41 protein-coding genes and 2 pseudogenes (2 of these 43 cut by a window edge) are annotated in these 57,671 nt (G+C 31.8%); 7 read left to right on the top strand and 36 right to left on the bottom strand.

Features of this window, described 5'->3' with window-relative positions; genetic code table 11:
- The 5 genes in view from ACW9UN_RS09720 to ACW9UN_RS09740 are tightly spaced (at most 42 nt apart) and all read right to left on the bottom strand, a layout consistent with a single transcriptional unit that may run on beyond the window.
- On the bottom strand, positions 1–273 hold the start of the coding sequence (locus tag ACW9UN_RS09720) for a hypothetical protein (RefSeq protein WP_459486070.1). Its footprint begins 1,164 nt before the window's first position; 273 of the gene's 1,437 nt are visible here — the first part of the coding sequence; its start codon is at positions 271–273; the stop codon falls past the left edge of the window.
- Positions 274–314: 41 nt separating this feature from the next.
- Positions 315–1,940, bottom strand: a complete 1,626-nt coding sequence (locus tag ACW9UN_RS09725) for a glycoside hydrolase (RefSeq protein WP_459486071.1) — start codon at positions 1,938–1,940, stop codon at positions 315–317.
- Between the two features lie 21 nt (positions 1,941–1,961).
- On the bottom strand, positions 1,962–3,542 hold the full coding sequence (locus ACW9UN_RS09730; RefSeq protein WP_459486072.1) for a RagB/SusD family nutrient uptake outer membrane protein: 1,581 nt from the start codon (positions 3,540–3,542) through the stop codon (positions 1,962–1,964).
- A gap of 4 nt (positions 3,543–3,546) precedes the next feature.
- Positions 3,547–6,573 carry a SusC/RagA family TonB-linked outer membrane protein gene (locus ACW9UN_RS09735; protein WP_459486073.1) on the bottom strand — a complete coding sequence of 1,009 codons (3,027 nt, stop codon included), beginning with the start codon at positions 6,571–6,573 and terminating at the stop codon, positions 3,547–3,549.
- Positions 6,574–6,615: 42 nt separating this feature from the next.
- The gene (locus ACW9UN_RS09740; protein ID WP_459486074.1) at positions 6,616–8,019 is read right to left on the bottom strand and encodes a hypothetical protein; all 1,404 of its coding nucleotides are present in this window, start codon (positions 8,017–8,019) and stop codon (positions 6,616–6,618) included.
- Positions 8,020–8,545: 526 nt separating this feature from the next.
- On the opposite strand from ACW9UN_RS09740, the gene ACW9UN_RS09745 reads away from it, so the two are divergent.
- Entirely contained in the window at positions 8,546–9,433 is an 888-nt protein-coding gene (locus tag ACW9UN_RS09745; RefSeq protein WP_459486075.1) for an AraC family transcriptional regulator, read from the top strand.
- A 48-nt stretch (positions 9,434–9,481) separates the two neighbouring features.
- Here ACW9UN_RS09745 and ACW9UN_RS09750 read toward each other — a convergent pair whose 3' ends face one another.
- From ACW9UN_RS09750 to ACW9UN_RS09775, 6 genes and pseudogenes are all read right to left on the bottom strand, one after another.
- Positions 9,482–10,729, bottom strand: coding sequence for an NAD(P)/FAD-dependent oxidoreductase (locus tag ACW9UN_RS09750; RefSeq protein ID WP_459486076.1), 1,248 nt, complete (start codon positions 10,727–10,729; stop codon positions 9,482–9,484).
- A 19-nt stretch (positions 10,730–10,748) separates the two neighbouring features.
- Positions 10,749–10,913: pseudogene (locus tag ACW9UN_RS09755) on the bottom strand (DUF3781 domain-containing protein); the annotation flags it as partial.
- Positions 10,914–10,923: 10 nt separating this feature from the next.
- On the bottom strand, positions 10,924–11,934 hold the full coding sequence (locus tag ACW9UN_RS09760) for a 4-hydroxyproline epimerase (RefSeq protein WP_459486077.1): 1,011 nt from the start codon (positions 11,932–11,934) through the stop codon (positions 10,924–10,926).
- Positions 11,927–13,663: a DUF885 domain-containing protein gene (locus ACW9UN_RS09765; RefSeq protein ID WP_459486078.1), complete on the bottom strand. Its 1,737-nt coding sequence runs from the start codon at positions 13,661–13,663 to the stop codon at positions 11,927–11,929. The genes ACW9UN_RS09760 and ACW9UN_RS09765 overlap by 8 nt, the downstream gene beginning before the upstream one ends.
- Position 13,664: 1 nt before the next feature.
- Positions 13,665–15,248: an aldehyde dehydrogenase (NADP(+)) gene (locus ACW9UN_RS09770; protein ID WP_459486079.1), complete on the bottom strand. Its 1,584-nt coding sequence runs from the start codon at positions 15,246–15,248 to the stop codon at positions 13,665–13,667.
- Positions 15,249–15,364: 116 nt separating this feature from the next.
- Entirely contained in the window at positions 15,365–16,321 is a 957-nt protein-coding gene (locus ACW9UN_RS09775) for a dihydrodipicolinate synthase family protein (RefSeq protein ID WP_459486080.1), read from the bottom strand.
- 247 nt (positions 16,322–16,568) lie between these two features.
- Here ACW9UN_RS09775 and ACW9UN_RS09780 point away from each other — a divergent pair, with 247 nt between their 5' ends.
- Together ACW9UN_RS09780 and ACW9UN_RS09785 are read left to right on the top strand one after the other, a co-directional pair.
- Positions 16,569–17,417: an AraC family transcriptional regulator gene (locus ACW9UN_RS09780; protein WP_459486081.1), complete on the top strand. Its 849-nt coding sequence runs from the start codon at positions 16,569–16,571 to the stop codon at positions 17,415–17,417.
- 305 nt (positions 17,418–17,722) lie between these two features.
- Positions 17,723–17,880: pseudogene (locus tag ACW9UN_RS09785) on the top strand (IS982 family transposase); the annotation flags it as partial.
- A gap of 366 nt (positions 17,881–18,246) precedes the next feature.
- Here the strand turns inward: ACW9UN_RS09785 and ACW9UN_RS09790 are convergent.
- From ACW9UN_RS09790 to ACW9UN_RS09880, 19 genes are all read right to left on the bottom strand, one after another.
- Complete coding sequence (locus ACW9UN_RS09790; RefSeq protein ID WP_459486082.1) at positions 18,247–19,518, bottom strand: alginate export family protein; 1,272 nt, start codon at positions 19,516–19,518, stop codon at positions 18,247–18,249.
- Positions 19,519–19,651: 133 nt separating this feature from the next.
- A complete protein-coding gene (locus tag ACW9UN_RS09795; RefSeq protein ID WP_397444546.1) occupies positions 19,652–20,470 on the bottom strand; it encodes an ABC transporter ATP-binding protein in 819 nt (272 codons plus the stop codon).
- An 11-nt stretch (positions 20,471–20,481) separates the two neighbouring features.
- Positions 20,482–21,327, bottom strand: coding sequence for an ABC transporter ATP-binding protein (locus tag ACW9UN_RS09800; RefSeq protein ID WP_397444547.1), 846 nt, complete (start codon positions 21,325–21,327; stop codon positions 20,482–20,484).
- Positions 21,328–21,410: 83 nt separating this feature from the next.
- Complete coding sequence (locus ACW9UN_RS09805; RefSeq protein WP_459486083.1) at positions 21,411–22,517, bottom strand: ABC transporter permease; 1,107 nt, start codon at positions 22,515–22,517, stop codon at positions 21,411–21,413.
- Positions 22,518–22,656: 139 nt separating this feature from the next.
- The gene (locus ACW9UN_RS09810; protein WP_459486084.1) at positions 22,657–24,042 is read right to left on the bottom strand and encodes a CmpA/NrtA family ABC transporter substrate-binding protein; all 1,386 of its coding nucleotides are present in this window, start codon (positions 24,040–24,042) and stop codon (positions 22,657–22,659) included.
- A 425-nt stretch (positions 24,043–24,467) separates the two neighbouring features.
- Positions 24,468–25,133, bottom strand: a complete 666-nt coding sequence (locus ACW9UN_RS09815) for a Crp/Fnr family transcriptional regulator (RefSeq protein ID WP_459486085.1) — start codon at positions 25,131–25,133, stop codon at positions 24,468–24,470.
- Between the two features lie 98 nt (positions 25,134–25,231).
- Entirely contained in the window at positions 25,232–26,665 is a 1,434-nt protein-coding gene (locus tag ACW9UN_RS09820) for a rubredoxin (protein WP_459486086.1), read from the bottom strand.
- Positions 26,662–30,183 carry a molybdopterin-dependent oxidoreductase gene (locus ACW9UN_RS09825; RefSeq protein ID WP_459486087.1) on the bottom strand — a complete coding sequence of 1,174 codons (3,522 nt, stop codon included), beginning with the start codon at positions 30,181–30,183 and terminating at the stop codon, positions 26,662–26,664. Before ACW9UN_RS09825 ends, ACW9UN_RS09820 begins: the two co-directional genes overlap by 4 nt.
- Before the next feature lie 211 nt (positions 30,184–30,394).
- Positions 30,395–31,054 carry a response regulator gene (locus ACW9UN_RS09830; RefSeq protein WP_459486088.1) on the bottom strand — a complete coding sequence of 220 codons (660 nt, stop codon included), beginning with the start codon at positions 31,052–31,054 and terminating at the stop codon, positions 30,395–30,397.
- 58 nt (positions 31,055–31,112) lie between these two features.
- Positions 31,113–32,924, bottom strand: a complete 1,812-nt coding sequence (locus tag ACW9UN_RS09835; RefSeq protein ID WP_459486089.1) for a sensor histidine kinase — start codon at positions 32,922–32,924, stop codon at positions 31,113–31,115.
- A 19-nt stretch (positions 32,925–32,943) separates the two neighbouring features.
- Entirely contained in the window at positions 32,944–33,528 is a 585-nt protein-coding gene (locus ACW9UN_RS09840; RefSeq protein ID WP_459486090.1) for a DUF4202 domain-containing protein, read from the bottom strand.
- Between the two features lie 8 nt (positions 33,529–33,536).
- On the bottom strand, positions 33,537–33,914 hold the full coding sequence (nirD, locus tag ACW9UN_RS09845; protein WP_459486091.1) for a nitrite reductase small subunit NirD: 378 nt from the start codon (positions 33,912–33,914) through the stop codon (positions 33,537–33,539).
- Between the two features lie 345 nt (positions 33,915–34,259).
- Positions 34,260–36,776: a nitrite reductase large subunit NirB gene (gene nirB / locus ACW9UN_RS09850; RefSeq protein ID WP_459486092.1), complete on the bottom strand. Its 2,517-nt coding sequence runs from the start codon at positions 36,774–36,776 to the stop codon at positions 34,260–34,262.
- Positions 36,777–37,284: 508 nt separating this feature from the next.
- The gene (locus tag ACW9UN_RS09855) at positions 37,285–38,877 is read right to left on the bottom strand and encodes an NADP-dependent glyceraldehyde-3-phosphate dehydrogenase (RefSeq protein WP_459486093.1); all 1,593 of its coding nucleotides are present in this window, start codon (positions 38,875–38,877) and stop codon (positions 37,285–37,287) included.
- A gap of 248 nt (positions 38,878–39,125) precedes the next feature.
- Positions 39,126–40,097 carry a ThuA domain-containing protein gene (locus tag ACW9UN_RS09860; RefSeq protein WP_459486094.1) on the bottom strand — a complete coding sequence of 324 codons (972 nt, stop codon included), beginning with the start codon at positions 40,095–40,097 and terminating at the stop codon, positions 39,126–39,128.
- Between the two features lie 23 nt (positions 40,098–40,120).
- Positions 40,121–40,867: a 3-keto-disaccharide hydrolase gene (locus ACW9UN_RS09865; protein ID WP_459486095.1), complete on the bottom strand. Its 747-nt coding sequence runs from the start codon at positions 40,865–40,867 to the stop codon at positions 40,121–40,123.
- 2 nt (positions 40,868–40,869) lie between these two features.
- The gene (locus tag ACW9UN_RS09870; protein WP_459486096.1) at positions 40,870–41,922 is read right to left on the bottom strand and encodes a sugar phosphate isomerase/epimerase family protein; all 1,053 of its coding nucleotides are present in this window, start codon (positions 41,920–41,922) and stop codon (positions 40,870–40,872) included.
- A gap of 44 nt (positions 41,923–41,966) precedes the next feature.
- Complete coding sequence (locus ACW9UN_RS09875; RefSeq protein WP_459486097.1) at positions 41,967–43,115, bottom strand: Gfo/Idh/MocA family protein; 1,149 nt, start codon at positions 43,113–43,115, stop codon at positions 41,967–41,969.
- A 215-nt stretch (positions 43,116–43,330) separates the two neighbouring features.
- Entirely contained in the window at positions 43,331–44,350 is a 1,020-nt protein-coding gene (locus tag ACW9UN_RS09880) for a helix-turn-helix transcriptional regulator (RefSeq protein ID WP_459486098.1), read from the bottom strand.
- 271 nt (positions 44,351–44,621) lie between these two features.
- Between ACW9UN_RS09880 and ACW9UN_RS09885 the strand changes: the two genes are divergently transcribed.
- The 4 genes from ACW9UN_RS09885 (at position 44,622) to ACW9UN_RS09900 (ending at position 51,409) form a co-directional block, all read left to right on the top strand.
- Positions 44,622–45,353 carry a carboxypeptidase-like regulatory domain-containing protein gene (locus ACW9UN_RS09885; RefSeq protein WP_459486099.1) on the top strand — a complete coding sequence of 244 codons (732 nt, stop codon included), beginning with the start codon at positions 44,622–44,624 and terminating at the stop codon, positions 45,351–45,353.
- A 57-nt stretch (positions 45,354–45,410) separates the two neighbouring features.
- Positions 45,411–47,435: a TonB-dependent receptor domain-containing protein gene (locus ACW9UN_RS09890; RefSeq protein WP_459486100.1), complete on the top strand. Its 2,025-nt coding sequence runs from the start codon at positions 45,411–45,413 to the stop codon at positions 47,433–47,435.
- 104 nt (positions 47,436–47,539) lie between these two features.
- Complete coding sequence (locus ACW9UN_RS09895) at positions 47,540–49,438, top strand: 3-keto-alpha-glucoside-1,2-lyase-like domain-containing protein (RefSeq protein WP_459486101.1); 1,899 nt, start codon at positions 47,540–47,542, stop codon at positions 49,436–49,438.
- A gap of 15 nt (positions 49,439–49,453) precedes the next feature.
- Complete coding sequence (locus tag ACW9UN_RS09900; protein WP_459486102.1) at positions 49,454–51,409, top strand: plastocyanin/azurin family copper-binding protein; 1,956 nt, start codon at positions 49,454–49,456, stop codon at positions 51,407–51,409.
- Between the two features lie 71 nt (positions 51,410–51,480).
- Here ACW9UN_RS09900 and azu read toward each other — a convergent pair whose 3' ends face one another.
- From azu to ilvD, 6 genes are all read right to left on the bottom strand, one after another.
- The gene (gene azu, locus ACW9UN_RS09905) at positions 51,481–51,987 is read right to left on the bottom strand and encodes an azurin (protein WP_226789234.1); all 507 of its coding nucleotides are present in this window, start codon (positions 51,985–51,987) and stop codon (positions 51,481–51,483) included.
- 117 nt (positions 51,988–52,104) lie between these two features.
- Positions 52,105–53,367, bottom strand: a complete 1,263-nt coding sequence (gene ilvA / locus ACW9UN_RS09910; RefSeq protein ID WP_459486103.1) for a threonine ammonia-lyase IlvA — start codon at positions 53,365–53,367, stop codon at positions 52,105–52,107.
- A 78-nt stretch (positions 53,368–53,445) separates the two neighbouring features.
- On the bottom strand, positions 53,446–54,921 hold the full coding sequence (gene ilvC / locus ACW9UN_RS09915; protein ID WP_459486104.1) for a ketol-acid reductoisomerase: 1,476 nt from the start codon (positions 54,919–54,921) through the stop codon (positions 53,446–53,448).
- Positions 54,922–55,038: 117 nt separating this feature from the next.
- Entirely contained in the window at positions 55,039–55,572 is a 534-nt protein-coding gene (ilvN, locus tag ACW9UN_RS09920) for an acetolactate synthase small subunit (RefSeq protein ID WP_459486105.1), read from the bottom strand.
- An 88-nt stretch (positions 55,573–55,660) separates the two neighbouring features.
- Complete coding sequence (gene ilvB / locus ACW9UN_RS09925; RefSeq protein WP_459486106.1) at positions 55,661–57,394, bottom strand: biosynthetic-type acetolactate synthase large subunit; 1,734 nt, start codon at positions 57,392–57,394, stop codon at positions 55,661–55,663.
- A gap of 51 nt (positions 57,395–57,445) precedes the next feature.
- Positions 57,446–57,671, bottom strand: the 3' portion of a protein-coding gene (gene ilvD / locus ACW9UN_RS09930) for a dihydroxy-acid dehydratase (RefSeq protein ID WP_459486107.1). Its footprint extends 1,451 nt past the window's final position; 226 of the gene's 1,677 nt are visible here — the last part of the coding sequence; the start codon falls outside the window, past its right edge; the stop codon is at positions 57,446–57,448.

Here is a 57,671-nt window from a genome sequence, read left to right on the forward strand (position 1 = left end):
AAGCGTATTTGTAAAAGTAGAAAAACCCGTATTCGGCACTCTCCTCCAATCATTATTTACTCCAAATATATCTGGATTTATATTTACACCATCAGTTGCATCAACATTAAGTGTTATATCAAATGCTATATCACCTGTGACATCACCTCCATCACCAATATCATCAAAAATAGGATCGTTGGGATCTGTACCTCCCTCACTTGAACAAGCGAAAACAAAAAGACCAAATATTATAACTAAAAAAAAAGATCTCAATTCGATATACTTTTTCATGTTGTACTGATTTTATTTTAATTAATTTTTTTCAGCTAGACTTACTTTAAGACCGCTTTTAATGTTACTATAGATTTCTTAGGGATACTAACAGACTCTACAGAGGCTGTAGATTTTCTTAGATTACTTGAATTTGAGGTTGTATATACCTCAAAAGCATCTCCTTTGACTTCAAAATCCGTACTATAATTTTCTAATTTTAAATCTCTGTTTGTATCGGTGTTATTAACACATACCAATACAATTTCTTTTGTATTTTGATTTTTGTAACCTGAAATCATAAAGTTTTCAACCGATGTTTCATCATTGTAATCTGCATCAACAACCTCAAACCTTTCCATTCCTGGTTTAACAAACCTACTATAATTACCTAACGCCCAAAGAAGTTTATTAGGAGTAAAAGTACCATCGGTATGTGCAGGACTGTTTGAATTTGGTTGATATAGAATTAAATTAAAGCGGAAAGGATGATCTCCAAAAGTCGATTGATTTAAAGCCGTCCAAAAACTCCAACCTGTAGCATTTCCAAAAGCTAAATCAGTATGAATGATTCTAGCCATCCATAATGCATAATCAATTTCTGAAAAAGTTGAAACATCTAAACCTTGTTGATAACCAGTACCTAATAGACTATATTCTGTCTGCCAATAATCTAAGTTGTAATTTGCTAAAGTTGTTTTTAACGTTTTTCTTTGTCTTAAAGACTCTTGAGTAGTACCGTTACTAAAATAACTGTGACCCGCTATGTATTTAGATAAGTTTTTTAAATTTCCAATATAATTTGAACTAGACTCACTAAAAAAATCATTAACCTGATTACTAGTGTTATTACCACCTTCAAACAAATATTTTAGTTGCGCTGCTTCTGGAAGCATAATTTTTGCTTTTACACCTTTTTGAGTAAATGCGTTATCGATAATTTTAGTTACTTGAGCTATTTCTGCATTTGTTGCCCTTGTTCCTGATTGCTGAGCAGAACCTGCAGCTGCATTCCATTGATATTGAGTTTCATTAAACGGACACACAGTTGTTATATTAAAACCTTGATCTTCATAATACTTCACTACAGTTGCTAAAAAATCTGCATATTTAGTATAATTTTCTGGCTTACAATTAAAATTACTCACATCTGGAGTACTAAAAACATAACCATTTTTAGACATAAAATAAGGAGGTGCTGTTGCCCATGTAGTAAATTTAGAAACTCCAAATTCTCTTGCTTTGTTCATAAACCACTGCTCTCCCTGCTGCTTTGACCAGTTATAATTTCCAGAAGCATCTAAATAACACTCTGTTTCTCTAAACCAATTGGAGGCAGAAAAACCACTATTAGCTTGATCAGCTGCTCCATCACCTATAATTGTTCTCCATAAAGACAAACCAATTCCTTTAGGATTACCTTGCACATCAGTATCTGAACTAAAAAGCAATTCAGCCACTTTATTTTTGGATGCATCAGGCCATTTTCCGACCCATTGATCTTGAAAACCACCTGAAGCACCAAAATGATCTATAACTTGAAATGTGTTATTAATGTTAAGTATTATACCTTCTTCAGGAACATCAAATTTTGGGTCATTTGGATCTGTAGCCATATCTTGACTACAGCCCACAAAAACCAAACTAAAAACTACACCAAAAAAATAATTAAAATACTTATTTAACATATTGTATTTATTAAAACCGAATTAATATCCAGGATTCTGCACGATATTACCTCTAGACAATTGAATCTCTTCTGGTGGTATTGGCCATAATAAGTGAATATTAGGGTCAAATAATGCTCCACTATTTTGAGGTTCCAATAAATTAGTTGTCTCAAAAGGATCTGTACTTACCTCTGTATTGTACTTTACAAAAGAACCATTTGGCCCCAGTATTAAAGCAATTCTAGGAACTCCATTTATTTTTTGTCTTCTAAGATCATAAAGCCTATGCTGTTCTAAAGCCAACTCTAATCTTCTTTCTTTCCATATTGCATCTCTTAAGGCGTCTCCAGATAAATTATTTTTAGAAGGCAATTGAACTCGATCTCTAACCAATTGCAAAGAGCTTTTTGCAGCTGTTTCATCTCCATTAAAATAAGCAGCTTCTGCGTGTATCAAAATAACATCTGCTAATCTTAAATGAATGTAATGTAATGGCAATTGACCTCTTTGATATGGATCTGGTCTTTCATCTACAGGTATATAATACTTTCTATTGGTACGACCAGATTTATTTTCTGATGGTTTAGCGTCAAACTCTGTAACAGCTGGATCACCAAAAACAGGTTCTCCGTGTTTTATAATTGTAGACCTTAATCTAATATTATCACCTTCACTTAAAAAAGCATTTTCCAAATCACTTGAAGGTGATGTCCATCCCCATCCACGATCTCCACGACTTCCGTTAGTGATGGAAAACTGACCACCAACACCATTAAATGTTGGGTTATTAATGTATTGGATTTCAAAAATAGTTTCAACGCTATTTAAGTTCCCTACCTTATAAATATCTGCAAAATCTGCCTCTAAACTATACTCCCCTGAATCCATAACAGTTTTTGCCATTGCCTGAGCTTCTGCCCATTTTTCTTCAAAGAGATACACTTTAGCCAATAAAGATTGTACTGCACCCTTAGTTGCTCTTCCTGCCTGTTCTGAATTCTGCTGACTTCTTAATGGTAACGAGTTCATAGCCTCGTTTAAATCTAATTCAATAAACTCATAAACCTCAGCTACAGAAGACCTAACTTTATCATTAATTGTTGGTTCTAAAATTTCATTGTACGTAGTTACAATAGGTACGCCTCCAAAGTTTCTAACTAAATCAAAATAGAAGAACGCTCTTAAAAACTTTGCTTCTGCAATTAATCTAGCTTTTGTTTCATCATCAATTTCTACCTCAGGAACTCTATCTAGAGCTATATTAGCCCTTGTTATACCTATGTAATGATTTTCCCAAAATAAGTTAAAATACGTAGAACCTGGAAACACATTATATTGTGCTATACCTGTAATATCTGGTCTTGGCTGTCTTGTATTTCCTGCCCAGTTATCATCAGATGCCATTTCGTTGATTTGACGCTGAAAATTTACTTGATTCCAATTTGTACCATTAACCATTTGGTAAATACTATTTACAAATGACTCTGCATTTTCTGATGATGAGAAAAAATCATCTAATTGCTGTCTACCCTGTAAAGGTTGATCTAATATTTTGTCTGTATCGCAACCTACGCTTAGAAAAGCCACACAAAACCCTAAAAATAAAATAAGTTTTTTCATAATTTTATAATGTTAAATTTAATCCTAATAAAAATGTTTTTGCAACAGGGTTACTTGAAGCATCAACTCCTAGACCGTTAATAATACCTCCACTACTTACCTCAGGATCAAAGCCAGAGTATTTTGTTAACGTTAGTAAATTTTGGCCTGCTAGGTAAAGGCGCATTTTACTAATCCCTTTTAATTTAAAATTATAACCCAACTGAATGTTACGCAACCTTAAATAAGAACCATCTTCTATAAACAAATCTGACGGATTTTGATAATTCCCATTTCTGTCTAGTTCTGTTAATCTTGGGTATTGTGCACCTGTATTTGTTGGAGACCAAACCTGGTTTTCTAAACCTGCTAATACATTTAAATTTTGTGTACCTGCAAGTATATATTCTGTGTTTATATTAAATACATCGTTTCCAAAAGTACCATACCACTGCATTGAAAAATCAAAATCTTTATAACTCATATTAAGATTTAAACCACCATAAAAATCTGGAAATGGATTTCCTATTGTAGTTAAATCATCATCATTTAAAACACCATCTCCATTTTGATCTACAAATCGTAAATCACCAATCTGAGCATTTGGTTGAATTATAGTACCATCTTCTGATGTATGTGAATTTAACTCCGTTTGATTTTGAAATATTCCTGCAGTTTGATATCCTTGAAATAAACCTACAGTTTCTCCTAACTCTGTAATTTTTACAAATCTATTACCTAAGCGCGCTCTTCTTTGCCCTAAGATTACTTCATTACCTGGAGCTAATTCTATTGCTTTACTTTGATTAGTAGATAATGTTAAATTTGCACCTAGTTTAAAATCATTCCAACTCTTATTATACCCTAAAGTTACATCGAAACCTTTAGACTGAAAACTACCTACATTTTGTGCTACAGTACCTGGTATACCAGTATAGTTTGGTGTTTCTACACTAAATAATAAGTCTTCTGAAGTTTTCTCATAATACTCTGCCTCAAAAGTAATTTCATTATTAAACAACCCTATTGACACCCCAAAATTCTTATCTCTAACAGTTTCCCATCTTAAATTTGGATTACCGAATTGAGACAGAAAGTTAGCAACAACACGATCACCTCCAAATACAAAATCACCAGAACCTATAGAAAAGAATTGACCATTACGACTTATATTTTGATTACCAACTTCACCAGCACCAACTTTAACTCTTAGATTATTAATAACCTCACTTTTAAAGAAATCTTCTGAATCTACATCCCAAGCAAAAGACACGCTTGAAAACACACCTGTTCTACCGTCTTTCGGGAATCTTGAAGATTGATCTACCCTAACAGACCCATTAAAAAAGTATTTATTATCATAACTATATATGGCTCTAAAAACACCTGATAAAATATTATCTGTTGCTTTGTTAGCGTTTGCTCTAATAGTTTCACCTTCTGCAGCGTCTAGTTGCCACAAATTCATGTTTGAGTTGCTAGGAATTCCATCACTATAACCTTGTAAATAATCCCAGTTTTCAGAGTCAAACACAATACCTCCAGTAACATTTAAATAATGTTTATCGTTGATAGTTTTATCGAATGTTACTGTATTATTTAATACATAATCAAAATTATTTGTTACTCTTTTGGTTAGGTTATTTATTTCTAATTGGCGGTTTGGGCCAATAAAATACTCAGGGTTAAAATTTTGAGAAGTTTGCCTAGAAATATTTAATCCTAATTGAGATCTAAATGTTAAACTTGGTAAAATTTTATAATCTAATTGCGTGTTTGAGAAAAATCCAAAAAAATCATTTTCATTGAACTGCCTAGCTAACTGAGCAACAGGATTTGGTACCAAATTTTGAGATAAACCAAAAATACTATATTCATTTCTACCTACTCGTTCACTTTGAGGAATAAATACCGGTGTTAGAGGATCAATTCTCATTGAATTAAATAACAAATTCGGTGTATTTTCCCATTTTTCAATTCTTGGACTAAGATCTTGCTTAAGAGTTACTTTATCAGAAATCTTATAGTCTACATTAAACCTTCCAGTAATCCTTTGATAAAATCCTTTAGAGTAATTTGCTTGCTGGTCAAAAACACTAACACTTCCAGAATATTTTAACTCATCTGAACCTCCAGAAACCCTTACGTTAGCATTTAAAACTGGAGCAAAGTTCTGAACAACTTCATTCCACCAATCAGTGCCTTCTCCTTGATAATCATCTGGATTAAAAAGAGGTGAATTACCATCGTTAGTTCTTCTGGTATTCATTATTCGAATATACTCTTGAGCATCTGCACTTTCTATTTTTTGCCAGTACTGAACACCATAATTTAAATCTAAACTAACCACTGATTTACCAGATTTACCCCTTTTTGTTGTAATTAGAACAACACCATTTGACGCTCTAGAACCATAGATTGCTGAAGCTGCAGCATCTTTTAAAATTTGAAAACTATCTATATCTTGTGAATTTACAGAGTTTAAAGATGTACCATCTGGCTGTAAAATTCCATCGATAACAATAAGTGGATTTGTACTACCATTAGCTGTAGTAATACCACGTATTACAATTCTTGGTGACGCCCCAGGCGAACCTCCTGAAGACAACACTTGAACCCCTGCCGCTTTTCCTTGCAAAGCCTCTGCAGGATTACTAGCTACCTGTTTTGAGATTTCCTCACCTTCTATGGTTGCTATAGAAGTAGCTATTTTATCTTTTTTTACAGATCCATATCCAATTACAACTATTTCATCTAATTGTTGGTTTTCTGTTACTAAAACTACAGAAATAGTCTTTCTTTCGTTTACAGCAATTTCTTGTGTTTTAAATCCTAAATAGCTAAATATTAAAACAGCATTTTCAGCTACTTTTATCTTGTAATTCCCATCGAAATCAGATACAATTCCGTTAGATGTGTTTTTTTCTTGTACACTTACCCCTGGTATTGGGTCTCCTAATTCATCTGTTATTGTACCCACAACAGTGTTTTGAGAAATTGCCGAGAAGACAATACCTAGAAAAAATATTAAAATTAATAGAACTTGTTTCATTTAATGTATGTTTAATTATTGTTAATCTATTCTAAATACTTATTATCTTGTTTTAACTACAAGTCTATTTAAATGTGTATCAAAAATAAATGTGTAATCTTTATTTAGCGCGCTATCATCGAAGATATAGTTAGACCCGCCATTAGGAATAGCGATTGATGGGTCATTACCATCTACCCTCCAAAAAGGACTCCATCCTGAAGGATTAGCATTTAAAATAAATCCGTTATTATTTTGAGCTGGCTCATCCTGAACACTTACATCAATAGTCCATAGGTATTGATTGCTAGAGTCTTTTGCAAATGGTTTACCCGATTTAAAATGCCAACATTGTGTTGTACCATCGGCATTATTAGTACACGTAGAGGTTGTTGCGTCAATATAAACCCCTGTACCTAGAACGTATATTTGATCAAAGGGATCATCTGAAGGTGTATAAGGCTCTACCGAATAAGTTTGATCTCTTAAATCCATTGTAATTTCGTAATAACCAATTCCTGGAACGATAATTGGACTAACTGTTGCATCACTTCCAAGCACTAGTTTTCCGCTTGCACCTGAATCTGCACCAAAAGTGTAAGGAGCAAAAGACGCTTGTTGTGGTATGAATCTAACCTCTGAGTTTTCTTGTGCAGAGTAATACTTTGCCGTAAAAACATAACCATCTTCTGAACTGGCTGTACTTGCTTCGGTATTGTATGGAATACCAAATAAATCAGCATTCAAACCTGCATCACTTGTAACATCAGTAACATACATAACATCAAAAAGTAATTCATCAAGAACGTTTACTGACACAGTAGCCGAATCTAAATTACCCGCAACATCTGTTGTTGTAATTGTAAATTCGTAGTTCCCCAAATCGGAAATATCAAGAGATTTCTTGTAATTATATGACTGACCCGATATAGCTACCGTTTCATTTAACACACTACTTTCTATTTTAAATTCTGCAAGGTTTTCATCAGTTACAGTAATATCTAGTTCAATCTCGTTTCCTGCCCCAATTAAAACTGTTGCATTATTAGCAGGACTGTCAATTTGTATTACTGGATTTGACACATCTAAATCTAAGGTTACAACAACATTATCTGTTGAAATATTACCTCCTATATTAGATACTGTAATTGGAATATTATGAACACTGTTCATTTCTTCTCCATCTGGAACTTTAAAACGATAGGACAACTCGTAAATATCAGTTAAGGAGTCTCTAACAATAGTTTTATCTAAAAACCAAGGTTCGTACTTAATATTAATCGAACTTATTCCTGCAGGGTCTGAAACCACCCCCTGAAAGACAAGTGTTTGCCCGGGTAAAGACGAAATTTCTTTTACGAATGAAATAAATTCTGGTGTCGAATCTACCTCTACAGAATCATCACAACCTACTATAATTGCAAGCAGACAGATTACTGTTACCAATTTTACTTTAATTGTTTTCATTTTAGTTTAATTTAGTTTTGCTTTATTCTATTTTACTTAATCAAACATAGACGTTTCTATTTTTTAATGTAAAAACCGTTATCTTGATTTTATCTAAACAAATTAACAATATCTCTTTTTTTTGATTTTATTTTAAATATATATCAACAATATGTTAATTTTTAACAAATATACCTTATAGAATTTCTGACAGAATAGACAAAAAAATCATATATATGGACAATAATATTTTATTTACTTTTTTTTACATTATTTACAACTAAACTTTATGTAAAACATAAAAAATAAATTTTTGGTAAGAAATAAATAACAACTTTTAAAAAAAACAATACAGAATTACTTTTTTTTGTAACTAGAAACAAAAAGAAGTAATTTTTTTACGACACATGGATTTTAAAATATTTTTATTTACCACAAAACATTTAGCTAAAAATTATATTTTTTATATTTACACCTATAAAAAACTATTCATTCAACAAAAAAAATTAACCATTAAATTCTGACATTAAAATAAAATAACAGGAATATGGATAAAAATACTTTAAAAGAAGGTTTTCTTGGGCAAAAAATGATTGCATTTCCCAAAGCAATTATAGAACAAATAAAAACCAACCCTATTTCTAAGCAATTTTACATTAGTGACTTAGGTTATTATCCGGTTGCAAGCCATCATTATAGATTAAGAAAAAAAGGAGCCAAAGAGTATATTTTCATATATTGTACCAAAGGAAAGGGAGTAGTTACTATTGAAGATCAAAGAACTTTAATCTCTCCAAATCATTTTTGTATAATACCAAGAAATACTCGGCACGAATACAGGGCTGATGACAATGATCCGTGGAGTATTTATTGGATTCATTTCAAGGGTTCTATTAGCGAAAAAATATATAATCGATACTCAAAAAACAATATCAATAACGATAAAAACATCCCCTTCTCAAAAAACACTATTGACCAATTTAATAAAATTTTCGATTTATTAAACAATAATTATTTATTAGACAGTATTGAATATGCAAATCTATTAGGCTTGAATTTTATCAGTTCATTTGTTTACCACAAACTTAACTCGATTAGCACCACACACCCAAAAGACAATCTAATAGACTCTGTCAAAGAATTCTTAATGAACAATCTAGACAAGAATTTTACGCTTGATAAAATCGCATCTAAATTTAATTACTCAAAATCTTATCTACACACAAAATTCAAATTAGAAACTGGCTACCCTATACTTGTATTTTTTAAATTAAAAAAAGTTCAAAAAGCTTGTGAATATCTTAGCTATACAGATTTAAGCATCAAACAAATTAGCTATAAAATTGGTTTTGACGACCCATTATATTTCTCCAGAACTTTTAAGAATTTTATGGGAAAATCTCCCAGAAACTACAAGCAAAGCCAACGTAAATAAACTTAAGTTAAATATGGTTTTTATAACTTATGTTGTTTACTGTAAAGCTTAAAATTTTCTATCTACATGAAAAGGACTGGTATCGATAGATCTTTTTTTACCAGAAATAATTTCAGAAACCAGCTTCCCGGTTGCCGGTCCTAAACTCCAACCCATCATTGCATGGCCTGTTGCAAATGTTACATTTTTACATTTAGAGGATTTACCAATATAAGGCAATCCATCTGGAGAAAGTGGTCGTAAACCACATTTTGCATCCGCTTTTTCTTGCTCATTAATTTTTACATTTGGATAATAATCTTGAGCTGCTTTTGCAATTGCCTGAACCCTTACAGGGTTGATGTTATGATTAATTCCGCCAATTTCCATAGTTCCTGCAAAACGAGTAAAACCACTCATAGGAGTTACCGCTACTTTTGCTTCTATTAAAATTGCTGGAATAGAAATTTGTGTTTCTCTCTCTACATTTATGCTATAACCTTTTCCACCCTGAACAGGAATTTTCACTCCTAATTTCTTTGCCAAATTTTGAGACCAAGACCCAGTGGCGACGACAACTTCATCTGATTTTATATGAAGATTTGTCGTTTTAATAGCTGTTATTTTTTCGTCTACAACTGTAATATCTATCACCTCTTCATTTCCCAAAATACTAACTCCCACTTTTTTTAAATGAGCTTTTAACTGAGGCATAAATTCGTTAGGAGTCATGTGTGCATCTGAATGATAATAAACAGCACCTTTGATGTTTACATCTACATTTTTTTCAATTTTTAGCACATCTTCTTTTGACAAGTTTTCAACTTTTAAACCTTCTCTTATGGCTCTTTGCCCAACCTCCCATTCTTCTTGTCCTGCTTTTTCTGTTTGATAATACATCATCAAACCTTTTTGTTGATAATGAAAATTAAAATCACCAGAAGTTTTTAAATCTGCATACAATTCTCTACTCAACACATTTATATCTTTAATTACAGGAATTGCTTTTTCTACTTTAGATTTGGTTGCCGATTTTTTAAAAGCCAAACTCCATTTTAAAAAATCGATATCTAAACGTGGTTTTACATAAAATGGACTGGATGTATTAAACATCCATTTAATACCTTTGTTAATCATTCCTGGAGCTGCCAAAGAAATAATATGACTTGGTGTTATATAGCCCGCATTTACATATGAAGCGCCACTTGATAAGTCTGACTTATCAATTACAGTTACTTTATGTCCTTCTTTTTGCAAATAATATGCAGCACATAAACCTATAATTCCACCACCTATGATAATTACACTTTTTGCCATCTGCTTTTAAAAAAGTTAGTTATTTTACTAATTTATCGACTGTAATAATTCTAAATCTATTCGAATTTACAGTTATTTTTATGTTGTCTTTGTTATTTGAAATATAGAAATTCTTTCCGCATTTTTCGAATTTTGCAACTTTTGTTTCTTGAATTACTTTTTTTATAAATTCTCTAATTTCTCCTTTAGAAAAATTAAATTACACTGAATCCAAAAGCATAAGGATCATCTTGAGTATCTATAGTTATGGTATTTTGTCCATAAATTTTTGCCCAACCTTTTATACTCGGTATAATTGCTTTTTTACCACCAATTGTAGTTGCTGCTTCTACTTTACCAATAAAAGTGCTTCCAATAAAACTTTCGTGTATAAACTCTTCTCCTACTTTTAATTTTCCTTTGGCATATAATTGTGCCAATCTTGCTGATGTACCTGTCCCACAAGGGCTTCTATCAATGGCTTTATCACCATAAAAAACAGCATTTCTACCATTGGAAGTTGGATGAATCGTATCCCCTGTCCATAACAAATGCGTTACATCTTTTATGGATTTGTTTTCTGGATGAATAAATTGATTTGAATATTTTTTGTTGATCAATTCTCTTAAAACCTGTGAATGTTTGATAATCTCTGAAGCTGTAAGAGCTTGAACACCAGCAAAATTTTTCTGTGGATCTACAATTGCATAAAAATTACCTCCGTAAGCTACATCAAAAGTAATTTCGCCTAATTCTGGAGAATCTATGGTTAAATTTTCTGCGGCTAAATAACTCTTTACATTGGTTAATTTTACCCACTCAACTTTATGATTACGTAAAGAGTATTCTATTTCTACCAAGCCAGCAGGGGCTTCCATTTTTATTTTTCCAGGAGTTTTAGGTACGACTAAACCTTCTTCTATAGCGATTGTGATGGTTCCAATTGTTCCATGACCACACATTGGCAAACAACCAGACGTTTCTATAAATAAAATAGCAAAATCATTTTCTGGATTGTGTGGAGGATATAAAATTGAACCACTCATCATATCATGACCTCTTGGTTCAAACATTAAGCCTTTTCTTATCCAATCAAATTCTTTTAAAAAGTGTAAGCGTTTTTCATTCATAGTTTTACCTATCAATTGTGGACCCCCACTTTTAATTACTCTTACTGGATTGCCACAAGTATGTGCATCAATACAAACAAACGTATGCTTACTCATTTTTTACTTTACTAATATAATTATGAATTCTTTTTTCTAAAATAGACAAAGTGACTGTTCCTTGTTCTAAAACTACCCCATGAAAATCTCTTATATCAAATTTATCTTTTAACTCAGATTCAGCTTTTACCCGTAATTCTCTAATTTTTAATTCCCCTATTTTATAAGAAAGAGCTTGCCCTGGCCAAGAAATATATCGATCTGTTTCTGTGTTGATTTCGTGAAGTGATAATGCCGTATTTTCTGACATATAATTCACAACCTGTTCTCTGGTCCAACCCTTTGCGTGAATTCCAGTATCTACAACTAAACGACACGCACGCCACATTTCATAAGTATATTTTCCAAACTGCTCGTAAGGTGTGGTGTACATATTCATTTCATCCGCTAAAAATTCGGAATACAATCCCCAACCTTCTCCATAAGCAGATAAATATAAATTCTTTCGAAATTGCGGAATAGAATCTCCTAATTCGTTGTTTAAACTTCCTTGTAAATGATGTCCTGGAACAGCTTCATGCACCGTTAAAGAAGGCAAAGTGTACAAGGTTCTACTTGGCAAATCGTAGGTATTTACCCAATAATAACCTGGCTCTGTACTTTCTTTTGATGTCCCAATATAACGTCCTCCAGTATATTTTGGAGCAATTGCTTCTGGTACAGGCGCAACTCCATAAGGTTTTCGTGGTAAGGTTTTAAAGAATTTTGGCAATTGTGCGTCTGCTCTTTTTGCCATATCTCTTGCAATCATTAGCAACTCTTTTGGTGTTTTTGCATAAAATTGCTCGTCTGTTCTTAAGAATTTTAAAAAATCAGCAAAACTTCCTGTAAAGTTTAAAGAACTGATTATTTTTTGCATTTCTGCTTTAATTCTGGCAACCTCTTTTAATCCTATTTGATGAATATCATCGGCATTGTATTGTCTGCTTGTCGTATAAAAATTAATTCTATTTTGATAATACGCAGCACCATTTGGGGTTTCTGAAACGCCTAAACTTGTTCTTGTTTTTGGTAAATACTCCGTTTCAAAAAAAGTTTTTATTCTTTTAAATTCTGGAACTACAGTATTTTCTATTACAATTTTTGCAGCCTTTAAAACTGAATCCCTTTGCGTTTCATTTAAACTAGATGGTAAATTTTGAAACGGTTGATAAAATGCACTTTTTTTAAAATCGTTTACAATATGATCGTTATATGTAGTTTCATATCCTTTAAAAATCACTTTAGGTTGCGAAACTCCTTTTGCTAAACCTTCTCTTAAATTTTTAAAATGCTGATTTACAAAATCTGGCAAACTATTTAACTTCTTTAAATATTCTTTTACCTGCCTGTAATTGTTAAGTGGTTTGATTTGATAATTTAAACTACTATGAAAACCAGAATCTGATAATAAGGGATTTAAGTAGCGTTCAAATTTGTAATAATCTATTTTATCGTGGAGCACAAATTGCAATAATGCAGCTGAAATCTGTTCGGTTTCAGACAGTTCTTCCATTTGAATACAATTAAAATACTGAAGCTGATTGGTAGCATAATCAGCTTCAGATTTATAATATTCTTTGGTATAAAGCCCTAATGGATAGGTATCTTTATCATAAGGTTTTCTATCTTCATAAGATTTGATAAGCGCTTCCAATTCTGTTTTTGAAGAATTGCAAGTTTCGTTTCCTGAGTTACAACTATAAAAGGAAAGAAAAAGGAATATAAAAAAGACTTTAAAAAATCTCATCCTAAAGCTCTTTATCGGTTTTTAATCCATTAACCGTTCTTAAAATTCCTAACGGATTTTCATTTTTTAATTCTTCTGGAAGCAAGTTGTTTGGCCAATCTTGAAAACTAAAAGGGCGCACAAATCTTTTAATAGAATCTACACCAACTGCCGTAAATCTGCTGTCTGTTGATGCTGGATACGGCCCTCCATGCAACATTGAGGGACAAACTTCTACACCTGTTGGAACTCCGTTAAAAATAATTCTTCCTACTTTATTTTGAAGTTCATTAACTACGGTTTTATATTGCTCCAGTTCGTTATCATCAGAAATTACGGTTCCTGTTAATTGTCCTTCTAAATTAGCAATTACTTCTTCTAGTTCTGCTTTATCCTCACATTGAACCACTACAGAAAAAGGTCCAAAAACTTCGTGATGTAAAGTTGGATTCTTTAAAAACGCTGCACCACTAACTGTAATTACTGCTTGGGCAGCAAAATTAGAAGGTACATTTTCAGTAATATCTGCCAACACAGCAACTCCGTTTTGATTTAGAGCAGTTTCTTTATTTTTATCATATGCATTTGCAATATTAGGGTGCAACATACAAGAAGGTGCTATTTCTTTTACATCTGATGCTAAATTATTTGTAAAATTTGTTAAACCATCAGATTTTATACCAATAATCAAACCAGGATTTGTACAAAACTGACCAGCTCCTAAAGTAATAGAACCTGCATAAGTTTTTGCGATACTTTCTGCTCTATTTTCTAACGATTTTGGCAATAAAACTACTGGGTTTACACTTCCCATTTCTGCAAAAACAGGAATAGGTTCTTTACGAGTTGCCGCTAAATTGTATAAAGCTCTACCACCTTTTAAACTTCCCGTAAAACCAACTGCTTTTATATTTTCGTTTAAAACCAATTGTTGTCCAACATCATTTCCATTTGAATTTAAATTGGAAAAAACACCATTTGGCATTCCTGTTTTTTCGGCTGCTTTAACAATTGCAGATGCTACCATTTCTCCTGTTGCTGCGTGCATTGGATGAGACTTTACGATTACAGGGCAACCTGCTGCTAGTGCTGCAGCTGCATCACCTCCTGCTGTAGAAAATGCCAGCGGAAAATTAGATGCTCCAAAAACCACAACTGGTCCTAAAGCAACATTCATTTTACGCAAATCTACTTTTGGAATTGGCTGTCTATCTGGTTGAGCTGTATCTATAGTAGCCTCTACCCAATTACCATCTTCTAAATGGTTTGCAAACGCTCGTAATTGTCCTAAAGTTCTTCCTCTTTCTCCATTTGCTCTTCCTTGAGGCAAACCACTTTCTGCACAATAAACTTCTAGTAAATTGTCTCCTAAATTTTCTATTTCTTCTGCTATTGTTCTTAAAAAAATAGCTTTCTTTTTTCCAGAAAATTGCGAATATTCTTTAAATGCACTGGCCGCTAAACTTGCAGCTTTTGCTACTTCATCTGGTGTTGCTTCTGTAATTTTCCAATCGTTATTTTTATCTAATAAAGGATTAAATGTTGTAAATATTTTACCTCCCTTAGCTGAGTTTTGATTGCCTATATAGTTTTTTCCTGTAATCATCTTTACTTTATTTTTTAATTTTTTGTTTCAAATTTACTCACTTGTAAACTACTTTTTTTATGATTAGGTATTTTGCAATAATACCTTGAAATGAAAAACCATTTCTTGAATTATGATTAACTTATTAAGTCTAAAACTTCAAGTCTTTCTTTTGCCAGCATATATCTTGCGGTTACATCATCAATTTGCTGTTTCGTTAGTTTCTTACCTAAAGTACGTAGCCCTCCAGCAACATCATTATAATGTATTCCCATAGCAAGCTTAAGGTATTCCATAAGTAGCGGCTGAGCATCTAGGTAAGACAAGGAATTTAAAGCCCGAGAAATTTTGTTGGCCTCTACCCATTCTCCATTTAAAACATATTCCTGCATTGTAACACTAGCTTTTGGAAAGATACAACCTACACCCGTAATTCCACCACAAGCTCCTGCAAGTCCTGCATGTACAGTAACTGTATCTACTCCCGCCAAAACTTTTAAATCTTTGTTTTCTAACATCAGCGTTTCAATTATTGAAACATCTATAGTCGATATTTTAAGGGCAGTTACTTTTGGTAGCATAGAAAGTTTCATAAGAAGGTCTGTTGAGATTGCATGATAACCGGCTGCGTCAGGATTGTTATAAGGCATAATGGTTACACCTGCACCTTTTGCAGTTGCTTCAGCAAGTGCATAGTACTCATACATTTCTTTTTCAGAAGGAATCTCCTTGGTTTTTGGAGGCATCACCATAACTGTATCCACTCCAACTGTTGCAAGTCCTTCAATAATTTTGGCAAGTTCATTCTTAGTTACTGCTGAAGCTCCACTGATTAACGGAACATTGTATTCTTTAGCGACCTCAGAAAGAGATTTTAGTAAAGCAAGCCTTTGTTTATTACTCAAATAACTATTCTCACCTAAAGTACCAGAACCAACAAGTCCACTCATTCTGCTTCCTCCCTTTCCTTTAGTTTTTAAAATATCTGAGGCCTGTTTTTGAGTTGTATCAAAGTCAATTTCAAGATTACCGAATTTTGACTCTTTCAGCCATGTAAACACTGCAGGCATTACACCTTCCCAATTAGATTTCATTTTGTTATAATTTGATCGATATAAAATTATGAATAGTCTCGCTTAAAAAATAAGATTAAATTATTCATTATTTATATTATATTATTCATTATTGTGTTTATATAATTAATTATGAATAGTTTTGTATTAAATATTAAAGCTTGATAAGTTGAGCTAATCATAATTAATTATAGTTTCTAAATTAGTTTGCGACACAATTTTGATGAAAAATTGACATCATACAAACCGACATTTTAACAAAAAACAAATGAAAGTTTATCCTTTTAAAATACCAAAACCAGAAAATAACGCATTGATTTATCAAGAAGACATTGAGCTTGTTTTTTATGACAAACTACATCAGCATGATGAAATTCAAATAAGTTTTATAGAACAAGGGAAAGGAACCTTATTGGTTGGCGATAGTATTTCTAGCTATACTACAAATGATATTTTTATTATTGGGAGTAATTTACCTCATGCTTTTAAAAGTGAAGAAAATACACCAGAAAAATCGAAAATGTTGAGTCTTTTTTTTATAAAAGATTCTTTTGGAAATGTTTTTTTTAGCTTAAATGAATTTAAAGAAATTACTAGTTTTTTTGAAAAATCTGAAAAAGGGTTTAGAATTACATCAAATCAAATAGAAATTAAACACTTGTTTTTAGAATTAAAAAAAGCCACGAAAATGGAACGATTTATAATTTTCCTAAAATTAATGAAGTTGATATCTTCCTCTGAATTTGAATACTTATCTAGTTTTAATTATTCTAAAAAATACACTGATAGAGAAGGAAATAGAATGCGTTCTGTTTTTGAATACACTATTGAAAACGCTCACTTACCTATAACATTATTAGAAATTTCGGAAGTAGCGAATATGACAAAAAATGCTTTTTGCAAGTATTTTAAAAAGCGAACAAATAAAACATACATTAATTTTTTAACAGAATTACGCATAGAAAATGCATGTAAAATTTTACAGAAATCTAAAGAAATCTCTATAAATGAAATAGCTTTTAATGTTGGCTTTTCAAATATATCCAACTTTAACAGACAGTTTAAAAAATTAAAAAAAACAACACCTACAAATTATAGAAATCATTTATTTGGTTAAATTTTTTAAGATGAAGTATTTTTTATAGTCCTAATTTTACCCATACAACTAAACTTCATTTTACATTTATATCCTATCTGCATTAATATTCATTCCCTTTTAAAATTTAACTTATTTGAATACTATTTATAACACGTTGTTCATTATGATTTAACTTAAAAAAAGCTATTCAACTTACTGATAATCAAAAATATGTTTTAACATCAAAACATTTACAATGAACAACTTATATGCAAGTTAAAAAAGAATATTGGAAATTTTAAGGATAAATATCAAATAAAAACAACTGTTAAGCTATCGTAGGCATAAGTCTAAAATTAACTGATGAATTTATGGGAGTTGATAGTGAAATTGATCTTTTAACAAAGCTCCTAAGTCAATTTCTAATAAAATAGAACGAAGTATTTACAACAGAAGAAAAAGAAATTTATCAAATCATATAGAAGTTATTCATTTAAAATTGGTCTGATGTTTTGAATGGTTTGTTGTGAATTTGTATGTTACTTTTACCTTGTATTCTATAAGTAAATCAAACCATTTCAGATCATTTTCATTCAAAATGCGCTAGACTTAAAATCCAGTGAGCAGTAATGCTCGTATAGGTTCAAGTCCCATCTTCAGTACAAGAACCGTTGTTAATCTTTTGATTTTCAACGGTTTTTTGGTTTTTATAAAGCAATCTTACCAACCATTTACTGCAATTTTTATAAAATCTTTTAAATCAATTATAAGCTATTCTTGACTTTACTTAAAAGCACATAAGCAAAAAGGCCGCTCTATTTAGAACAGCCTATGGCTAATTATCAAATTCAAATAATAAAAAGTTTATTTATTTCCCTAAAAACTTCGGTTTAATTACTAACATTACCCAAGCCCAATTTTGAGTTCCTGCAGCTGCAGCTTCAGTAACTCCTTTTAATTCATACATACCATCAGAAGCAAACATTTGAGAGTAACCCGCTACTAAAGCATATCCTTTAAATTTCTTTTTGTACACTAGATCCACCTCTGTACCTAAAGATTTTTCTCCACTAGCTAAAGCTTGTTCTCCACTAAAATTTAATGCTTTTACCAACAAACTAGAACCTTTACCTAAATTAAAATTAGCGCTTACATGAAAATCTACTAAACCAATAGAGTTAGCGTGATTACCCACATAAAAATAATCCATAAAACCATTAAATTTATGATTTGTACCATATAAAGGGAAGAATGCTCCTGTTTCTCCTGCTGCACCATCATTACCACTTATAGATTCTAAACCTGCCCCTAAAGTCACTTTATCAGATGTTTTAAGTGACGCGTCTAAACTAAATAAATATGCTCCTTTTACATCTACAGCTCCTTGTCTTTTACCTGTTTGTAAAAAAGCATTTGCAGCCAAACCAAAACTACCAGACTTGTAGTTTAAATGTGTACCTATAGTTTGTAAATTACTCACTCCATCTGCTGCACTTGCTGCATCAAACTCTTGAAAACCATTATTTAAAAGCAATAAACTACCTGTAAATTTTTCCCAACTTTGTTTCATATATAACATTTGCATTGTTTTATAAGAGAAAAATCCTGTGGTATTGTAAGCAGTTCCTGAAGAAATAAATCCAGTTGGATTAGAGTAATCTTGATTAAAAGCAAGTGCAAAATCTAACATAAATTTATCCTTTTTATATTTGATTAAAGCTGCATCGTGATTACGACCTTGTTGCGCCCAATCTAATCCTCCTAAAATTCTTTGATCATCGTAAGAAAGTACTTGACGTCCAATTTTTGTAGTTGTATTTTCGCCTAATTTAAGAGAAGCCCAAGCTTGAAAAACAGCAAAGGAATTATTAGCATCGTAAGGTAAAATTTGTCTATTTTCTCCCCAAACCATTACATCTTGCAAACTAATAAAAACGTTATACGAATCTGTTTTAAAACCTGCATTTAATCTTGCTCTTGTAGATATTCCAAATCCAGCATCTGATGCATCAGGAATTAAATTACCAAATCCGTTTCTATATTCTGTACGTGGTCTAAATTCTCCATCTAGTGTAAACTGTGCATTTACGAATTGAAAGCTTACTAACAATATCGCTAAAATTGTGTATTGTTTTTTCATTTTTTCTACTTTTTAATTAGTGTTGTTTGTTATTTAATTTGTTAAGTTTTAGCTGTTAACCCCCAAGGTCATGAAGTTTTGCTCTTCAAAAACCGATTTAATTTTAAAATTTATGTTTGTTTGTTATGCTTTTTTAATGCTCTAAAAAGTCGATTAAGTGTTTTCGATATTTATAATAATCGTCGTGTTCTAAAACTGATTTTCTTGTTCTTGGCCTTTTAAAATCGATATCTAAAACATCTCCAATTTTTGCTCTTGGCCCACTTGTCATCATTACTACTCTGTCTGCTAAAAAGATAGCCTCATCAACATCATGAGTAATCATAACTGCTGTAATTTTTTCTTTGTTCCAGATTTCGATTAAGATATCTTGCAATTCTCCTCTTGTTAAAGAATCTAACATTCCAAAAGGCTCATCTAGCAATAATACTTTTGGTTTTATGGCAAAAGCTCTTGCAATTCCCACACGTTGTTGCATCCCTTGAGATAATTCTGAAGCTTTTTTATGAAACGCATCTTCTAAACCTACTTTTTGTAAATAATATTTGGCAATATCTGTTCTTTGTGCTTTGGTTCCATGAGGAAAAACTTGATTTACACCCAATAGTACGTTTTGTAAAGAAGTCATCCAAGGCATTAAACTTGGTGCTTGAAAAATAACACCCCTGTCTGGACCTGGCCCTTTAATTGGTTTTCCTAACACTGCAATATCACCTCCAGAAATCGGATTTAAACCAGCAATCATAGACAACATTGTTGTTTTTCCACAGCCAGAATGCCCAATGATAGTCACAAATTCTTCTTTCATAATCTGAAGATTTAAATGCTCTAAAACCACGTAATCTCCTTTTGGTGTTGGATATACTTTTTTTAAGTCTTTTAAATCTAACATCACATTAGAAGTATCTGAACTAATTTTTTTATCCGCTTGTAAAATTGTTTCTGTGCTCATCTTTTGGGTTTTTAAGAATAGGATACAAAACTTTTTGGCTCTAATTCTGGTAATACAATTTGTTCTTTTGCTTCTGCTTTTCGAGCATCACCAATGTCCATCAGATATTCAATAATTGCGTTTCTTGTCTTTTTAAAACTTTCGCTATCATTCATTTCAGTTTTATCTCTTGGACGATCTAAATCAATCTTAAATTCTGGTCCTAAAGTGGCATTTGGTCCTGGACGTAAAGGAATAATTCTGTCTGCCATATAAATTCCTTCATCAACATCATTGGTAATTAACAAGGCTGTACGTTTGTCTTTTCCCCAAATGTTTAAGATTTGATCTTGTAAATTTCCACGGGTTAAAGCATCTAAAGCTCCAAGAGGTTCATCCATAATAATCATATCTGGTTTCATGGCTAAAGCTCTTGCTACAGCTACTCTTTGACGCATTCCTCCCGATAATTCTTTTGGTAATTTGTTAATAGCTGGCGTTAAACTTACCATATCTATATAATGAGCAGCTTTACGTTTCCAGACTGATTTTTCGCGTTTAGGGAACGCAGCTTTTACAGCCATTATTACGTTTTGCTCTACTGTTAACCAAGGCAATAATGAATAATTTTGGAAGATTACACCTCTTTCGTGACTTGTGCCTTTTACGGGTTCTCCTTTAAATAAAACAGATCCACTTGTTGGTTCTAACAAACCATTTATTAAATTTACTAATGTTGTTTTTCCACTTCCTGTAAAACCAACAATGGCAACAAATTCTCCTTCTTCTATTTTTAAGTTGATGTTAGATAACACTTCTGTTTCATTATCTCCTTGACCATAGGTTTTATAAATGTTGTTTAGCTCTAAATATGCCATTTTTTGTATGTTGAATTGTTTAATTGTTTAATTGAGTAATTGTTTACGCTTACACGATTTAACAATTACACATTTACACATATTTATATTGCGTCTTGTTTATCAAAAGAAACCCAATTCTGTATTGCCAACATCAATCTATCTAACAAGAAACCAATGGTACCAATTGCAAACATGGCAACAATTATTTTTGCGTTAGAATCATTAGCTCCATTTTGGAATTCTTCCCAAACAAACAAGCCTAAACCTGGACTTTGTGCCAAAAGTTCAATGGCAATTAAAACCATCCAAGCAACTGATAATGTAATTTTTAATCCTGTAAAAATTAATGGTAAAGATGATGGTAATACTACTTTGAATATTTTTTGAAAAGTACCTAACTTTAAAACTTTAGCAACATTGATAAAATCTTTATCAACCGTAGAAACCCCCATTGCTGTATTTACTAAAGTTGCCCACATAGAACACAAACCAACACTAATAAATGAAATGGTAAATGAGCTATCTTCTGTAGAACCAATTAACACTGTTTTTACAATCATAAAAACTAATAAGTACCAAACTACTGGAGATACTGGTTTAAATATTTGAATAAACCAGTTAAAGGCGCTCTTTAATGTTGAACTTAATCCTATAAAAATACCTAAAGGAACTGCAATAAATAAGGCCAAGAAAAAACCTGCAAATACTGTTTTTAAACTTCTAAAGATTTGATCTACAAAAGATGGTCTTCCTGTATACACAATTGGCTCTTTACCTGCTGCAATTCGTTTTTCATTTAATGCTGCTGTTTTTTCTATAAAAGCCGCTTTATCTGAACTGATAATGTTATGATCTCTTAATAAAGACTGGAAAGAATCCCAAACCTGAATTGGAGATGGCAAGGTATTTGGTTGGCAACTAGATTCGCCAGAAGCAATACAAGCTGTTAAAGCATCTGCAGCTGCTTGACCTTGATCTTCTAATGCTTTTTGAATTTTAAATTCAGCCTCGATATTGTACAATGTTTTTGCACCCAAATGCCAAATTGCAATAAATAAAATTATGGAAGCAAGTGGCACTATTACCTTGCGTAAGAAGTTCATTAAATCTTCCTTTTCCAGTTTTCCTGTAAATAGATCTTTAAGCGTTGAGAAAAATCCTAAACCTAAAAAGTTAGTTACTTTTCCTAGTGTTAAACTTGCTTTCATAATATTACTATTGATTAAATGTTAAATTTTAATAGTTCTCGATACAATTTCTCATGTTTTAAAAATCACACGAATTGACATTGCATCTTTTGTTTTAAAGTGACTCTAATTATCATCAGAATCGTATCGAGATTTAATGTTACTTTTTGTCTTTGTTTCCTATTTTAAAACTGTTGATGTATCCTATTGGATCTTTAGCATCATACGTTGTTCCGTCTATAAAATCTGCAGTTGCTGGTTTGTAACCATCTGTTGCTGGGATATCTGTTGCTGGGATATTACCTTCTTCTACTAAAAGAGCTGCTGCTTTTTTCCAGATATCTGGTCTATAAATATCTTTTATGGTTGATGAATACCAATCTGCTGATTTAGCATCAGGAATTTGACCCCATCTTCTCATTTGTGTTAAAAACCAAATTCCATCAGAATAAAAAGGATAGGTTGCATTGTATTTATAGAATACATTAAAATCTTCCATATCTCTTTTATCACCTTTTTCAAACTCGAAAGTACCTGTCATTGAATTTGCTAAAACTTCTACTGGCGCTCCAACATATTGAGACATTGATAAGATTTGTACAGCTTCTTTTCTGTTTTCTGGCTTGTCTAACCATTTACCAGCTCTAATTAAAGCTTTAGTAACTGCAATTGCTGTATTCGGATTTTCTTTCACAAATTTCTCTGTCATAACAAATACTTTCTCAGGATTATTTTTCCAGATGTCGTAGTTTGTTACTACTGGAACTCCAATTCCTTTAAATACCGCTTGCTGATTCCAAGGCTCACCTACACAATATCCAAAAATGGTACCTGCCTCTAAAGTTGCTGGCATTTGTGGTGGTGGAGTTACAGATAATAAAACCTCTGCATCAATTTGCCCTTGTACATTTTCTTTTATGTACATACCTGGATGAATTCCGGCTGCAGCTAACCAATATCTAATTTCGTAATTGTGTGTTGATACTGGAAAAACCATTCCCATTTTAAATGCTTTTCCTGAGTTTTTGTATTCTGTAATTACAGGTTTTAAAGCATCTGCTTTAATAGGATGAATTGGTTTTCCATCACTATCCACAGGTACATTTGGTTTCATTTTAGACCAAACATCATTAGAAACTGTAATTCCATTTCCGTTTAAATCCATAGAAAATGGAGTTACTAATTTTGCTTGACGACCAAAACCTGCACCAGCAGCAATTGGCTGACCTGCTAACATATGAGAACCATCTAATTGACCATCGATAACTCTGTCTAAAACATTTTTCCAGTTCGATTGTGCTTCTACAGAAACAAACAAACCTTCGTCTTCGAAAAATCCTTTTTCTTTAGCAATTGCCAAAGGAGCCATATCTGTTAGTTTGATAAAGCCAAACGTTAATTGTGGTTTTTCTATATCTAATTGTTTTGTTTTAGAAGTATTTACAACTTCTGTAGTTGTTTCTTTTTTTGTTCCTTTACCACCACAAGCAAATAATAACATTGCTACAGGTAAAAGGTAAATTGTTTTTTTTAATAGAGATTTCATTGTTTGTAAGTTTTAGTAATCTACGTATTTATACTTATTTTTAAACAAATATATACCTAGTTTTACTTTTAACTCATGTAATTACACACATTAAAACCTCTTTTTAAAACATAAAAAAACCTGCTATAAAACAGGTTTATTTTATATAATGATTATTTCCAATTAGTTATTATGACAAGAATATACTTATTTTTTATACGTAGTTATTTTTAATAATCATTTTATTCGTAAAAAATCTATCAAACTTATAAGAGTCTAAGGATTAGCTTTAAATTTCAGGAAATACTTAAAAAGCTCAATAGGATATTTAGAATATTGATCGAAAAGTTATTTTGGTGGTCTAAATATTATTAAGGACTTTATCAAAAGACCCTTCAGGTTTTAAAAACCTGAAGGGTCTGAAATAAAAAATTTATCAGAATAATCTAAGCATCTAAAAAATAATTATGTTCACTAATTTCGTTTTTTAAAGATTTTATATTGTTGATTGCTATTTTCTTTCCTTTAGCAGTTATCAATCCTTCTTTTTTTAACAAAGAAAAAACGCGAATTACTTGCTCTTCTGTAGTACCTGCATAATCTGCATACTCTTTTCTACTTAAAGGCAAGTTTAAAAAACCTCTTAAATCTCCAAATTTTCTATTGATATACAGTAAAGTATCTATTACACGTTCACGAACCGTCATTTGTGAAATTGATTTTACTTTAGACTCACTTCTATTGAGTTCGTTTGCGTAAAACAACATCATATCATAAGCAAATTTCGGATTTGCCAACAAAGCTTCTTGCAAATCTGCTTTAGAAAAATAGCACAAAATAGTGTCTTGTAATGCTATTGCACCAATAGAATAATACTCTTCTGTACCAAAACCTCTGTGACCAATTATTTCGCCTTCTTTTGCAAAGCGTACAATTTGCTCACGACCATTAATACCCGTTCTAAAAACTTTTACAGTGCCCTTTAAAATAAAAAATAATCCATTTACAGGAGCACCTTCAATAATGAACTGTTGCCCTTTTTTACATCTAAGTGATTTTTTATTATCAACAAAAACAGGATTAGTTAAATTACCTAAGTTTCTCTGAATCAAACAATTTGAGTTACTACAAGAAGCACAAGAAAAATTATTTATTTTTCTTGAAATTTTTAACCCTATGTTTTGATTGATTGTCAATTTATTTTTCTTGTTTATTTTACTAAAACCACTTTTTTGAAATTGCTTTTTGGAGCTTCGCAAAGTGAACATTGATAATCGGATGGCAAATCTGTAAATAGTGTTTTTGAAGCTATATTCTGAGTTATATCTCCATAAGATTCATCATAAATAGTAAAACAATCTTGGCATTGATACACTTCTAATTCTACTTGTTCTTCTTTAACTTCTGTTTCTTTTTCTTGCTGTTTTTCATTACCTAAATCATCAAAATACAACTGACTTAACTCCATTAATAAACCTGGTAATTCTACTTTATCTACATCTTGCACATGCATGATATATTGCCTTGTATTCGGATCAAAATTTTTAGCATACAACAAATTGTAAGTATCTCTAGTTTGAAAATTACCAATCATTTCTGGCTGTTTATTTTTCTGAACTACAATCGATGTAAAATAATAAGAAGTCTTGCTATAATCTGTAATAGCAAATGTTAAACCATAAGTACTAATATCATTCTGATCGAAATTAGCAACTAAGTATTTTTTTAAATTTAATGCTTCTTTATTTGCCACTGGTAAATGCCAATTTAACTCTAACATTGAGTGACGAACATTGATACCTCTTTTACCCAAAAATTTTTCCCAAACTAATTTAGATTCTCTTGGAATTCCTTTAACAATAAACGATTTCCAAGGAGTTATTGAAATTTTACCTATCTTATTTTCAGAACATAATTCGCACATTTCTTTTAAAAAAGAAATGTCATATTTATTATTCCTCCAATACAAACCCAACCAATATTTATCTGTTCCTATTTTATTCATCCCTTCAAAATATGGAAAAGGATAAAAAGGCACTTCTAATGGTTTGTCTACAGTTCTATTGTTGGTATCAATCGCATCGTTTACCAACTCAAAAATGGTTTTAATAGTTTCTGGTTCTTCTTTTAAAATGTTTTCTATCGTAGTTTCAATTTTATCTAAATCCCAAGAATAAATTAAAGCAGGATACATTTTTATTTCATCCCAACCAGGAAGTCTGATGTACAAATACCAATAATCTTCGTGTTCTGAAGCAATAAAATTAATATGCCCTGTAAATAAAGGCACTAAACGTTGTTTTGGATCTGTAATATTTATTTTTAAGGTAGATTTTGATCGGAATTGTTCTAAAATATACAAATATCGATCTCCTGTTAACCAAGAAGTACTTGGAAAGATATCTGCACAAACATAAGACGATACAATATTTTCTATACCAAATTCATCTACTTCTGCAACTTGTAATTTATTAAATTGAGATAAATCTTCTTTCTTAACTTTTTTAGGCAATAAAATATCTTGTCTAGAACCAAAAGAAATCGTTTTTTGACCTAAACTTTCTACAGATTCGCAAATGTATTTTAGTTCTCCTGGAGACAAGACTCCGCCTTTCACAATAACTCTATTTAATTGCCTGCTCATCTTTTTACTTTAGCGTTATTTAAAATTTCTCTAACCTCAGTTTTACAACTTCCACAACCTAAACCTGCACCAGTTTTATTACATAATTCTGTAAAATTTGTGCAGCCACCAGCAATTGCCTCTTCTATATTACCAGCCCCAACTTGGCTACAAGAACAAACCAATTCACCTAACATTAGCACATCATTAGAAGAACCTCTAAGCAATGTATCTCTTTTATCAGACATTTCGATTTTGCTTTCTATCATTGTTTTGAATTCTGCAAACTCGTTTTTATCGCCCATTAAAACTGCTCCAATTAACAAATCATCTTTAACAATACACTTTTTATAGTATCGTTTAGACATGTCTGTAAAAATGATTTCCTCGTAACTATTATCGTTTTCTGGCACTTTAATTTCACCTATTGAACAGAGGTTTAAATCTTTGAATTTTAAGATGTTCATTAAAACAGAACCTTTATAAGATTCGCTAATATCACCTGCAATAAAGTTGGCTAAAATTCCCGCTTGTTCTTCTGCTGCAGATGTAATACCAAATAATTGATTGTTAAATTCTGCAATTTCTCCAATAGCAAAAATATCTGGATGTGAAGATTGCAAATGTTGATTCACTTTTACACCTCTACCACAAACAATTCCGTTGTTTTTTGCAATTCCTATATTTGGTCTGGTACCAATAGCATATACAATCGCGTTTGCTGTTATGTATTTTCCTGATTTTAGATTGATGGTTAATTCACCTGTTTCATCATCATCAAAAACAGTACTTACCTCATTATCAAAATAAATTTGAATTCCTCTTTCTTGTACATCCAAAGACAATAATTTACTTGAAATTTTATCTAATTGACGCTCCATTAATCTTGATGCTCTTTGCACAATTGTAATTTTTACATTCTTGTGCTTCATTGCTGCAGCCAATTCTAAACCTAATAAACCTCCACCAACAATAACTACATGTTGCTCTTCTGGAGGCAAACCTGTATTTTCTAAGTATTTTTTAAATTCATCAGCATCACTTTTATTACGCATTGTAAAACGACCAGGTAAATCGATTTGAACATCTTTAGGAATAAACGCTCTACTACCAGTGGCTAAAATTAACTTATCAAAAGTATGCGTTTCACCATTTGAATCTGTAACAATTTTAGCTTCTTTATCTATCTTATCAATTAACGTTTCTGGATGAATATGAATGTCTAAATTACTTAATTCAGCATTTTTAATCTTTAATAATTGTTGCCAGGTCAACTCTTCTGTAATATATTCTGGCAACAAAACACGATTATAAAATAAGTTCGATTCTTTAGAAAACACGTGAATTTCATCCACTTGATTATAATCTCTATAATTCTGTAAAAATCGAAAAGCAGCAGCACCTGCACCAGCAACAATTATTTTTTCTTTGGCTTTTTTGTATTTAGAAACTGAAACCGAAGTAAACTTAAAATCGGGTTCTTTAGAAACAGGATCTATATGTGTATTTGTTAAATTGTTTGCTCTATTTAGGTTACTTTTTAGCACTTTACCCCAATGCATAGGTAAAAAAACGACACCTTCTTTTATGGCATCTGTAATTTTTGCACGCACTCTAACTACTCCATTTGCGCTTTTAATTTCTGTAATATCGCCATCTTTTATACCATTTAAATAAGCATCAACAGGATTAATTTCTAGAACAGGTTTTGGGTAATGCGTTTTTAAACGCGATACTTTACCTGTTTTTGTCATGGTGTGCCATTGATCTCGAATACGACCAGTGGTAAGTATTAATGGATAATCTTGATTCGTTTTTACTGATGTATTTTCTATGGTTGATGGAACATTAAAAATTGCTTTTTGAGATGGTGTATAGAATTTTTTATCTTCGAAAAGACGAGGCGTACCAGAATGACGATATTCATTTACTGGCCATTGAAAAGTACCTTCGTTTTTTAAACGATCGTAGTTTAAAAAAGAAACATCAATATTAGTACCTTTTGTCATTGACGCATATTCATCGTAAATTTCTTCTGCACTGTTGTAACTAAAACCTCTAAAACCCATTCTTTGCGCAAAATCGCAGAAAATTTCTACATCTGGCCTTGCTTCTCCTGGCGCTTCTATTTCTTTTGGTAGGTAAGAAATTCTACGTTCAGAATTTGTCATTGTACCTTCTTTCTCTAACCAAGCTGCAGCTGGCAAAACCAAATCTGCATATTTTACAGTATCTGATTTATGAGAAATTTCTTGCACAACAACAAACTTAGAATTTGCCATCGCTTTTTCTATTTGATGCGAATTTGGCAAACTCACTAACGGATTTGTACAAGCAATCCAAACTGCTTTTAGCTTTCCACTTTCTAAAGCATCAAACATTTCTGTTGCTGTAAAGCCTGGTTTTGGGGATATTTTATCTACTCCCCAAAACTGCGCAACTTCTCTTCTATGCTCTTCGTTTCCTAAATCTTTATGAACCGCCAAAAGATTGGCCATTCCACCAACTTCACGACCACCCATTGCATTTGGCTGACCTGTTAACGAAAATGGACCTGAACCAGGCTTACCAACTTGACCCGTAATTAACGATAAATTTAAAAGAGATGTATTTTTATCTGTACCCACCACACTTTGGTTTAAACCCATTGCCCACATACTAATAAAACCTTTTGATAGCCCAATTATTTCTGCAGCTTTTTCTATATCATCTTCAGGTACCCCACATATTTTTGAAGCTTTTTTAAGATTTGTATCTAAAATTATTTTTCTATAATCTTCAAAACCTTGAGTATGTTTTTTGATAAAATCTTCATCAATTAAACCTCTTTTATACAAACGTCTGGCAATTGCATTATACAAAACCACATCTGTACCTGGAATTAATTGTAAATGTAAATCTGCAAAGTTTGCAGAATCTGTTCTACGAGGATCAATTACAATAATTTTTACATTCGGATTTTCTTCTTTTCGCTTTTCTATTCTTCTAAATAATATTGGATGACACCAAGCAGGATTTGCCCCTGTTATTAAAAAACAATCTGCCAATTCTATATCTTCGTAAGAAACTGGCACACTATCTTCTCCAAAAGTTTTTTTGTAGCCCACAACAGCAGAACTCATGCATAAACGAGAGTTTGTATCTATATTATTTGTACCTAAAAAACCTTTTGTTAATTTATTTGCGATGTAATATTCTTCTGTTAAACTTTGTCCTGAAACGTAGAAAGCCACTGAATCTGGCCCATGTTTTTTTATGATAGATTTAAATACGTTTGCAGCTCTATCCAAAGCAGTATCCCAAGAAACCCTTTCTCTAGGATGCGAGCGAGACCAACGCATTTCTGGATATAAAATTCGATCAGAAACATCGTTTGCTACATAATGTAAGTTCATTCCTTTAGAACATAACATCCCTTTATTTACAGGATGATCTTTATCACCCTCAACAAAAACCTTGTTGTTAATGTCTTTTTTTACGATAATACCACAACCTACTCCACAATAAGAACATGTTGTTTTTACTTCTTTCTTTATCATTTTTAGACCATGGTTTTAATTGAATACTGTTTGCATGCTCTTTGTTTACAAAAAAACATATTACAAAACTAAGTATAAATACTTAATTTTTACATTAAAAATACGTATTTTTTAATTATTAAAAATTCAATAATTAAGTAATAACGATTTTATGAATTCATTAAAAATAGATGCTTAAAACAATGAAAATAAAAATATTAGCCACTAAATTTTACATCAACTGATATTCTTTGGCTTTATTTGTAAGTTCGTGAAGGTTTTTTGCTTCTAATTTTTTCATCAAATTAAAACGATGCACCTCTGCAGTTCTCTTGCTTATTTTGAGTTCGTCTGCAATATCTTTATTGTTTTTTAATTCTAAAACCAGCCCTAAGATTTGTCTTTCTCTTTTTGTAAGTTTAAACGGAAGATCTACGATTTCTTTTTTTGGAGATGCAGTATTTGCAGAATTACCGTTCACAAAATTATTCATAATAATTGAAGAAACATCGCCTGTAAAGTATTTGCCACCAGAAGCAACTTTTATAACTGCCTTTAAAAATTCTTCTCTGCTAGCACCTTTTAACAAATAACCATCAGCACCAGCTTGTATGGATTTTACTACATAGCCTTCTGAATCGTGCATAGAAAGCATTAACGTTTTTACATCAGGAAAACGTTTTTTTACTTCTGCAACAGCTTCTATACCATTCATTTCTGGCATTCGAATATCTATAATTAAAACTTGAGGTTTATTTTTAGCGACAACTTCTAGCGCTTCTTTTCCATTAGAAGCTTCATCAACTACAGTAATTCCTGTTTGATCTTCTAAAAGCGCTTTAATTCCATTTCTTACCAAAACATGATCGTCTACCAACACTACATTTACCATAACTAATTATAGATTTTACACTTACAAAAATAAGAATTTTAAGTAAAACTACGTATTTTTAAATAGGGATGTTTAGCGTTACTCTTGTACCTTTTCCTAATTCAGAATTTAAGAACAAGCGTCCATCAATATACTTAATGCGTTCTTTCATAAACGTCATGCCCATTCCACCATCTCCATTTTTTACTTTTTTCACTTTAGCAGGCTCAAAACCTTTTCCATCATCATCAATAACAATACTAAGCATGGTTTTACTGTGAGAAAGCGACACTAAAATATGTGAGGAATCTGCATATTTAATGGCATTATTTATCGCTTCTTGCGTAATTCTGTATAAATTTATTTCGGTTAAAGACTCTAATCGCTGGTTGAAATTGGTTTTATTAATAAGAAATATTTCTTTACCTGTTAACTTTGTTAGTTCTTGTGTTAATTTTGTAATTGCAGGTACAATTCCATGGTCGGATAATTCTGGTGGCGTTAAATTAAAAGTAGCTGTTCTAACTCCTTTTATAATATTGGTGGTTAATTCTTTTAAGTGTTCTATTTTGGTTTTAGACTTTTCTAAATCATTTAGATTGATACTTTCTAGGTTAAATTTTAAACCCGTTAGCATTTGTCCAATTCCATCATGTACATCTTTGGCAATTCTATTTTGTTCTTTTTCTTGATTCTCAATAATTTTGCTAGAGATTAATTTTTGCTGACTCATTTTTTCTTCGAAACTAATTTTTGTGAGTCTTTCAATTTCGATTTGCGCTTCCTTTCTGTCTGTAATTTCTGATGCAATAATTAACAATTCTGATTTATCTTCTGTAGGTCTATAAGGAATTATAGACATTTCTAACCACACAGCCACATTGTTTTTGGCAGTTGCTTTTACCTCTCCTTGCCAACCAGTTTTTTTATAATTATGTATTAAATTTTCTATGAATTCTCTTTCATTTTCTTTGATAGACAAGAGGTCCCAAAATAAAATTTCTTTGTTAAAGTTTGATAAGCGAAATAAGCGCGAAAACTTATTTCCCATATGAATTAAGTTTCCACTTGGCGAAATTCTGGCAAACAACAAGGTTTCATCCATGGCATGACTTAATGCACGCAATTCTTTTACTGATTCTTCTTTTGCAATACTTAATCGATCTGCATCGAAAGCCATTTTTTTAGCTCTTTTTTCTGCCAATAACAATTCTGATAATGTTGCTTTTACCGATTTTGCTGTTGGCCAAAAAATAAAGAGAAATTCGCCTAAAAGAATTACTAAAGTTAATGCCATTAAAAAAAACTCTAACTTTCTTAACCAATCTACTTTTTCGTTCGCTTCTAGATCATATTGATTTACAATATCATCCATCATCAATAAAAAAGAACCTTCATTTTCGGTTACTTTTTTTACATCTAAAGCCAATTGATCTATAGCAATAACCGGATTTTCTTCTAACTTTTTTACTATGGATTTAGAAGCAACATTTATCGTTTTAAAAACTGGATTTATTTCTTTAAATCGCCTTTTTATTTCGTAACTATTTTCTGCAGGCAATCCTAAAGAATCATTACCATTTTGCAGTGCATTATGAGACAACTCCCACAAAGCAAGTGTGTTTTTAATTCTGTTTTTTAACTGATTTCTAATGAGTTCTTTATCTGAAATAGACAAAGAGAGAATATCTTTTGTTAACTTTTGACTTAACATTCGCTGCCTACCAGCAACATTAATTACGGTAGAATCACTTTCTTGATTTGCCAAGTGATTACGTACCAAAACTTGACTTACAATTACAGAAAGTGCAATTGCACTTAGCGCAAGAATATACAAACGGCTTAATTTAGAAAACGTACGTTGATCTAAAGAATTACCGTTTTTTGTCATTTATACTCCTATTTTTTGATTATGAAATAGCTTGTTTTACCAAAGCCAAGCTTTTATCAGAAAAAGGAATGGTTAGTGCTGCAGCATGCCCTTTGTCTGACATTTTAACCCAAGTTTTTTTTAAGATATCAATTACTTTTTCATCTGTGTGTTTGGCAGCAAATTCATCGAAATAATAATCTAAAAAAACCAAACAAATGGTATCTTCTAAAATTTGAGATTCTTCGTTTTTCTTTATTAATTTCTTTAGGATTATTTTTTTAACTCTTTCTTGAAATTGCTCATCAAAACCTACTTGTTGCAAAATTTCTACAGTTAAATCTGCATGCATTTTTTTAAGGGTTTCACGCCATTTTAGATAGCCAACTCTATCCATAGGGTATTCGTTTCTGGCAATTTTCCACCTGCAAATATGCTGTGCTCTTGCTGCAATTTGCAATGCTTTAGAGGCATTTGGCTCAAATTGAAGTAATTTTCTCGTCATTCTTTGCGAGTACAACAATTCTTTAGGATATGCTAAACCAGCAACTTGATACGTATTTGGATCTTCGGCATTTTTTTTGTCTATTAACGCGATTGCAGTTTCAAATCTTGTAGGTTTCATAGGTAGCTTTATTCAGAAAAGCCAATATACACAATTTCATCTTCTATTTTAACAGGATAAGTTGCAATTTTAAAATCTTCGCCAGATAAATTAGAACCATCTTCTAAAGAAAATGTTTTTTTATGCAAAGGACAAGCAACCTTTGGTATTCCTTTGTCATCACCAATCATACCTCTACTTAACACCATTTCTATTTTATGCGGACAAACATTTTGGCAAGCATACCATTTATTTAATCTTGCAAAATTAAAAACAGCAATTTGTTTGTTTTTGTATTTTACACAAGCACCACCATCTAAAGGAAAATCTTGTACAGTTGCAGCTTTAAACCAGACTTTTACATCTTCTAGTTTTGTTGATGTGTATTGTTCTAAAATTTGTTCCATAGTTATGTAATTAAAAACCTCCTTAGTATCTCTGAATACAAGAAATAATTATTAGAGAAATAGTATTATTTTTATTCTGTTTAGACCTTTCAGGTTTTAAAAACCTGAAAGATCTTTTTTTTTATTTAGTCTTAAAATTGCTTCTATTACATTCGTTTTTACCAATTGTATTCGCTGGCTTTTGCGTTAGGGATTGAAGCATTTGTTTGAGCTCTTTTTTCTTTTTTTAGAAAAAAGCGAGTGCGTAAAGCCCGTTAAAACGCCCAAATTAATTTACCTCTTATATACCTACAAGGTTCTTGAAACCTTGCAGGATTATTATTAATCTGAATATTGCCAACTATATTACACCCATTGTTCTGGCATTTTTTGATCTCTCATTGGTACAAAAACAATATTATCATCTTCTTCATCAGAATTTACAAAGTGATTGAATCGTTTCATAACTTCTGGATCGTTTACAGCCTGCGTCCATTCGCACTCGAACTTATTCACTAAAGTTTGCATTTCTTTTTCTAGATCTTCTACAATACCCAATTTATCATCAATAATTACTTGTTTTAAATAGGCTAAACCACCTTCTAAACGCTCTTGCCAAGCAGCAGTTCTTTGTAAAGGTTTTGCGGTTCGCATATAAAACATTAAGTATCTGTCTAAGTATTTTATGACAGTTTCATTATCTATTTGTTCTGCAAATAACTCTGCATGTCTTGGATTTGCACCTCCATTTCCTCCTAAATAGAGATTCCAACCTCCTTCTACAGCAATTAAACCAAAATCTTTTCCACGTGCTTCTGCACATTCTCGAATACAACCAGAAACGCCACCTTTAATTTTATGTGGTGCACGAATACCTCTGTATCTATTTTCTAATTCGATACCAAAACTCACACTTTCGTCCATTCCATATCTGCACCAAGTAGAACCCACACAGGTTTTTACCGTTCTTAAAGATTTACCATAAGCATGACCACTTTCGAATCCGTGAGCAATTAATTCTTTCCAAATTAATGGCAATTGATTTAAAGTTGCTCCAAACAAATCGATTCTAACACCACCTGTAACTTTAGTGTATAAATCGTATTTTTTTGCAATTTGCCCAAGTGCAATTAATTTATCTGGCGTAATTTCTCCACCAGGAACTCTTGGCACTACAGAATAGGTTCCATTTCTTTGGATGTTTGCCAAGAAACGATCATTAGAATCTTGAATTGCATATTCTTTATTAGCTGTATCTGCGTGAATTGTTGCCATTAATGATGCCACTAAAGGTTTACACAACTCACACCCATGACCTCCATTTCCGTGACTATCTAAAACTTCGTTAAAAGTTGTATACCCCTTAACTTCTATAATTTTATATAAATCTTGTCTATTATAATCGAAATGTTCGCAAACAGAATCTTTAACTTCTATACCCAAAGATTTTAATGTTGCTGTAGTAATATCTTTTACCATTGGCTTACAACCACCACAACCTGTACCTGCTTTTGTACAAGAAACTACATCAGCTAAATCTTTAGCTTCACCACTTTCTATAACTCCACAAATCTGACCTTTTGTAACGTTTTCGCAAGAACACACTTGAGCATCATCTGGCAAATCCATAACATCTCCAAAAGAAGAACCACCCTCTGTTGCAGGTAAAATTAATTGTGCTGGATCTTCAGGAATTTTCATTCCGTTTAAATAAATTTGATGCAACATATTATAGTCTGATGCATCACCAACTAAAATTCCGCCTAATAAAGATTTACCATCAAGACTAACGTTAATTCTTTTATATAAATGTTGTGTTTTATTTTCGAAAATGATAGAATGGCCTTTTGAAGCTGGCATAAATGGTTCTCCAAAACTAGCCACATCAACTCCAATTAATTTTAATTTGGTAGACATATCAATATCCGAAGGCATTAGACTTTCTTTATTTCCTAGAATTTGATCTACTGCAACACCAGCCATATCATAACCAGGAGCCACTAAACCATAAATCATTTGATTGTACAGAGCAACTTCTCCAATTGCATAAATATTTTCATCTGAAGTTTGCATTTTATTGTTTACCACAATTCCACCACGAACTCCCATTTCTAAATCACAGGTTTTTCCTAATTCGTCTCTTGGACGAATTCCTGCAGAAACCACTAACATGTCTACATTTAAAACATCATCTTCTCCAAACTCCATTCCTACAATTTTGTCTTCTCCTAAAATTTGATTGGTTGCTTTACTTAAGTGAATATTTAAACCAATAGATTCTAGTTTTAGCTGCAACACTTTACTGCTTCTTGCATCTAATTGTCTTGGCATTAATTTAGGTGCAAACTCTACAATATTTGGCTCTAAACCCATATCCATAACAGCTTTACCAGCTTCTAAACCCAACAATCCTCCACCCAAGACAGCAGCTTTTGCATTTGGATTTTCTTTTCTTAACTTATCTGCATAAGCCAACATCCCTTCTAAATCTTCGATTGTTCTATACACAAAAACACCTTCTTTTTCTACACCTTTAATTGGAGGTACAAATGCAGAAGAACCTGTAGCTAACACTAAATAATCGTAATTAAAAGTTCTGTTTTTAGCGGTAATAATGGTTTTTGAACCCCTTTGAATGTCTGTAACTCTTTCGTCTACAACTAAATCTATTCCGTTTTCTGAATACCATTCAGCAGGCGCCATTTCTAAAGCTTTTGCATCTTGATTTTCAAAAAACTCACTTAAATGAACTCTATCATAGGCAGGCCTAGGCTCTTCTCCAAAAACAATAATTTTAAAACCTTTATGATTAGAATTTGCTACAAATTTTTCGCAAAATTTATACCCCACCATTCCATTACCTACAACTATAATTGTTTTCATAATTACGTATTTTAATACAAAACTAAGTATTATTACTTATTTTTTGTCTCGTTTTAATACTTATTTTAATGATAAATACTTATTATTATAGATATAACAAAAAAAACCATTATTTTTTTTATTCTACACTTAAAAAGATAAAAATTTTATGGATAATGAAATGACAAAAAGGTTTTTTAGAAAAAAATTTAGTCTTATAAAATATTATTTTTAATGAAAAATATGGAGAATGCTACTCAACATTTAATGTATGATTTTACTACTATAATTTAACGCGAATTCCATTTAAAAAAAATTATAAAAATATTACGTATATGTTTTTTCGGCGAATGTCATTTCAACAAAAATAGAGAAAGGATAATCCTTTGTTTTCAGATAAAAAAACCAAATCCAATTCAAATTAATTTTAAAAATAACCCATTAAAAAAGCTATGTTTTAAGAAACATAGCTTTTTTAATATAGCTTCAAAATAATTGAAAACTAGGTATATGATATTTGTAAGTGATACTACAATAAATAATCTGTACTAATAAAATTAGATGCTTTTTTATCTAACAATTCTTCTAAAATAGCATTGTTGTATTCTGTGTCTTTTGATGCTACAAATGTTCTAATTGAGAAAGAACGCAAGGCATCATGCACACTTAAAGTACCAACTGCAGAATCTTTTCTACCCGTAAAAGGATACACATCTGGTCCTCTTTGTGCTGCACTATTTAAGTTTACTCTACACACCAAATTTACAAGCGTATCAATTAAAGGTGCTAATGTTTTTATTTCGCTACCAAAAACACTTACTTGTTGACCGTAATTCGACTCAGCCATATCATCTAAAGGTTCTTGAATATTTTTAAAAGAAACTACAGGAATTACAGGGCCAAATTGCTCTTCTTGATACACTCTCATGTCTTTAGAAACCGGATATAAAACTGCTGGATAAATATAGTTTTCAGTTGTTTCGCCTCCTTTTTTATTAATTACTTTTGCACCTTTTGCTGTAGCATCATCTATTAATTCTTGAATGTAAGCTGGTTTTCCTGGTTCTGGTAAAGGTGTTAATTTTACGCCATCTTCCCAAGGATTTCCAAATTTTAAAGCATCTACTCTTTCTGCAAATCGTTTGTTAAATTTATCTACAATATGCTCATGCACATACAATACTTTTAACGCTGTACAACGTTGTCCGTTAAAAGAAGTTGAACCTGTGATACACTCATTAATTGCCAAATCTAAATCTGCATCAGGTAAAACAATACCAGGGTTTTTAGCCTCTAAACCTAAAACCAAACGCAATCTATTTTTATAAGGATGATTTGCCTGAATTGCATTGGCAGATTTACTATTACCTATTAATGCTAAAACATCAACTTTACCAGTTTTCATAATAGGAGTTGCCAAAACACGACCTCTACCATAAATGATGTTTACAACACCTTCTGGAAAGCTATTTTGAAAAGCTTCCATTAATGGAGATAATAATAAAACTCCATGTTTTGCTGGTTTAAATACGGTTGTATTCCCCATAATTAAAGCCGGAATTAACAAGGCAAACGTTTCATTTAACGGGTAATTGTAAGGCCCTAAACACAAAACAACTCCTAAAGGGCCACGTCTTACATGCGCATATACCCCACTATTTTTTTGAAATTTCGCAGAATCTCTATCCATCTGCTTGTAATTTTCAATCGTATCGTAAATGTATTCTACAGTTCTATCAAACTCTTTTTCGGAATCTGGTAAAGATTTTCCTATTTCCCACATTAGCAATTTAACCACTTCATCTCTTTTGGTTTTCATTTGCTCTGCAAACTCTTCCATACATTCAATTCTGTCTGCAACTCGCATTGTAGGCCATAAACCTTGCCCTTTATCATAAGCTCTGTAAGCAGAATTTAACGCTTCAATAGCTTCATAAGCTGTTAAATTAGGCACTGTACCTAATAAAGTTGGTTCATATTTTTCTGTTGATGAAATAGAGGAATAAACTTCTGAAAATTCTCCTTTCCATTCTTTTAATTCGCCACTTACTAAATATGTTTTTTGATGTTTTAATTCCGAAATTTTATATGCATCAGGAATTTTTGTAAAGTTTTTTTTCATGTAGAATATTTAAAACTGTCTTAATAAAATTTAAAATAATTTTATGTAACGAAATTAGCGAAAAAGAATTTAAGAAAACCCTTATACACTCTAAATTCACGAAAACCTTTGCGAAAAAAAGTCTTCAATTACATCAAAAATCAACATCAAAATAAAAAAAACGAGCTATTAAATAGCACTAAAAAAAGATTTTAAAAAACTATAAACCTGTACTTTACACCAAAATTCCATCACTCTAAAAACTAGACTTATTTTTTTAAAACGAACTTTCTAGAAGAACTCTTATCTGTTTCTGGAAAATCTTTAGGCAAGTCTTGAGTAACTTTTCCTGTAGCAGCCCATTCTGTACCTCTTTGCAATAAAGTAATTAAATCTACAGATGAAAAACCGATTTCATCATGACCTAAAGTAGTATGAAAGATTCTTCCTTTTTTATATTTAATCGTCATTACTACAGGTTCTTTTTGACCAGAATTTGCAGGCTTTTTAGTTGATACTGCAGTTGCTAAAATTTTTACATTTTCAGCTGGCCCTCTTAAATAAGCATAACATTCATCTGAAGCGTGCATCCAATGTTTTGGGAAACCTTTTGTTATAGGATGTTTAGGATTGTACGTTGTTATTAAAAACTCTTCTTTTTTGCCATGTGCACCTCCACTTCCTTTGGTAAAGTCTTTAATTACTTTATTATTTTTATCCACATATAAATACGGACCGTGTTTTTCGGTTCTACCTCCCCAACCACCAATTCCAATCATTTTATTATAGGCCAACCAATTTGGGAAACAGTTATCAGCGGCATGAACACTTACAAAACCACCACCTTTTCTAACAAATTTCTCAAAATTTGCTTGAGTTTCTTCTGGCCAAGGAGCTGCTTTAAAGCCAAAATTTGAAATAACTACATCATATTTAGCAAAATTTGGACTAAAATCTGGATCGGTTTTAGGTTTCCCTTCAACACCTTCAGATACATTTGCATAAGAAAGCCAATCTGTTTTTTGAGTGCTTTTAAACAAGAATTTTGTACGTGCAATATCAACAGTAAAAAGTTTTGTTTCTTCTAAATATTGCTTCATCATTATGGTAGATTTTGGCCAGATAGCATGGTTATTCTGACCATCAATTATTAAAACCTTTAACTTATTATTCTGACCAAAACAAGATGTTAAGGCAATAATACTTAATGTGAAAAATAATTTAAAAGTTTTCTTTTTCATAACAATCTTTTTAATGTATAAACTTAATTTTCTAATTCTCTTACCCAAATATTTCGATAACTTACTCTACTGTTATCTTTATGATCTTGCAGTAATAAAGGTGCTTTTCCATGTGATTTGTAGGGAGGAGTTCCTCTGTAAACAGTTGGTCCTTCTAAAACTACATTGTTGTGAATTAAAACACCATTATGTAAAACAGTAAATGTTGCTTTTTTAACTACATTTCCATCTTTATCAAATTTAGGCTCCATATAAATAATATCGTAAGTATTCCATTCTCCACTTTTAACAGAAGCCAAAGCCAAAGGAATTGCTCTTTTATATAAAGCCCCAACTTGGCCATTTACATAAGTATCATTATTGTTATTATCTAATACTTGAATTTCATAACGGCTTTGTAAAAATATTCCACTATTAGCTCTACTCTGACCTTTTCCTTTAATTTCTGAGGGCGATTTCCATTCGATATGCAATTGAATACTACCAAAAGACTTTTTCGTTTTAATATTACCTGCTTTATTTTTCACAGTCATACTTCCATCAGCATTTAAAATCCAAAGTTCATCAGATTTCTCAGGATTTGCGTTGGTCCATTCATCAAAATTAGAACCATCAAAAAGTACAATAGCATCACTTGGAGCTTCATTGTTATCCGTAGTTTTTACGACAGGAGGTTTTGGTTCCCAAATTTCGGTAAGTTTTGGATCTACTTTACTATTTTGAGCAAAGCCTATAGATGAAATCAAAAAAAAGAAAAGAATTTTTCTCATAATTAAATACCTAAAATATTCTTTAACTGTTGCTCATCAATTGCACCACCAGCAAAATCATCAAAAGACTTTTCTGTAATATCTATCATATTATTTTTGATAAAAGGCGCGCCTTCTTTTGCACCTTGTTCTGGTGATTTAATACAACATTCCCATTCCATTACAGCCCAAACATCGCAATTGTATTTTGTGAGTTTAGAGAAGATACTTTTAAAATCTACTTGGCCATCGCCTAAAGATCTAAATCTACCTGGCCTATCTTGCCAATCTTGATAACCACCATAAACGCCACTTTTACCTGAAGGATTAAATTCTGCATCTTTTACGTGAAACATTTTTATGTGTTCGTGATAATAATCGATGTATTTTAAATAATCGAGTTGTTGTAAAACAAAATGACTTGGATCGTATAAAATGTTTACTCTTTTATGATTGCCTGTTGCTTCTAAAAAACGCTCGAAAGTAACACCATCGTGCAAATCTTCTCCTGGATGAATTTCATAACAAACATCCACTCCATTTTCATCAAAAGTATTTAAAATAGGTGCCCAACGTTTGGCCAATTCTTTAAAACCCATATCTACCAAACCAGCAGGAGCTTGTGGCCAAGGATACATTGTGTGCCACATTAACGAACCCGAAAAAGTTCCGTGAGCATTTAAACCAAAATTCTTACTAGCAATGGCACAATTTTTTAATTGTTGTACTGCCCATTCTGTTCTTTTTTTAGGATTATTTCTACATTCTTCTGGAGCAAAACCATCGAACATACTATCGTAAGCAGGATTTACTGCTACTAATTGCCCTTGTAAATGCGATGCTATTTCTGTAATTTCTAATCCGTGAGCATTTACAATTCCCTTAATTTCATCACAATACGTTTTACTTTCTGCAGCTTTATCAATATCGATTACTCTTTTATCCCAAGCAGGAAGTTGAACACCTTTATATCCTAAATCTGCAAACCATTTACACAATGCATCTAAAGTATTAAATGGTGCTTCATCACCAGCAAATTGCGCTAAAAATACTGCAGGTCCTTTAATTTTTTTCATTCCCATCCTTACCTTCCCAAAGGGAAGGAATTTATTAGTTAAACTTATTTAATTTTGGTCCAGTTTGAATTATTTTTATCACTAGAAACAGCAGCATAAATAAACTGCATACCTCTAACACCATCTTTTATTGTTGGATAATCTGGTTTTTCGATAATCTCATTATTATTTACTGCCATTAGATGCGTTGCGAAATTTTTGTATATGGTTGCAAAAGCTTCTAAATATCCTTCAGGATGACCAGCAGGAATTCTAGAAACATTTAAAGCTTCTGGATATAAATCATTTCCATTTGGCGTAAATATTTTTACAGGTTCTTCTAACCAATGTGTTATTAATTTATTCGGATTTTCTTGATGCCACTCCAAACTTCCTTTTTTACCATACACTTTAATCGCTAAATTATTTTCTTCGCCCAAAGCAATTTGAGAAATAGACATCGTTCCTTTTGCGCCATTTTCCATTCTTAATAATAGGTTTCCATCATCATCTAAAACTCTATCATCACCAAAAACACCTAAATCTGCAGCAATTTCATCAATCTTTAAACCTGTTATATATTCTACTAGATTTTCTGCGTGTGTACCAATATCACCTAAAGCACCTCCAATTCCAGATTTTTTAGGATCTGTTCTCCAAGAAGCCTGTTTTTGCCCTTTTTTTTCTACGGATGTTGATAACCAACCTTGTAAATACTGCACTTGAATTTTTCTAATTTCGCCTAAATCTCCATTGGCAATCATCGCTTTTGCTTGTTTTACCATTGGATGACCTGTGTAATTATGCGTTAATGCAAAAAGCTTACCCGATTTTTTTTGAACTTCTTCTAACTCTAAAGCTTGCTCTATAGTTAAGGTCATTGGTTTATCGCAAACCACGTGAAATCCATTTTCTAAAGCCATTTTTGCAGGCTCAAAATGCATATGATTTGGAGTAACAATAGCCACAAAATCCATTTTAACATCTTCAGGAAGTTGTTTTTCTGTTAAAATCATCTCTTTAAAACTAGCATAACATCTATTTTCTGCTAAAAACAAATCTTTACCAGATTGAATTGATTTATCAGCATTACTACTAAAAGCACCACAAACTAAATCGATCATTCCATCTATAGCTGCCGCTTTTCTGTGTACATCACCTATAAAAGAACCAATACCTCCACCAATCATTCCCATTCTCAATTTTCTACTCATTTTCTAAGTCTTTATTTTTTTATTTTTCATCCATATAACACCAATAAAGAAACAGCAACCACTTCTTTTTAAAAGTGATTATTTTCTCTATCAAAACAATTAGGAATAAAAAAATTATCCTTTTGGAAAATTAAATAATAAAAACAAATTAGCTGTTTATTTTTATTCAGTGAAAAAAATTAAACAAATAAAAATAAGGTTAAAATGCAGTGTTTTTAAGATTTTAAAAATCTAGCTTTATATTGATTTGGTGAACATTTTTCGTGCTTTTTAAACACTGTAGAAAAGTACTGACTTGTTGCAAAACCACACATATATGCAATTTCTGTAACCGTTAATTCTGGCTGTTTTTCTAGTATTTTTTTTGCCATTTCTAATCGCTTAATACTAAGATACCTCATAGGTGTTAAATTTGTAAGTTGCTTACAATGATGTGTAAATCTTGTAAGACCAACTCCTGCAGATTGTGCCATTTTTTCTATTGTCCAATTTTCTGACACATTTTTATCTAATTCTTTTAAAAAGAATTCCACACTTCTAGAGCTATCTGTTAAAGCCTCATTTAAAACAATATCTTCTGTTTTTAATAAATCTAAAATTAAGATTAACAAGTAATTAATTAACAAACGAATTCGAGAAGCATTGCTACCATTGTCATCTGTATTAATGGCTGTATTTATTCTTTTAAAACAAGCTCTAACTCTTTGATCTGCTTTTAAAATTGACTTTTCATTGTGCCTTAAAATCATTGTTAACTCAGCCAAATCTGCATCTGTTAAAGTTATCCAATCTGGCCAAACCCAGTCTTGATGAGGCCTACGAACGCCTAAATCTAAAATAACCCAATAAAATTTTCCCATTCCAATATTTGGATTCCCAACTTTATGAGCTTCCCAAGGACGTGTAATTGTTAAGTAATTTGGTGTTAACAAAACCTCTTTACCTTCTTGCGAATAAGGCATAGAACCTGACTCTAAAAAATGAAATTCTATGCCTTCATTTCTATGCCAATCTAAACCCCAATCTTGAGGTTCGTTAGCATCCCAATATCCCATACTATTTAAACCAAGTGTATTATCATCTAAACGATCTCCAGGATAAGAATGCCTAGCCAAAGCTTTAAATTTTAACTTTTTTCGTTCAAAAGCATCAATAAGTGGCAAACAAGTATCTGCATGATATACAATTCCGTCCGCTTTATAAGGTTCTATTTTAAAATGTTCTAACACTTCCATAATTCGTCTTAATTTTATTTGAATCAAAAAAAATACACCTCAAAAAAATTAGCTTCTTTCTTTGTATTATTTTACCACCATTTATCCATTTTTTTTGATGAAATTTCAAGCCCAAAAATCAATCAAAAAAACCGATAAATTATTAATGCTTATAAAATTACAAAATTAGAATCAAACAAAATATAATGTTCAAAATTTTTCAATGAATAAATACACACATTATATTGGTTCTAAAATATCATATTTGTACTTTTCTCTAAAAACACCGTAAATGAGTAACCCAAAAATTCAATTTGCTTTTTTATTCTTTTCATTCCTTAGTTTCTTGTCCTATGCACAAGTAAAAATTTCTGGAAAAATTGTAAACAACAATCAAGAACCTATAGAAAACGCTGCTATTCTGCTCAATCCTTCAGATAAAGCTACAACATCTGATGCTTCAGGAGAATTTACCTTTAATAATATTACATCTGGCAACTATAAAGTTTCTATCTTAGTTTTAGGTTATAAAAAACTAGTACAAGAAATAGAAGTTAAAAACGTAGATTTAAATTTAAACTTTACTATTGAAATTGATGTTTTAAATTTAGAATCTGTAGTAATAACAGGTACTTTTGACCCAAGATTAAGTTTAGAATCTAGTACATCTATAAGTGTTTTAAATCAAAAAGATATTCAACAGAATTATCCACAAGGTACTGCAAGTTTATTACAAAATATCTCTGGAACCTTTATTGATACTTCTGCAGGTGAAGTTTACACCAAAGTATATACAAGAGGAATTTCTGCTTCTGCAGAAGACGATATGGGTTGGTATTATGTTTCTTTACAAGAAGATGGTTTACCTGTAAGTTTAATTCAGCACTCTTATTATAGTCCAGATTTATTTCAGAGAGCAGATTTAATGACAGAAAGAGTAGAAGCGATTCGTGGTGGAAGCTCTGCAATTACAGCAATGAATGCGCCTGGTGGAATTTACAATTTTAAATCGAGAGGAATTTAGCAAGAATTTGGTGGTCAAATACAAGTTTCTAGAGGTTTTCAAGGTGATAATAATGCAATGGAAAGAATTGATGCTGAGTTAAGTGGCTCTTTTGGAAACGATTGGTTTTTTAACATTGGTGGTCATTACAGAAGAGATGATGGAGCAAGAGATACTGATTTTAAATTTAGTAAAGGAGGGCAATTAAAATTTAATATCATAAAAAAAACAGACAAAGGAAGCTTTAAATTTTATGGTAAATTTTTAGATGATTACACCAATCGTTATACTGGTGTTGCAGCTACAAACTGGAACAATCCTACAGCTGCTTTTGGTCAAGATTTTAGAAACACTTCCTTATTAATGCCCGATTTTGATGGCAGTATTCCTGATGGAAGAAACCTTGCTAATAATGGTAAAATTAATTTTAATCCATCCCAAGGAGTTCACACAAAAGACATTGCTTTTGGTTTTGATTTTTCAACAGAACTTGATAATGATTGGTCTTTAAAAAACAACTTAAAATTTTCATCAAAAAAAGCAAATTGGCAAACTTCTATTAGTAACGCATTTGTTTCTTTAAGCAATCCATTGGCTTATTTTATAACTGGAGCACAGTTTCCTGTTGGACAAATTGTTTTTAATGATGCGCAATCTGGTGCAGAAGTTGCAAGAGTAGATAACTCTGGAATTCTTGCTGGCCAAACTTTTCAATACATTAGCGGTTCTTTACCAAATGATGCAATTATGGGTACTTCTGCTTGGTACAAAGACAATAATTCTGATGAGTTTATGAATCAATTTATCCTTAGAAAAAAGACAAAGAACCACGACATTAATTTGGGTTCTTCTTTAGGATATGCAAATACAACACATTTTACATCTGGTACTTTTGGCTTTGTTACTTATGAGCCCAATCCAAGAATGTTGGCAGTTACATTAGAAAATCCAGGGCAACCAAATTTAGCACTTTCAGACAGTAATGGATTAAGTAATTACGGTGGACTGTTCTTTGTAAATGCAGAGGCAAAAGTATTACAATTGGCAGGTTTTGCAAATGATCGTTGGTCTATTTCTGATAAAATTCATCTAGATTTAGGTGTACGTTACGAAACTATAAATCATAAAGGCAGTAAAGATCGTTTTGCGCCTTTTTCGCAAAATGGAGGTATAGATGGTAATGCTGCTACAGATTATGATAATGGTGTTTTAACATCTACAGGAGAGCAAGATAATTTTGATTACAACTATAAATACTTATCTTATTCTGCTGCTATCAATTATAAAGTTGATGAAAATACCGCCATTTTCGGAAGATTTTCTAAAGGTAACAAAGCACCTGAATTAAACTATTATTTCAACAATTTTTCTAACGTACCTATTAACCAAAAAGGAACAATTCAAAAAGTAATTCAAACAGAAATTGGCCTTAAACTAAATGCCAAACAATTTGCTTTTACAGGTACAGCTTTTTGGAGTAAATTAAAAGATGTAGCTATTGCAAATTTTGAATTTGACGATTCAAATAATAGCATTTTTTACACTCCAATTCTTTTTAATTCTTCTGATACTTATGGCTTTGAGTGGGAAAGTGTGTATACACCTTTTAATTTTTGGAAGTTTAGTTTTAACGGAGTTCTTCAAAATCCGAAGGCTACAGATTGGAAAATTTACGATGCTGCTGGCAGTGTAGATACTGCTGATGATACAGTAATCGACTATTCTGGAAATATCCTTCCTTTTAATCCAAAGTTAATGTTCAATCTAGGAACTGATTTTCAAAAAAATAAAGTTTCAGCATTCTTAAAATGGCAATATTTAGGCAAAAGACAAGGTAATGTTGCTAATGGTTTTGAATTAGCAAGTTACAGCGTTTTTAATTTTGGTACAGGTTATAAAATCAACAAAAACTTATCAGCAAATTTGGTAGTTACCAATCTTTTTAATTCTGATGGTTTAGCAAACTTTTTTGGTGATAATAGTTTTGGCGCTAATGCAAATGGTGCAACTCCAGAATTTGTTGCTGCTAATCCTGATGCTAGTTTTGTAGTTTTTCCAATTTTGAGAAGACGGTTTCTACTAAAATTGAATTACACTTTTTAATTAACGATACGTACCTAATATTAGATCATTTGTTTAAGTCGATAAGACATTTATTCTATAATTTTAATTCCGATTCATAAAATAATTTTTAAGACAAAACAATTATGAGAAAATTAATGCTTTTATGTAGTATCGTTTTGCTAATTACTTCTTGTAAGGAAGAAATACCTGCAAATTTTACTCAAGCTGCAGTAAAAAAAGAAAAGAAAAAAGAAGCAAAAACCTATTTACCATTTACTCATATCGAATTAAATGATTTATCTGGCTTTAAGCCGACTGGCGAAAATTGGAAAATAGTTGGAGATGTAATTGCAGATCGTACAAAAAGAAAAACAATAACTTCTACAAAAGGCTCAGGTATTCTACTTAATACAAATGATGCCGAAAAAAACAAAAATCTTTTTACTCCTTTTGAACATGGAGATATAGAGTTAGAATTGGATGTTATGGTTCCTAAAGGATCAAACTCTGGGCTTTATTTTCAAAGTCGTTATGAAGTTCAAATATTTGATAGTTGGAATGTAAAAGAGCCTAAATATAAAGATATGGGCGCTATTTATCAAAGATGGGATAAAATAGCACCAAAAGGAAAAGAAGGATATGAAGGTTATCCTCCAAGAGTAAATGCAGCAAAAGCTCCAGGACTTTGGCAACATTTAAAAGTTATTTTTCACGCTGCAAAATTCAACAAGTCAGGTAAAAAAATAAAAAATGCTTGGTTCGAAGAAGTTTGGTTAAATGGTGTTTTGGTTCAAGAAAATATAGAATTAAGTGGCCCAACTCGTGGAGGAGGTACCAATGCAAATGAAAAACCTAGAGGACCATTAATGATTCAAGGAGATCATGGCCCTGTCGCTTTTAAAAACATCAAGTATAAATTGTACGAGGGAAATAAATTTACTTTAACCAATTTAAAAAGAACAGAATATAAAAGCCCTGGTAATAAAGTAGATAATTTAGCTGACCTTACTAAGGTTAAAGAATCAAAAACAAAAACGTTCTCTATTATTGATGTATCAAGCAAAAGAGATCGAAAATTAGTTGTTTATCAAGGAACATTATCAATCCCAAAAACTGGAAAATATCTTTTTGAAGGTCACAGTAGTGCTCCATCAGAAGTATATATTGATAATAAAAAGGTGATGAGAATTGCGGGTGGAATGGATAAAGGACATTTTAAATTCCTTACGCTTAAGAAGGGAAAAGTTGCCTTTAAATTTATTTACAATCAACATGCGCCTTGGGCTAGAGGATGTAATTTACATGTGGAGGGACCAGATATGCAGCGATATTCTTTGCTAGAAGGTGTAAAAAAAGGTGATGGAGAATTTGACCCTTTAAAAGGAATTATTATTGAACCTATAGATAAACCCAGATTACAACGCAGTTTTGTGGATCACAAAGGCGAAAAATTTACACATTGTATTTCTGTGGGAACTCCTCAAGGTGTTCACTATTCTTACAACTTGGCAACTGGCTCACTTTTAAAAGTTTGGAGTGGTTCCTTTTTAAACACCACTCATATGTGGTTGTCTAGAGGATTTAAACAAGCAGGAGAACCTGTTGGTTTTAAAATTTCAATGCACCGAAATTTAGAATTTGCAACTCTTACAGACATCAATACACTTTGGCCAGATCCATTGCCAGAAAATAAAGGTTTTAGACAATTAGGTTACGAATTAGATGATACTAGAATGCCTGCCTTCTCATATCAATTGGGTAGTACTAAAATCACAAACAAATTTACTATCCCTAAAGGAAGTCGTCAATTGCATAAATCGATTCAAATAACAAAAGCAAAAAATCTATGGCATAAAATTGCTGATGGAGAAAGTATTAAAACACTACCAAACGATATTTATTTGATTAATAATGAAGGTTTTTATATTGATTTTTCTGGAAATGATTTAAAACCAATCATCAGAAACATTGATGGTAAAGATGAATTATTGATTGAAATACCAAATGGAAATCATACAATTAATTACAGTATAATCTGGTAAACAAAACAATTAACGATGCAAAAATTTAAAACAATTTTAGTAGTAACACTAATTTTATGTATTGGTCAAATTGCTTTTGGTCAATCTAAATCTATTAAAGAAAAAGAAGCAGAATTTTATAAAATAGTTGATGTTCCTATCCCTAAAGAAATAAAATTAGAAGTTGGTGGTTTAGCTTTGACTGATAATGATAAATTAGGTGTTTCCACAAGACGTGGAGAGGTTTGGTTGATTGAAAACCCTTATGGTAAAACTCCAAATTACAAACTATATGCTCAAGGTTTACACGAAGCCTTAGGTTTAGCCTATAAAGATGGAGGTTTTTATTTATCTCAACGTGGTGAATTAACAAGATTGATAGATAAAAATGGTGATGACGAAGCAGATGTCTACAAAACGATTTTTTCTTGGCCTTTGTCTGGAAATTATCACGGTTATTCTTATGGTCCAAAATTTACGAAAAACGGAGATATGATTGTCACCTTAAATTTGGCTTGGATGGGTGGTGGAAAAAGCCCTGTTAGATGGCGTGGTTGGATGTTAAAAATAACTCCAGAAGGTAAAATGACACCAATTGCCACTGGCTTACGTTCTCCTGCTGGATTTGGAATTAACGCTGAAGGTGATTATTTCTATACCGAAAATCAAGGAGATTGGGTAGGTTCTGGAAGAATGACGCATTTAGAGGTTGGTGATTTTGCAGGACATCCTGAAGGTTTAAAGTGGAGCAGTGATCCATTATCTCCTTTAACTTTAAAACCTGAAGACATTGTAGACAATTCTGGATTAACTTTATACGAATATTCTAAAAAAGAAAAGGCTGTAAAAGCTCCAGCTATTTGGTTCCCTCATACTATTTTGGGCATTTCTACTTCTGATATTTTATATGACACAACTGAAGGGAAGTTTGGTCCATTTGAAGGTCAACAATTTGTTGGAGACCAAGGGCACAGTAAAATTATGCGTGTGTATATGGAAAAAGTAAATGGGGTTTATCAAGGTGCTGCTTTTCCTTTTAGAGAAGGGTTTTCTTCTGGAATTTTAAGAATGATTTGGGGAAGTGATAACAGCATGTTTGTTGGAATGACAAGTAGAGGTTGGGCATCAACTGGAAAAAAAGAATATGGTTTACAACGTTTAGAATGGACAGGTAAAACGCCTTTCGAAATTAAAACGATGAAAGCTCAGAATGATGGTTTTGAATTAGAATTCACAAAACCTATCAACAAAGAAGAAGCAGAAGATCTCTCCAATTACAGTATGGCAACTTTTAATTATAGTTATCATAAAAAATATGGTAGCCCTATAATTGACCAACAAAAAGCTATGATTCATAAAGCTGAAGTTTCTGAAGATGGTTTAACTGTAAAATTAACTGTTCACGGAATGCGTTTAGGATTTATTCATCAATTAGAAATTCCGAAATTAACGGCTAATTCAGGTGAAAAATTACTACATAAAAAAGCGTATTACACATTAAATGAAGTTCCTGGTGGCGAGTTAAAATCGATGCAAATGGAAATGAAAAAATCTGACAAAAAAATCGAGCAACCAAAACGAATTACTTCTATGCCTCATGAATGGGGTGAAGCTGGTGCAGATGAAAAAATATCAATAGGTACAATTCCTGGATTAAAATATGATGTAGAAGAAATTACTATCAGCAGAAACAGCAAAATTGAATTAACATTAAATAATAATGATGATATGATTCATAATATAGTGATTACAAAACAAGGTAAAGAAACACCTTTTAAAGTTGGTGAAATGGCACTTAAATTAGGTCTTGATGGTCCAGATTTAAACTATGTTCCATTTAGTGATTTAGTAATTGCACATTCTGGTACTGTTGGTCCTGAAGATTCTGAAACTATTTATTTTACCTCACCTAGCAAAGCTGGAGAATATTGGATAGTTTGTACTTTTCCTGGTCATTCATTTACAATGAAAACCAAATTGATTGTAAAATAAATTGATATTCATTTCATAAAAAAAAGGGCGATAACTTTAAAAGTTATCGCCCTTTTTTAGGTTTTATAAACTTAGTTTTTCTTAACGATAAACTTACCTTTCATTAAAGCATAATGCCCAGGAAAACTACAAATAAAATCGTAAGTTCCTGCTGCTGGCGCATCAAACTCTATAGTTGTAGATTCACCTCCACCAATTACTTTAGTATAAGCAACTACATCTGCTAATGCATCTTGTGGCACATAGCCAGTTTCTGATGCTGCAATAGCTTTCATTGCAAATCCAGAAACATCAACACCTTTTTGTAAAATTACAATATTATGTCCCATAGATTTTGCTGCCATTTTACCAGTATGATTTAAAGTAAGAATTACTTTTTGTCCTTCAAAAACAGTTAATTTGCTTTTGTTGAATTTCATTAAATCATTACCAGAAATACCAAGTTTTTTTTCTTTCGGAATTTCTTTTTTTACTTCTTGCTTTGTTACGGTTTCAGTTTTCTCTTCTTTCTTTTTATCGCTACCACAATTTATAAATAATGTTGCAGCAAAAACCATAACTAAAGTACGTTTTATCATCTTCATTTTTTTTTATTTTATCATTTATATCTTGTAAAAATACTAAATAACACTTACAACATTGTTTAAAATTATTCAATGAAAGAAAGTGAATTTCTAATTTAAATACTCTAAAAATTATACTAAAAATTGAAACAAGTCTGGTTTATCATTTAAGTAATCTCCAAAGAAGTTATTTTCTTTCATTCTTTGTATTAAAGGATCCAAATCTTTAGATGATTTTAACTCCAAACCCACAACTGCAGCTCCTTTTATTCTATTGTTTTTTTTGGTGTATTCAAAATGTGTAATATCGTCATCAGGACCTAAAATATCTACAACAAACTCTTTTAAAGCTCCTGCTCGTTGAGGAAATTTAACTATAAAATAATGTTTTAAATCCGCATAAACTAAAGCACGTTCTTTAATTTCTTCTGTTCTAGTAATATCGTTATTACTGCCACTTACTACACAAACTACATTTTTTCCTTTAATTTCATCAGCAAAAAAATCTAACGCAGCAATACTTAATGCACCTGCAGGTTCTACTACAATTGCATCTTTGTTATACAAGTCTAAAATGGTTTGGCAAACTTTACCTTCTGGTACTGTAATCACTTTATGGAGATTTTGTTTACAGATTTCAAAATTTAAATCGCCAACTTTTTTAACAGCAGCACCATCTACAAAAGGATCTATGGTTAATAAAGCTGTATTTTTATTATTATTGATTGATGTTAGCATTGCAGGTGCACCTTCTGGTTCTACTCCAATAATTTTGGTTTCTGGAGACAATAATTTAAACACTGAAGACAACCCTGATGATAAACCTCCACCACCAATTGGCACAAAAACATAATCGATCTTTTTATGGGTTTGTTCTAAAATTTCTAAACCTACAGTTGCCTGACCTTCAATAACTTTTTCGTCGTTAAAAGGATGAATGAAAGTTTTATTTTTAGCATCGCATTCTAATTTTGCTGCATTAAAAGCATCATCAAAAGTATCGCCACCAATTACAATTTCGATAAACTCTTCTCCAAACATTTTTACCTGATTAATTTTTTGATTTGGTGTTGGAGAAGGCATAAAAATAGTACCTTTTATCTGCAATAATTTACAAGACATGGCTACACCTTGTGCATGGTTTCCTGCACTTGCACAAACAATTCCGTTTTGTTTTTCATCAGCATTTAAAGAAAACATTTTATTGTAGGCACCTCTAATTTTGTAAGAACGTACAACTTGTAAATCTTCTCTTTTAAAAAAAATAGTGGCATCGAATTTTTTAGAAAGATTAAGGTTTTTACTAAAAGGTGTTTTAGAGGCAACTCCATCTAAATTTTTAGCTGCAATTTTTATGTTTTGTAAACTAGGTAGGTAAATTTGTTCTGTTTGCATGGATCAAAAGTAAAAAGAAAACCTGTCAAATTTTTTAAATCTGACAGGTTTATTACATAAATTGGGGGATCTAAGTATTTATGCAGATTTTATCACTTTCATTGCAGTCATAGAAGCTCTTAAACGCTCTCCTACAATCTCTACAGGATGATTTCTAATAATCTTATTTACTCTAATTAACTCTTGGTTATCTACCCCATTTTCTGAGCTAAATGGCTTACCAATAACGTTTGTTGAAACTGTTTTCATAAAATCAGCTAACAACGGTTTACAAGCATGATCGAATAAATAACAACCATATTCTGCTGTATCAGAAATTACACGATTCATTTCTGCTAATTTCATTCTTGCAATAGTATTTGCAATTAACGGAGTTTCGTGCAAAGATTCGTAGTATGCAGAAGCATCTATAATTCCTGATTCTGTCATTGCTTCAAAAGCCAACTCAACACCAGCTCTAACAAAAGCAACTAATAACGTTCCGTGATCGAAATATTCTTGTTCTGAGATTTCTTGATCTGTAATTTCTTGTTTTTCGAAAGCAGTTTCTCCTGTAGCAGCTCTCCAAGTTAATAAGTTTACATCATCATTAGCCCAATCTTCCATCATTGTTTTAGAGAAATGACCAGTCATAATATCATCCATATGTTTTTGGAACAATGGACGCATAATGTCTTTTAATTCTTCTGATAAACGAAACGCTTCAATTTTAGCAGGATTAGACAATCTGTCCATCATATTTGTAATACCACCATGCTTTAACGCTTCTGTAGTGGTTTCCCATCCATATTGAATTAATTTTGCTGCATAACCTGGCTCTATACCTTCTTCAACCATTTTATCGAAAGATAAAATAGCTCCTGTTTGTAACAAACCACATAAAATAGTTTGCTCTCCCATTAAATCACTCTTAACTTCAGCAACAAAAGAAGATTCTAAAACACCTGCTGTATGACCACCTGTTGCAACTGCATATGCTTTTGCTTGTGCCCAACCTTTACCTTCTGGATCGTTTTCTGGATGAACAGCAGTTAATGTTGGTACTCCAAAACCTCTTTTAAATTCTTCACGAACTTCTGAACCAGGTGATTTTGGTGCCACCATAATTACAGTTAAGTCTTTACGTATTTGCATACCTTCTTCTACAATATTAAATCCGTGAGAATATGATAAAGTAGCACCTTTTTTCATTAAAGGCATAATTGCATTTACAACATTGGTGTGTTGTTTGTCTGGCGTTAAATTAATTACTAAATCTGCACTTGGTAACATTTCTTCGTAAGTACCTACTTTAAAATCGTTAGAAGTAGCATTAATATAAGACTGTCTTTTTTGATCTATTGCTGCTTGTCTTAATGTATAAGAGATGTCTAGACCAGAATCTCTCATATTTAAACCTTGATTTAAACCCTGTGCTCCACAGCCCACAATAACAATTTTCTTTCCTTTTAATGCGTTTACTCCGTCTTCGAATTCTGAAGGATCCATAAAACGACATTTACCTAACTGCTCTAATTTTTGTCTTAATGTTAATGTGTTAAAATAATTTGACATTTTTATTTATTTAGTTGTTTGTTAAGAAGATAGAAAAAAGAGGATAAAAAATAGATGTGTTTTATACATCACTATAATCTCTTCTCTCTAGTTTTTATTCTTTTCTATTGATACTATTTAGTTGTTGTATGTTTCTAACAATGTTGATATTTTCATTTCTTCTTTTGTTACTGCAATTAAACCTGATCTTGTGTATTGCATAATTCCAAAAGGAGCTAATTGATTGTATAACTCTACTATTTCTTCTTTTTTTCCTGATTTTTCAAGAACAAAAAACTCTTTGTTAACAGTTACAATTCTAGCATTACTTTCTTTAATGATATTCTGAATTTGACGTTCTTCGAACAACAATTCTGATTTAATTTTAAACAAGCCCGCAATTTGATAAATAATATCATCTAAACTATGATAATAGGCTTTTATGACCTCTACTTGTTTTTCTATTTGACCAATAATTTTTTTAATACCTACCTCGTTCATATTTACCACAATTGTAAATTTAGAAACGCCTTCTATTTCTGAAGGAGAAGTATTTAAACTTTCTATATTGATGTGTCTTCTCTGGAAAATTGCAGAAATTCTGTTCAACAATCCAATATTATTTTCGGTATACACAGAAACTGTATATAGTTGTTTTTCTTCTGTACTCATACTGGTAAGTTCAAGGTTTAAAGATTAAAGTTTTAAAGTTCTCACTCAAACCTTTAATCTTTGTTCTTTGTTCTTTATTCTATATTCTTTACTCTAAACGTATATCTGAAACACTTGCTCCTGAAGGAATCATTGGAAATACATTATCTTCTTTTTCTACACAAACTTCTAAGAAATACGCTTCTTTACTTTGCATCATTTCTGCAACAGCTTCCGCTAACTCTTCTCGTTTGGTAACTTTTCTAGCTTTAATGTAATATCCTTCTGCAATAGCTACAAAATTAGGATTTACCATTTCTGTGGATGCATAACGTTTATCGAAAAATAATTGTTGCCATTGTCTCACCATCCCAAGAAAATCATTATTTAAAACCACCACTTTTACAGCTGCTTTTTGCTGAAAAATAGTTCCTAATTCTTGAATTGTCATTTGGTAACCACCATCACCAGAAATAGAAACCACTTCACGTTCTGGAGCTGCCATTTTTGCTCCAATAGCTGCAGGTAATCCAAAGCCCATTGTTCCTAATCCACCAGAAGTAATATTACTTTTTGATACGTTAAACTCTGCATATCTACAAGCAATCATTTGATGCTGACCAACATCACTTACAATTGCAGCTTCTCCTTTACTCTGAATATTGATTTCTTTCAAAACCTCAGCCATGGTTAAGCCTTCTTTTGTAGGATATAAATCGTTTTTGATTACTTTATCGTATTCAATTTGATATAAATCTTTAAACTTCTGATGCCATTGGTTATGAGAATTTTTATTGATTAAAGGCAACAATAAATTTAAACTCGCTTTGGCATCACCCAAAACAGCAACATCCGTTTTTACGTTTTTATCTACTTCTGCAGGATCAATTTCGAAATGAATTATTTTGGCTTGTTTTGCGTACGTATTTAAACTTCCTGTAACACGATCATCAAAACGCATACCTATTGCAATTAAAACATCACACTCATTGGTTAACATGTTAGGCGCATAATTACCATGCATACCTACCATACCTACATTAAAAGGATGTGAAGTTGGTATTGCTGAAGCTCCTAAAATTGTCCAAGCAGCAGGAATTTCTGCTTTTTCTACCACAGCTTTTAATTCGTCCTCGGCTTTACCTAAAATAACGCCTTGCCCCCAAACTATTAATGGTTTTTTAGCATTGTTAATGATTTCTGCAGCTTCTTCTACTTTTTTAATATCTGTATCAGGAACTGGCTTATAACTTCGAACTTGGGTACATTTGGTATATGAAAAATCAAATTCGTTAAATTGAGCATCTTTGGTAATATCAACCAAAACAGGACCTGGTCTACCACTTCTTGCTATGTAAAATGCTTTAGCTAATGCTTCAGGAATATCTTCTGCTTTGGTTACTTGGCAATTCCATTTTGTTACTGGTGTAGAAATACCCACTATATCTGTTTCTTGAAATGCATCTGAACCTAACAAACCAGATGGCACTTGACCTGTAATACAAACCATTGGTGTAGAATCTATCTGTGCATCTGCAATACCTGTAATTAAATTGGTTGCACCTGGCCCAGAAGTAGCCATTGCTACACCTACTTTACCAGAAATTCTGGCATAACCTTGAGCTGAATGTGTAGCTCCTTGTTCGTGACGCGTTAAAACGTGATGAATTTTATCTTGAAATTTGTATAACTCATCATAAACTGGCATAATTGCACCTCCTGGATATCCGTACAGAATATCTACTCCTTCTTCAATCAAACATCTTACAATTGCCTCACTACCAGAAATACGCTCTGTAGTTTTGGTAGCTTTTTTTGGTTTGGTTATGGTTTTTGTTTCCATATTATCTTTATGTTTTATACCTACAAGGTTTTTGGAAACCTAGCAGGAGTTTTAAGCATCAGTAACACATCCTTTAGATGCTGATGCTACTGTTTTTGCGTATTTGTATAAAATTCCTTTTTTGTGTTTTGGTTCTGGAGCCACCCATTTTGCTTTTCTTTCTGCTAATTCTTCATCAGAAATTAAAACATTAATCGAATTATCTTCTGCACTAATTCTAATTTTATCACCAGTTTCAATCAATCCTATTGCTCCTCCTGACTGTGCTTCTGGAGTA

It is taken from the genome of Polaribacter litoreus (assembly GCF_054584775.1).

Excerpts from the sequence above, each read along its gene's own strand:
- ACW9UN_RS09725 (WP_459486071.1), bottom strand. The coding sequence starts at position 1,940 with ATGTTAAATAAGTATTTTAATTATTTTTTTGGTGTAGTTTTTAGTTTG.
- ACW9UN_RS09730 (WP_459486072.1), bottom strand. The coding sequence starts at position 3,542 with ATGAAAAAACTTATTTTATTTTTAGGGTTTTGTGTGGCTTTTCTAAGC.
- ACW9UN_RS09735 (WP_459486073.1), bottom strand. The coding sequence starts at position 6,573 with ATGAAACAAGTTCTATTAATTTTAATATTTTTTCTAGGTATTGTCTTC.
- ACW9UN_RS09740 (WP_459486074.1), bottom strand. The coding sequence starts at position 8,019 with ATGAAAACAATTAAAGTAAAATTGGTAACAGTAATCTGTCTGCTTGCA.
- ACW9UN_RS09745 (WP_459486075.1), top strand. The coding sequence starts at position 8,546 with ATGGATAAAAATACTTTAAAAGAAGGTTTTCTTGGGCAAAAAATGATT.
- ACW9UN_RS09750 (WP_459486076.1), bottom strand. The coding sequence starts at position 10,729 with ATGGCAAAAAGTGTAATTATCATAGGTGGTGGAATTATAGGTTTATGT.
- ACW9UN_RS09760 (WP_459486077.1), bottom strand. The coding sequence starts at position 11,934 with ATGAGTAAGCATACGTTTGTTTGTATTGATGCACATACTTGTGGCAAT.
- ACW9UN_RS09765 (WP_459486078.1), bottom strand. The coding sequence starts at position 13,663 with ATGAGATTTTTTAAAGTCTTTTTTATATTCCTTTTTCTTTCCTTTTAT.
- ACW9UN_RS09770 (WP_459486079.1), bottom strand. The coding sequence starts at position 15,248 with ATGATTACAGGAAAAAACTATATAGGCAATCAAAACTCAGCTAAGGGA.
- ACW9UN_RS09775 (WP_459486080.1), bottom strand. The coding sequence starts at position 16,321 with ATGAAATCTAATTGGGAAGGTGTAATGCCTGCAGTGTTTACATGGCTG.
- ACW9UN_RS09780 (WP_459486081.1), top strand. The coding sequence starts at position 16,569 with ATGAAAGTTTATCCTTTTAAAATACCAAAACCAGAAAATAACGCATTG.
- ACW9UN_RS09790 (WP_459486082.1), bottom strand. The coding sequence starts at position 19,518 with ATGAAAAAACAATACACAATTTTAGCGATATTGTTAGTAAGCTTTCAA.
- ACW9UN_RS09795 (WP_397444546.1), bottom strand. The coding sequence starts at position 20,470 with ATGAGCACAGAAACAATTTTACAAGCGGATAAAAAAATTAGTTCAGAT.
- ACW9UN_RS09800 (WP_397444547.1), bottom strand. The coding sequence starts at position 21,327 with ATGGCATATTTAGAGCTAAACAACATTTATAAAACCTATGGTCAAGGA.
- ACW9UN_RS09805 (WP_459486083.1), bottom strand. The coding sequence starts at position 22,517 with ATGAAAGCAAGTTTAACACTAGGAAAAGTAACTAACTTTTTAGGTTTA.
- ACW9UN_RS09810 (WP_459486084.1), bottom strand. The coding sequence starts at position 24,042 with ATGAAATCTCTATTAAAAAAAACAATTTACCTTTTACCTGTAGCAATG.
- ACW9UN_RS09820 (WP_459486086.1), bottom strand. The coding sequence starts at position 26,665 with ATGAGCAGGCAATTAAATAGAGTTATTGTGAAAGGCGGAGTCTTGTCT.
- ACW9UN_RS09825 (WP_459486087.1), bottom strand. The coding sequence starts at position 30,183 with ATGATAAAGAAAGAAGTAAAAACAACATGTTCTTATTGTGGAGTAGGT.
- ACW9UN_RS09830 (WP_459486088.1), bottom strand. The coding sequence starts at position 31,054 with ATGGTAAATGTAGTGTTGGTAGACGATCATGTTTTGGTAAGAAATGGA.
- ACW9UN_RS09835 (WP_459486089.1), bottom strand. The coding sequence starts at position 32,924 with ATGACAAAAAACGGTAATTCTTTAGATCAACGTACGTTTTCTAAATTA.
- ACW9UN_RS09840 (WP_459486090.1), bottom strand. The coding sequence starts at position 33,528 with ATGAAACCTACAAGATTTGAAACTGCAATCGCGTTAATAGACAAAAAA.
- nirD (WP_459486091.1), bottom strand. The coding sequence starts at position 33,914 with ATGGAACAAATTTTAGAACAATACACATCAACAAAACTAGAAGATGTA.
- nirB (WP_459486092.1), bottom strand. The coding sequence starts at position 36,776 with ATGAAAACAATTATAGTTGTAGGTAATGGAATGGTGGGGTATAAATTT.
- ACW9UN_RS09855 (WP_459486093.1), bottom strand. The coding sequence starts at position 38,877 with ATGAAAAAAAACTTTACAAAAATTCCTGATGCATATAAAATTTCGGAA.
- ACW9UN_RS09860 (WP_459486094.1), bottom strand. The coding sequence starts at position 40,097 with ATGAAAAAGAAAACTTTTAAATTATTTTTCACATTAAGTATTATTGCC.
- ACW9UN_RS09865 (WP_459486095.1), bottom strand. The coding sequence starts at position 40,867 with ATGAGAAAAATTCTTTTCTTTTTTTTGATTTCATCTATAGGCTTTGCT.
- ACW9UN_RS09870 (WP_459486096.1), bottom strand. The coding sequence starts at position 41,922 with ATGAAAAAAATTAAAGGACCTGCAGTATTTTTAGCGCAATTTGCTGGT.
- ACW9UN_RS09875 (WP_459486097.1), bottom strand. The coding sequence starts at position 43,115 with ATGAGTAGAAAATTGAGAATGGGAATGATTGGTGGAGGTATTGGTTCT.
- ACW9UN_RS09880 (WP_459486098.1), bottom strand. The coding sequence starts at position 44,350 with ATGGAAGTGTTAGAACATTTTAAAATAGAACCTTATAAAGCGGACGGA.
- ACW9UN_RS09885 (WP_459486099.1), top strand. The coding sequence starts at position 44,622 with ATGAGTAACCCAAAAATTCAATTTGCTTTTTTATTCTTTTCATTCCTT.
- ACW9UN_RS09890 (WP_459486100.1), top strand. The coding sequence starts at position 45,411 with ATGGAAAGAATTGATGCTGAGTTAAGTGGCTCTTTTGGAAACGATTGG.
- ACW9UN_RS09895 (WP_459486101.1), top strand. The coding sequence starts at position 47,540 with ATGAGAAAATTAATGCTTTTATGTAGTATCGTTTTGCTAATTACTTCT.
- ACW9UN_RS09900 (WP_459486102.1), top strand. The coding sequence starts at position 49,454 with ATGCAAAAATTTAAAACAATTTTAGTAGTAACACTAATTTTATGTATT.
- azu (WP_226789234.1), bottom strand. The coding sequence starts at position 51,987 with ATGATAAAACGTACTTTAGTTATGGTTTTTGCTGCAACATTATTTATA.
- ilvA (WP_459486103.1), bottom strand. The coding sequence starts at position 53,367 with ATGCAAACAGAACAAATTTACCTACCTAGTTTACAAAACATAAAAATT.
- ilvC (WP_459486104.1), bottom strand. The coding sequence starts at position 54,921 with ATGTCAAATTATTTTAACACATTAACATTAAGACAAAAATTAGAGCAG.
- ilvN (WP_459486105.1), bottom strand. The coding sequence starts at position 55,572 with ATGAGTACAGAAGAAAAACAACTATATACAGTTTCTGTGTATACCGAA.
- ilvB (WP_459486106.1), bottom strand. The coding sequence starts at position 57,394 with ATGGAAACAAAAACCATAACCAAACCAAAAAAAGCTACCAAAACTACA.